This is a genomic window from Bacillus sp. YKCMOAS1, assembly GCF_030268125.1.
GTDB lineage: Bacteria > Bacillota > Bacilli > Bacillales > Bacillaceae > Bacillus > Bacillus safensis.
The window spans coordinates 57,672-115,342 of record NZ_BSEI01000002.1; the positions used below are offsets into that span (position 1 = coordinate 57,672).

Below are 57,671 nucleotides of genomic sequence, written 5' to 3' on the forward strand. Positions count from 1 at the left end.
GTTTTCTCCCTGTAAAGGGTATAAAACAAATGGATGCAGCCGATATGAAACCTCAATTGCGTAGGCAGCATCAACAACTGATTGACGTTCGGTCTCCTGTAGAATTTCAAACAAACCATATTAAAGGATTTCGCAACATCCCATTACATCAGCTAAAAGAACGAGCAAATCAGCTTGCGAAAGACAAAGAGGTCTATGTGATATGCCAAAGCGGGATGAGAAGTATGCAGGCAGCGAAAATATTGAAGAAGCAAGGATTTACACATATTACAAACATCAAGGGTGGTATGAATGCTTGGCATTAAGTACGTATAAAAATATACCCCCACCCCTATATAAAGGAGGACATCACGTGCAGCAACCAACTGTCATTTTAGATGCAAAAGGATTGGCATGTCCGATGCCGATTGTGAAAACAAAAAAACAAATGAATGAGCTATTACCTGGAGACGTGCTTGAGGTGCAAGCTACCGATAAAGGATCAGCAGCGGATCTAGCGGCATGGTCAAAGAGTGCCGGCCACGAATTTTTAGGAACAAAAGTAGAAGGACAGGTGCTTCATCATTTGATACGTAAGGGTGGAGTGCAAGAGAAAGAAGGGGAGTCAATGATTTCGGAAATGTCTTTGAATACGTTCCAACAGAAGGTAAAAGAAGATCAATCTTTGTTTATTTTAGATGTACGAGAACTGGATGAATACGAGGCGGGTCATATTCCAGGAGCTGTTCATATCCCGCTTGGAGAAGTCGAACACCGTGCAGAAGAATTGAGCCAGGATACGCTTATTTACCTCATCTGTCATTCAGGCAGAAGAAGTGAATTAGCCGCGCAAAAGTTAAAAGAAAAAGGATTTCAACAATTAGTGAATATAGTGCCAGGCATGAACAGCTGGACAGGAGAGATTGAAAAATAGGAGCTGAATAAAACGATGTCTGTAAAAGCAATGACAGCAGAACAGTTAACAAAAAAGATTATCAACAAAGAGCCCATCTTTTTGTTAGATGTACGAAACGAATCAGATGTACAGGACTGGAAGATTGAAGGAAAAGCCGTTGATTATATCAATGTGCCTTACTTTGAGCTTCTTGATGGCGTAGAGGATATGGTCGAGAAAGTACCAACAGACCGAGAAGTGCTCGTTGTGTGTGCCAAAGAGGGCTCCTCTATTATGGTGGTGGAGATGCTGTCAGAGGCGGGCAGAACGGTCAGTTATTTACAAGGTGGTATGAAGGCATGGAGTGAGCATGTCGAGCCAGTGAAGATTGGTGATTTAAGCGGCGGTGGAGAGCTGTATCAATTTGTACGAATGGGTAAGGGATGTCTGTCCTATATGATCATGTCAAGTGGAGAAGCCGCTGTTGTGGATGCTGCTCGAATGACGGAGGTCTATATCGATTTTGCGAAAAAGCATGATGTTTCGGTGGCGCATGTGCTGGATACTCACCTTCATGCGGATCATATTTCTGGTGGGAAAAAACTAGCTGATCAGAAAGGAGCTGCCTACTGGCTGCCGCCAAAAGATGCAGAAGAGGTAACCTTTGAGTACAAACATCTTGAAGAAGGACAGCGGATAACAATTGGGACGTCTTCCATTGACATTCACCCTCTTTATTCCCCGGGACATACGATCGGCTCAACATCTTTTATCGTAGACAATCAATTTCTTCTTTCGGGTGATATTCTGTTCGTTGATTCTATCGGAAGACCTGATCTTGCTGGACTGGCGGAGGACTGGGTAGGTGATTTGAGAGAAACACTTTATGACCGATATATGGCGCTTTCGAAAGAATTAATTGTTTTACCTGCGCATTTCATGGTCATGGAAGAAGTGAATGAAGACGGAAGCGTTTGGAAGGAACTTGGCGTTCTATTTGAAGAAAATCATGGACTGAACATTGAAGATGAAGATGTATTTAGACAAATGGTCACGAAGAATCTTCCTGCACAGCCAAACGCCTATCAAGACATTCGGTATACCAACATGGGGAAATTGACTCCAGACGATGAAGAGCAGCGGGAAATGGAAATTGGTCCAAACCGTTGTGCGATTCGGTAATGTTCAATAAAATAAGAAGAGAGGAATCATCAAATGACATCAGATGAAATTTTAGACGTAACAGGGCTTGCATGCCCAATGCCAATTATTCGAACGAAGAAAAAAATGAACGACTTGGCGGAAGGTCAAGTTTTAGAAATACATGCAACAGATAAAGGGGCTAAAGCTGACTTAGCTGCATGGGCGAAGTCAAGCGGACATGAATTGATCACGAAGACAGAAGAAGGTCACGTGCTGAAGTTCTGGATGAGAAAAGGGTCCTAAAGGATGTAGGGGTATCTGCTGAAGATCCCCTTTTCCTTTTGCAAAGGAGGAGACCAGCGTGGATTTTGCGTTTTTGATTACACTTTTTATCATCGGATGTATTGGTTCCTTCTTATCAGGAATGGTGGGGATCGGCGGATCTGTGATCAACTATCCCATGCTGCTTTATATCCCGCCTCTTCTCGGTGTGATGGCATTATCAGCACACGAGGTTTCAGGGATTGGCGCCATTCAAGTGCTTTTTTCGACGCTGGGTGGTGTACTGGCGTATCGGAAAAGCGGATATTTACATCGCTCGCTGATTTTATATATGGGAAGCAGTATATTGGCGGGCAGCTTATTAGGCAGTTATGTATCACATTTTATGCCAGAGAAAGGGATGAACCTCGTCTATGGATTACTTGCCATTGTGGCGGTTATTCTCATGCTGATTCCGAAAAAAGGACAGCGTGCAGACGCAGAGGGAGAAGTCACTTTTCATAAAGGACTGGCATCAGGTATTGCCTTTGTAATTGGCAGTGTTTCTGGGGTATTAGGCGCAGGCGGTGCATTTATTTTAGTGCCTGTCATGCTGTCTATTTTAAAAATTCCTGTACGGATGACGATTGCGTCGTCACTTGCGATTACGTTTCTTTCTGCGATAGGCGCATCGACTGGAAAGGTATTGACGGGTCAAGTCATGCTTCTTCCTGCGATTGTGTTGATGGCGGCAAGTTTGGCAGCCGCTCCGCTTGGTGCGAAGGTCGGTCAGAAAATCAATGCCGTCTATTTGCAATGGGCCCTTGCTGTGATGATTACGGCGACAGCGGTTAAAATTTGGCTTGATATTTTATAAAGAAAAGACCAACAAAGCAAACATGTTGGTCTTTTTTATTTTACGTCATCGTGCTCGATATATGTTTCTAGTGCGGGGTGGTACTCTTTTTGATAATGAAGGTTAGGACATGTTTTCACGACTTTGCCTTGCAGGGCATTGGACTTTGAGACTTCTAATGCTGTTCTACATTTAGGACAGCGTTCGGCAAAGAATGAGGGCCAGCGTTTCATATATCACCACTCCAATTAAAGTCTTAAAAACCGATTATATTAATATGAATTATAGGGGATCGTGGAGGTGAGGTCAATGGGTGTTTGGGTCTTTTTAACAAAAAAAGAAGCATCCTGAGATGCTTCTTTATTCTTAATAGGCTTTCGCCCAGAACACCATATCAGATGCAGGCTTTCCGCAGCAGACACATGTGTCGGAAATGGTTTCCTGTTCGAATGGGATACAGCGTGAGGTCGCACCTGTTCTTTCTTTTATGTCGTTTTCACAGGCTTCGTCACCGCACCACATGGCTTTAATCAATCTGTTTTCTTCCGCAAGAATTTGCTCGATGTCTTCGATCGTGTGGGCTTGTGATGTTTTTTCATGTAATCGTTCTTTTGCCTTTTCGTACATGGTCTGCTGGATGTCTTCAAGCGTTGCTGTGATGGTTTGTTCAAGTGCATCTAACGTGACAGCTTGCTTTTCACCAGTGTCTCGTCTTGCGAGCATCACCTGTCCTTTTTCGATGTCCTTTGGTCCTACTTCTACACGAAGCGGAATACCCTGCATTTCACATTCGTTGAATTTCCAGCCAGGCTGTTTATCGCTTGCATCGATGTCAGCACGTGCGATGCGGGCGAGGCGATCCTTCAATTCGTAGGCATGATCCAGCACACCTTCTTTATGAGAAGCGATTGGCACGATACGCACTTGGGTTGGCGCAATATTTGGTGGGAGGACAAGCCCTCTGTCGTCACCATGCACCATAATCATGGCGCCGATGATTCTTGTTGTGAAGCCCCATGAAGTCTGCTGGACATGCTCTAGTTTTCCTTCACGGTTTAAGAATTCGATGCCAAATGCTTTGGCAAATCCGTTCCCGAAGAAATGAGAAGTGGCAGTTTGGAGTGCTTTTCCATCATGCATCAAGCTTTCGACTGTATAGGTGAAGCGGGCGCCGGCGAATTTTTCCTTCTCTGTTTTTCTCCCTTTAATGACAGGAATGGCAAGGAGATTTTCGCAAAGAGAAGCGTAAGTGTGAAGCATTCTTTCTGTTTCTTCAATCGCTTCTTGCTCAGTCTCATGGCACGTGTGTCCTTCCTGCCATAGGAATTCAAGGGTTCTAAGGAAGGGACGTGTTGTCTTTTCCCAGCGGACGACATTGGCCCATTGGTTATATAGCTTTGGTAAATCGCGGTAGGAATGAATAATGTTTTTGTAATGCTCAGCGAACAGCACTTCAGAGGTTGGTCTGACGCAGAGCCTTTCTTGTAATTCGGATTCACCGCCATGTGTGACCCACGCCACTTCAGGAGCAAAGCCTTCGATGTGATCTTTTTCCTGCTGCAGCAGGCTCTCTGGGATAAAGAGCGGCATATAGACATTCTCATGACCCGTTTCTTTAATCTGGCGGTCAAGTTCGTCGCGAATATTCCCCCAAATTTTAAAGCCGTACGGCTGAATGATCATACTGCCTCTCACGCTTGAATAATCGACGAGCCTCGCCTTTGTCACAACATCTGTATACCATTGGGCAAAGTCGTCTTCCATGCTTGTAATTTTCTCAACAAATTGTTTCTTTGACATTGCAGGTTCCTCCTTTTTAAAAATCAAAAAAGCTGTACTTTAAGTTAGGGACCATTCCTGGTGGTACCACCCTAATTTAAAGCACAGCTTTACACTCAATCATGATAACGGTATGAACCGCTGTATGAAACAGAACTAAATCGGCAGGTTCACTTGAAGATGTCAGTAGGAACTTCTCAGCACCGTTCCCTCTCTGTTAAAGATCGATTCAAGTTACTATTCCAGATCTACGTTGATCCTTGTACGTTGATTTTTCATCAGTTTACCTGTTAATGAAGGAGAAAGCAAGTTGTTCTGATTGCCTTTTTGGCGCCTTTTGCTTAGGGATTGGAATGGCAGTATTTTTCTATTTTTACAGCTTGCGAGTTATGTAAGGCTATGCTAATATATTTGAAGAAAAAAATAGACTTGTATAACCTCAATAATATGGTTTGAGGGTTTCTACCAGGATCCGATAAATCCTGATTACAAAAGCGCGCTTTCCTTTTTTGTAATCAGGGTTTTTTTGTTTGTCTGCACCCTGTATCAAAAGTGAAAGCGATGATATAGAGAAGGGATGTTAGACATGAACTGGAGAGTATATTTATTAGCCGTTTCTACTTTTGCTGTTGGATTAGTTGAGCTTGTGGTCGGGGGCATTCTGCCAAGTCTTGCAGAGGATTTGAATGTGTCTCTGGCAACAGCGGGGCAGCTCATTACGGTATTTGCGATTGTGTATGCCATTTCAGCACCCGTGCTGCTGACTGCAACAGCCAAAATCGAACGAAAGCGTCTTTATTTAATCGCGTTATTGGTGTTTACATTAGGAAATGTGTTCACTTATTTTAGTTCGACCTTTGCCCTTGTGATGATCTCACGGGTATTGATCGCAATGAGCACAGCGCTTGTGGTGGTGTTATCTTTGACGATCACTGCCAAACTAGTGGAACCAGCGCATCGCGCGAAGGCTTTAGGGCTGATTTTTATAGGAATTAGTTCTTCACTTGTTCTCGGTGTACCGATCGGTATTTTTATTACTGAGAGCTTTGGCTGGAGAGTAATGTTTTTAGGAATCAGTATTCTTTCTGCCATATCGATGGTGCTGATCTATTTTCTATTGGAAAAAATGCCTGTTGAAAAAGTGACGCCTCTTAGAGAGCAAATTCGCTCTTTAGGGCATCCGAAAATTTTTAGTGCACACCTGATTAGTTTGTTTATGCTTGCAGGGCATTATATGCTTTATTCTTATTTCACGCCATTTCTGATGGAAGTTCTGCATATGACCCCGTTTTGGATTAGTATTTGTTATTTGATCTTCGGACTTGCGTCTATAGGCGGGAATGGGTTTGGCGGCTGGCTGAGTGACAGACTGGGTTCAGGGAAAGCCATTTTGCTTGTGACAATAGTGTTTGCGGTTGTCATGTTTACCATTCCTTATACAGCGGGTGTGTTCGCGCTCTTTATGGTGATGGTTGTCCTTTGGGGTGCGCTCAGCTGGGCATTGACGCCTGCTTTGCAGAGCTATTTGATTCAAACTGATCCGGTCACGTCGGATATTCAGCAGAGCTTGAATACATCGGCCTTGCAAATCGGCATTTCGATTGGATCAGCGGTTGGGGGAGTCATGTTTACGATGACCGGTTCATCTGTTGATCTGGCTAAATTCGGTGCCGTGTTTGTACTGATTGCCTTTAGCTGTGCGGTGATTTCGCTTAAGAGACCGCCGCTTTATATGGATCGTCAGCATCATGCTGAATAGCTGCCTAATGGTAGGCAGCTTCAGTGTGTAGACAAACCCTCGCATTCGGTGTCAGGTCTGCGCTCCGGTGCTCGTCCTTCCTAGGCTGCAAAGGTTTTCTATCACGCTGAAAAGAAGACAAAGGGCTAAAATCAAGATCATTTTAGCCCTTTGTCAACAATCTATGGCTGCCTAAAGATAGGCAGCTTTTTTATGTTCATTTCAAATTCAAAATACCATTCTATTCAAAAACGGCCATTTCGCTGATTGGTTGGAAGCCGGCACGTTGGTAAATATTTTTGCCATCCGCTGATGCTTGTAAGATGACACACTTTTGTTTATTCTCTGTCTGGGTTAGAAGGTAATGAAACATGTCACTGCCAAGTCCTTTTCCGCGGTGTTCTGCCCTTGTTATGACATCATAAATGCCGTAGCTGTCGTTTGTCTCGAATAATAAGCCTGTTGTGACCGGCTTATTGTGTTCATACCCCACGAACATGCGGGCTTTTGAGTGTAATGATTCAATCGAAAAACGCTGGAAATAAACTTCTAAGGCTGCGGCCTCAGTCGACCCTTTGAATAGTTCAATAAAGATATGTTTGTAATCAAAGAGTGTCTGCTCATCAAGTACTTCCTTGATTGTAAGTGATGAGGATGTGACTGGATCAATATCACCTGTATGCTTAAGCATCATGATGGTATTGCGTTCGATCTCTTGAAGCTGATATTCCTTCAATAAGTCAGCCCAATTAGTATGGAGTAAATGGTGATCGATCCATGTGCTGAAGATGAGTTTCTGTGACCGCATGTGTTCAATGGCTGCTTTCACTTTTTTCGGATCTTGGATTTGAGCTGATGTGGGTAAGAGCAAATTGAACGTGTCAGTCGATATATGAGTATTGGATAGAACGAAATCGTCAGTTGCGAGAAAGGTTCCGTTCACAGCAGAAGAAAACAGGTGTATCTTCTCTTCTAATTGGCGAATGGCCATTTGTTGTTCGGGTTTCATTTAGCTCACCTTTTCATTATGATAAATTGGATGACATCCCCATGATTATAGCATGTGACAGGATGAGGGGAATCTAGTAAAAAAGTACATATGCAATTTTCAGGTCTGTTGACCTATTATTTTACTCACGTCGACATTTCTTTTGACTCCTTTCTTAATTATTAGTACCATTTTATTAACCAGTTAAGAGTGGAGGTTCAGATGGAAACAAAAGAGCAGATTGTATTAAAAGCGATTCAAGATCTGATTATGCATAGGGAAAAGAGACGGAATGATCCAACAGATCCACTGATTACCACGACTGATACACTCAAACAAGAATGGACACTCACACAGCTTCACATTTTATCCATGATTCAAGCCAATCCAAACGAATCAAACAATACATTTCTATCTCAACAACTAAAACTATCAAAGCCAGCAATTACAAAGGCCGTGAAAAAATTAATTGAAAAAGGCATGGTGGACTATTGTCACCGGCAAGGGGATAAGAAATCTGTCTATTATTCTTTGACAGAGGAAGGGCAGCAATTGGCTGCACTGCATGATGAACTACATGATAAAGCAGTCATGTCCTATTTAGAATTTCTCCAACAGTTTCATGAGGATGAATTACAAATCATTGAGCGCTTTTTAAAGGCTTGGAAAGAAAAGATATAGATAAAAAACCGAAACCATCGCACAAAAGGAGATGAGGGTTTCGGTTTTTTTATGGTAAAATTAACATATATTGACGTTGTTCTTAGCCATGATGAAAGGGAGGGAGCCTCATTGAATAAAGAAATGATAGAAAATTATAAAAAATACGCATTCATCATGCCGTTCGTGGGATTGTTGTTTGTCAGCTTGCTATTATTTGTTTACTTTTTTGGCATCACAGGAGTTGAAGGATCAATTTGGGCTGCTGCTTTGTATTGTGCTCTGCCCTTTTTGGTGAATACGATATGTTTCTTGCCTGTATGTATTTATTTTAAAGTCAGCAAAAAAAGTGAGGAACATACATGATTGTCGTCAGTGCTTGTCTTGCTGGGTTGAAGGTTCGTTATAATGGCAGCCATCGATTAGATCAGCGTATTGAAGAGCTTGTTCAAGAGGGAAAGGCAGTCACAGTTTGCCCTGAGCTGCTTGGCGGTTTCTCCACGCCAAGACCTCCCGCGGAAATCATTGGAGGAGACGGACATGATGTATTACAGGGCCTCGCCTCCGTGATCGATGTGCATGGAACTGATGTCACGGAGATGTATGTAAAAGGTGCGACGGCCACGCTGGGACAGGCTCAGTCTCTGAAAGCGACAGCAGTTGTGTTAAAAGAGTACAGCCCTTCCTGCGGCAGCCGGATGATTTATCGCGGAGATTTTAACGGCAGGACAAAAGCTGGAGATGGTGTGACATCCGCCTTGCTGAAACAGCATGGGATTCGGGTATTCTCTGAGGAGGATGACTGGATCTCGCTGTTTTGATAGGTAGAAGGAGGAGTTAGGTTGAAAAAGTGGATAATTGGTTTAGTCGTCATTATTTTATTAGGAATTGGTCTTTATTTTATGATTAATGAAAAAACATACTCTTTTGATGATGTGGCCTCAATTGATCAAAACAAGGTGACTTCGATTCAAATTGAGCATGATAATGAGCGCGTTAAAGTGGAAAAGAAAGAGGATATTCAAAAGCTGCTGAAGGAATTTTCAGGTATGAAATTAAAGAAAGCGAATGAGGTTAAAAAAGCCTCAAAAGAGTCTTATTGGATTAGAGTGTATGAGAACGAAAAAGAAATTTATGGATTTGTCTTTTATGATCAAAGCTTTTTAGAGATATATGATTTTTCTAAAACAAAAGATCAAACCAGCGAATATCAAATCGTTGATGCCAATCAAGTCGATATAGGAAAATATATCAAATAAATCAGTCAGAATTTCATGCATGATCAATAGAAAATTCGGGTATAGTGCTTGGTAAGTAAAAAGGAAGCGGAGGTTTGTTTGATGAGTGGATTAACAGATACAGTCACATTAGCAAACGGAGTAAAAATGCCGAAGCTAGGCTTTGGTGTATGGCAGGTAAAAGATGGAGATGAGGCTGTAAATGCCGTCAAAGACGCTCTTGAAGCGGGCTATCGCAGCATTGATACAGCAGCAGCCTATCAAAATGAAGAAGGGGTAGGCAAAGCCATTCAGCAATCAGGCATCTCTCGCGATGATCTATTCATTACGACAAAGGTCTGGAATAATGATCAAGGCTATGAATCAACACTCGAAGCCTTTGAAACAAGTATGAACAAGCTGGGGCTAGATGTATTAGACCTTTATTTAATTCATTGGCCTGTTGAAGGCAAATATAAAGAAACATGGAAAGCGCTAGAAAAACTATATAAGGATGGACGCGTTCGAGCGATCGGAGTGTGTAATTTCCATCAGCATCATTTAGAGGATTTATTGGAAGAGGCTGAAGTTGTGCCAATGGTGAATCAAATCGAGCTGCATCCGAAGCTGACGCAGGAGCCTTTACGAGACTACTGCAAATCGAAAGGAATTCATGTAGAGGCGTGGTCACCATTAGGAAGCGGGAAGCTTCTAAACCATCCTGTTCTTCAGGATATCGCGAAAAAACATGATAAGTCAGTAGCGCAAGTGATTCTTCGCTGGGACTTGCAGCATGGCATTATCACCATTCCAAAATCTGTGACGAAGAGTCGAATCATCGAAAACACACAAGTCTTCGATTTCGAGCTGTCCGCACGTGAGATGGGTGTCATTGATCAGCTCAATGAAGATGAGCGCACAGGTCCAGATCCAGATAACTTTGATTTTTAATCGAAAGAAAAGCATAGGTGCGATGCCTGTGCTTTTTTATTTGCCTTCATGAGTAGATATTTTTTGAGGTTGAAAGGTCTCAATGATTTGAATGGCGTCGATAATCTTTTCTTTAGCATAGTCTCCAATCAAACAAAAGGTTTCATCTTTACGTGCAGCATGGTTTGCCACTGTAAGTGCCGCCTCGTCCAGCTGAGTTGTAATACCAAGATCGCGCATATTTTTAGGTAATCCAAGTGTTTGGTAGAGTTCAAGTAATTCTTCTACCTCGGACATTCGGTTTTCTGCGGCAAGCTGGACAAGGATGCCATAAGCCACTTTTTGTCCATGTAACACATGATGCGTTTCTTCAATAAATGTCAATCCATTATGAACGGCATGGGCTCCTGCCATTCTTCCATAACGTCCCCCGTAGCCTCCGACTGTTCCGGCTAACGTAATAATCGTATCTGTTACATCTGCAAATGCTTGTGAAAACTGACCTGTTTTTAAGCTGTTCACCGCTTCTTCACTATGAGAAAGAAGAATGTCTCGAACATATACCGCCTGCTTTAGTGCAGCATGCACCATGAGCGGCAAGGCGCCTTTTGTGTTACGAATAATCGCTTCCGCTTCATACCATTTTGCCAGCGTATCACCAATTCCGCTTTGAAGGTAGGAAAGAGGAGAGGAAAGCAAAAAAGTATGATCAATTACGGTGAGGTAGCTGGATCGTTTATGATAATCGACTCTCATGAAATTACCCTTTTCATCATAAATGACGCTGAGTGGTGTAGAGGCAGCACAAGTGCCGGGAATCGTTGGTACCATGATAACTTCGATTTGAAGAGCGTCTGCAACTGATTTGGCGGTATCTAAAATCGTTCCGCCTCCGATGCCAATAATCACATCCGACCCGTTAAGCTCTTCTGCGATCCGTGTGACCGCATTGGGTGAACTGTATCCTTTGTGCTGAATGACAGGCCACTCGGTCGGCAGCTTTGTGTATTGTGAAAAAGCTTGGTATGAATCATATCCTGTCACCACAGCAGGTGACTGAAAAGCAGATACAAGGGAATCTAGTTCATGATATATTCCCTTTTGAGAAATAAATTGGTTAGGACCGCTTCTGACAATATCTTCTGGCTGGATCATGGATCATCATTGCTCCTTTACTACATCATATTATTCATAAATCATCTCATTTTACAGAAAGTTCTGTCAAATAAATATGAGAAGAAAGACCCTTCCGTTTTATGGAATTAAGCCGCCGACATTGCCTTTAGGTATGTATTTCCTGTATGATAAAGAATGGTATGTTTTGATTAAATTTAAGAGGTGTTTATATAGATGGAAAAACAATATCGCGTTTTACTTTACTATCAATATGTCCCCATTGAGGATCCAGAGACGTTTACAGCAGAGCATTTAGCATTCTGTAAGGAGCTTGGTTTGTTAGGCCGTATCCTCGTGTCAGCAGAAGGCTTGAACGGAACGGTTTCTGGAACCATTGAGCAAACGGACAAGTACATGCAAGCGTTAAAAGAAGATCCGCGCTTTGCGTCTATGCCGATCAAAATTGACGAAGCAGATGGTCATGCATTTAAGAAAATGCACGTCCGCCATCGGAATGAACTAGTGAACCTTAGCCTTGAGGATGACGTGAATCCGTTAGAATTAACGGGGAAACATCTTAGCCCGGTCGAATTTTACGAGCAAATGCAATCACCTGATACTGTTGTGATTGATGCACGTAATGATTACGAGTTTGATGTGGGTCACTTCAGAGGGGCAGTCCGTCCTGATATTGAGACATTCCGTGAATTACCTGAGTGGATTCGTGATAATAAAGAGATTCTTGAAGGGAAAAAAATCCTGACTTATTGCACAGGCGGCGTACGCTGTGAGAAATTCTCCGGCTGGTTAAAGCGTGAAGGCTTTGAAGATGTCTCTCAGCTTGACGGTGGAATTGTCACTTACGGAAAAGACCCAGAAGTACAAGGAAAGCTATGGGACGGTCAATGCTATGTATTTGATAATCGCTTAACAGTACCAGTGAATCAAACAGAGCATGTGGTTGTCGGAAAAGATTTCTTCACTGGTGAGCCTTGCGAGCGTTATGTGAACTGTGCGAACCCTGCATGTAACCGCAAGATGATTGCCACTGAAGAGAGTGAGCATAAATATATGCGCAGCTGCAGTCATGAATGCCGCACAAGCGAACGGAACCTGTATGTGAAACAGCACAATTTATCTGAAGAGGAAGTTCAAGAGAGACTAGCTGTCATTGAAAAAGAACAAGCGATTTCACAAGGATAGAGGGAACCCCCTCTATCCTTTTTTTCTATACATGGCGGGGTTTAGAAGGGAGAGGAAGTCATTTCCTCTATCTTTTTTGTTTTGTTTTTTTCAAAATAAGGGTAAAGGTAGTTAATCAGTCTAATAGATTGAACAGTTGAAAAAGCGCTTTCTTTTGAAATAAGCATGTTCGACTATTTCAGAAAATGAAGAATTGAGAGATAATATAACAGGCGAAAAAATGAACAAGGATAAAGGTTCATTAGAAGAAATATTTGCCAGTAAAATGAAAAGTGAGCTGCTTTGAAAGAGAGATGCTTGCTTGACACATGCTCTGTATTTTAATCGAAAGGTGTTATGAACATGAATCATTTGCATCGTAGGATGGGAACTTTCGCTTTAATGATGGTAGGTCTTGGCTCAATTATTGGTTCAGGATGGCTCTTCGGTGCTTGGCGTGCGGCTCAAATCGCCGGCCCTGCTGCTATTTTATCCTGGCTGATTGGGATGGTTGTGATTTTATTTATCGCTTTGTCTTATAGTGAACTCGGATCGATGTTTCCAGAGGCAGGCGGAATGGTGAAATATACGCAATATTCACACGGATCTTTTATTGGGTTTATTGCAGCTTGGGCGAACTGGATCGCCATCGTTTCTGTCATTCCTGTTGAGGCGGTTGCTTCTGTCCAGTACATGAGCTCGTGGCCTTGGGAGTGGGCAAAGTGGACAACCCATTTGGTTACAAAAGGGGTGTTGACGACAGAAGGGCTTATGGTTGCCAGTGTGCTTCTTGTGATTTACTTTCTGCTGAATTATTGGACAGTTGGGTTATTTTCAAAAGCGAATACATTCATTACCGTGTTTAAAATTGTTATTCCAGGGTTAACAATTGGTGCGCTCTTATTCATAGGTTTTCATAGTGAGAATTTTACTTCTGGAACAAGTATTGCTCCTAACGGCTGGGCGAGTGTGTTGACGGCTGTTGCGACATCAGGGATTGTGTTTGCCTTCAATGGCTTCCAAAGCCCGATTAATATGGCCGGTGAGGCAAAAAATCCAGGTCGGTCGATTCCAATCGCCATTGTCGGATCGATTTTCATTGCAACTGTGATTTATGTCCTTTTACAAATCGCCTTTATCGGTGCTGTTGATCCATCTATGATTGTGAATGGATGGGGCCATTTGAATTTCAACTCGCCATTTGCGGACCTTGCCATTGCACTTGGGATTAACTGGCTTGTTCTGATTTTATATGCGGATGCATTTGTGTCACCTTCTGGTACAGGAATTACGTATACCGCAACGACGTCTCGTATGATTTATGGAATGGAAAAAAACAAATACATGCCAAGTGTGCTTGGCCGTCTGCACCCTATTTACGGCGTGCCTCGTCCAGCAATGTTTTTTAACTTAGCCGTATCGTTTATCTTTCTGTTTTTATTTAGAGGCTGGGGTGTGCTTGCTGAAATTATCTCTGTCGCAACGCTCATTTCTTATTTGACTGGACCAGTGACCGTCATGACGCTGAGAAAAACAGGGACAGATTTATATCGACCGCTTCGAGTAAAAGGACTCAGCATCATTGCTCCTCTCGGTTTTGTCTTTGCCTCATTGACGCTGTATTGGGCAAGATGGCCGTTAACAGGTCAAGTGCTGTTCATTATTCTCATTGGTCTCCCTATCTATTTTTACTATCAAGCAAAAGCGAAGTGGAAAGGCTTCGGCCGCAACTTTAAAGCGGGTGCTTGGATGGTTGTGTACCTGCTTGTGATGATGACGATTTCCTGCCTTGGCAGTGACAAATTCGGGGGCTATAACGTCATTCATTATGGCTGGGACATGGCACTGATTACAGTGGTTGCTCTGCTATTTTATATGTGGGCACTCAAAAGTGGATATGAAACAGAATTTTTAGAAGATGCGAAAAAAATTAATGATGAGCTGCGTGCTTCTCAGAAAGAAGCTGCGGCAACCAAAGAATAAAGAAACGGCTGCCTGAACATTGCGGGCAGCCGTTTTTATTTGGATGAATGATGCATCACATGCTGCCTCAGCCAAGTGGTGACGCCGCGCAAAACGGCAGCTGTGACAAGTGAAATGAGCACATATCTCCAAAGCTGACCTAAGCCTTGTCCACTCAGCCAGAACACGATGCCTAGAATGATGAGGGTGAACATAAGCAAGAATAAAAATGATGCAGACCAGAAAAAAGCCTTCATAGAAGGTCACCTCCTCAGGAGTATTGTATGCAGGCTGATGCACGATCAGACCAGCATTGAAGAGGTAGAATATTGATGAGAACTATTGCTAAAGTCAGATAAAAACACCAAGTGATTTGACAGTTGTGTTAAGATGAGAGCATATTTTGAGTAAAGTTGTTGGTCATAGACGGAGGTGTTTGGAAATGCAGATTCAAAAGGTTCTAAACAATAATGTCATTAGTGTCATAGATGAACAAGGGAAAGAAATCGTCGTCATGGGAAGAGGCATCGCTTTCAAGCGACGTCCCGGGGACCCGGTGGATGAAGCGTTAATTGATAAAGTCTTCCGCCTAGAGGATCATTCCGTTCACGAGCGGATGAAAATGCTGCTTCAAGAGGTTCCGTATGATGTGGTCAAGGTGACGGAGGAAATGATCCAATATGCACATACAAAGCTGAACCGAAGATTAAATGAAAGTCTGCATGTATCGCTGGCAGACCATATTCATTACGCCATCGAACGGTTGAAGAAAAATCATCTGATTGAGAATTCGCTTATTTGGGAGATTAAACGCTTATACAAAGATGAATTTCTTGTCGCAAAGGAATGTCTTGAGATGATTAAAGAGCGTCTTCATATTGAACTGCCTGAGGATGAAGCAGGTTTTATTGCCATGCATATCATTAACGCAGAGCTTAATGAGGATATGAATACGACGGTCAATATCACAAAGGAAGTCAATGCCATTCTCACCATTGTGAAATATCATCTCAACATGGAATTTGATGAAGACTCGCTCAACTTTTATCGTTTTCTCACGCATTTGCGCTTTTTCGTTCAGCGTTTGATTAATGAAACACTGCTTGTCAGCGAAGATCAGGATTTATATCAGCTGATTAAAGTGAAATATCCGAAAGCATACGATTGTGCAAAGAAAATCGCAGAATATGTCTATCAAACCTATCACCGAGATCTCACATCAGAGGAGATGCTGTATCTATCAATTCATTTGAATCGACTGATCAAACGAGAAAAATAATGATAGATTTTAAAAGAAAGCGTTGACATGAGAAAAGGTGAGTGGTACTATTTGCTCATAAACATAAAAGAATACGGTTTCACAATGATCGTCTTAGAGGATTGTGACTGTTCGGCAGGCAAAACCTAAACGTTCACTGAAAAAGCGCAACAGCAAGCTGCGACTATTTTTGGTGCCCGTTTAGGTTTTTATTTTGCCCAAAAACGTATTTTTTTCAAAAAAAGGGGGTTTTTGTATGAGTCATCGTCAATTAGCAGAAGACATTATCAAACACATTGGTACAGAGAAAAACGTTCATTCATTGGTGCATTGCGCCACAAGACTTCGATTCACTTTAAATGACAGATCAAAAGCAGATAAAGCGGCCATTGAAAAGTTAAATGGTGTCGTCACAGTCATGGAAAGCGGCGGCCAATTTCAAGTGGTCATTGGCAATACCGTACCAGAGGTTTATCGAGAAATTGGAGAGTTTACGAATCTATTAGAGGATTCCTCTGCTTCATCTGCAAAATCAGGTGAAGAGAGCACAAGCCTTTTTGGAAAATTCGTCGACATTGTATCAGGGATTTTCACACCACTTCTCGGTGTCATGGCGGGTGCAGGTATTTTAAAAGGTCTCTTAGGCATCTGTATCAACGCGAAATGGTTATCTCCTGAAGATACGTCGTATCAAATTTTATTTGCTGCATCTGACAGCTTGTTCTACTTCCTGCCATTATTGCTCGCATTCACTTCTGCCAGAAAGTTTAAAGCGAATCCGTTTGTCGCTGTGACGATTGCAGGTGCACTGATTTACCCAACCATTCAAGAATTGTCAAAAGGCGGCGGAGATGTGACCTTCTTCGGAATTCCAGTCGTCTTAATGTCTTATACATCGACGGTCATCCCAATCATTTTGGCAGTGTTTGTCATGGGATATATCGAACGTTTCTTTAACAAAGTCATTCATGAAAGTGTTAAAAACTTTATTACACCACTCATTTTACTTGTCACGGTTGTTCCGCTGACACTCATCGTATTCGGACCATTTGGTGTGTATGCAGGGAACGGCATCGCAGCTGTTTTACTAAAAGTATTCTCCTTTAGTCCTACACTTGCAGGTGCTTTAATTGCGATGGCTTGGCAGATTCTTGTCATCTTCGGTATCCATTGGGGACTTGTGCCAGTGATTTTAAATAATATCGCAGTCCATGGGAAAGATCATATCAAGCCGGCTACTGCGCCAGCTGTATTCTCACAAGCCGGTGCTTCAATTGGTGTTATGCTGAAAACAAAGAATAAAAAGCTGAAATCCTTGGCTGGATCAACAGCAGTTTCTGCCGTGTTTGGGATCACAGAGCCAGCTGTATACGGGGTCACGCTTCGTTTGAAAAAACCATTTATTGCAGCTGTTATCTCTGCCGGAGTCGGCGGTGCGATCATCGGTTATTCACAAAGTATTGCGATTGCGTCAGGTCTTCCAAGTTTACTGACACTTCCGATTTTCTACGGTCAAGGTTTTACAGGGTTCATCATCGGAATCTCGGTCTCGTTCGTCCTTTCTATCATCCTAACCTATTTAATTGGATTTAAAGATCCAGTAGATGAAGATGAAACGCCGGCAGCAGGTACTGTGCCAGTTATTGAAAACGAACATGGAGTCAAAGCCGCTCATGTGAAAAGTCCTTTAAAGGGAGAGGTCATCAAGCTTGAGGAAGTACAGGATAAAGCATTCTCATCTGGAGCACTAGGAAAGGGCGCAGCCATCATTCCATCAGAAGGCAAGCTGTTTGCACCAGTGTCAGGAGTCGTGACAACGGTGTTCCCAACTGGACATGCGTACGGTCTTACCTCTGAAAGCGGAGCAGAAGTACTCATTCACATTGGGCTGGATACCGTACAATTAGGCGGAAAGCATTTTACCCCGAAGGTTACTCAGGGGCAAACCGTAACAGAAGGTGAACTGCTTGCTGAGTTTGATATTGAAGCTATCCAAGCAGCCGGTTTGTTAGTCACAACACCAGTGATTATTACCAATTCCGGTGAGTTTAGCGATATTATTGAAACAGAGGAGAAGCAAATTGCTCCGGGACAGTCATTTTTACATCTAGTTTAATTATGAGGAGGAAGAAATTATGAGATATTCAACACTAGCACCATTTCCAAAGGACTTTTTCTGGGGCGGATCGACTTCCGCCTATCAAGTAGAAGGTGCGTGGAATGAGGATGGCAAAGGGCCTTCTGTCATTGACATGAGAGCCAGTTATCCTGAAGGTACAACGGATTTTAAAGTCGCAAGCGATCACTATCACCGCTATAAAGAGGACGTGAAGATGTTTGCAGAAATGGGTTTGAAGGCTTACCGCTTTTCCATTGCGTGGACACGGATCATTCCAGATGGAGATGGGGAGATCAATCAAAAGGGGATTGAATTTTATCATTCTCTCATCGATGAATTGCGCAGCTATGACATTGAGCCAATCGTGACAATGTATCATTTTGATCTGCCTCATGCGCTTCAAGTAAAGGGTGGATGGTCAAATCGTGCGACAGTGGATGCATTTGAACGCTATGCCGAGGTGCTATTCAAGGAGTATGGTCAGAAGGTGAAATATTGGCTGACCATTAATGAACAAAACATGATGATCTTACATGGATCAGCGCTCGGTACACTTGATCCAAATTTAGAAAATCCAAAAAAAGAACTGTATCAGCAGAATCACCATATGCTCGTTGCACAGGCAAAAGCGATGACGCTTTGTCATCAAATGCTGCCTGAAGCGAAAATTGGACCGGCGCCAAACATTGCGCTCATTTATCCGGCTTCTCCAAAGCCAGAAGATGTGCTTGCTGCGGCGAATTACAATGCGATCCGCAACTGGCTTTATCTTGATATGGCGGTCTTTGGCCGTTATAACAACCTTGCTTGGGCGTACATGAAAGAAAAAGACATTCTTCCTGTTATCGAAGAGGGAGATATGGATATTTTGAAAAGCGCAAAGCCAGACTTCATTGCCTTTAACTACTACACCTCACAAACGGTTGAAGCGAGTAAAGGAGATGGCAACGACGAATTTGCACGCGGTGGAGATCAGCATTTGAAATCAGGGGAAGATGGCGTCTACAAAGGCGGCAACAACCCGTTCTTAAGTAAAAATGCCTTTGGCTGGGAGATTGACCCTGTCGGCTTCCGTTCAACGATGCGCGAGATTTATGATCGCTATCAGCTGCCGCTTATTATCACGGAAAACGGATTGGGTGCTTTCGACAAGTTAGAAGAAGATGGTTCAATCCAAGATGATTATCGAATTGATTATTTAGAAAAACATATCGAACAAATCAAATGGGCGATCACAGATGGCGTCGAAGTATTCGGATACTGCCCGTGGTCAGCTATCGACTTAATCAGCACACACCAAGGGTGCTCCAAGCGCTACGGGTTCATCTACGTCAATCGCGACGAATTTGACCTAAAAGACCTCAAAAGAATTCGCAAAAAGAGCTCTTATTGGTATGAAACCTTGATACAGCAAAATGGAGACAACATCGGGAAATAACGATAAAAAAGCCAATCACCTTATGCGGGTGTTTGGCTTTTTTTTGTTCACTTTATTGGCAAGATCATATTGTTCGAGTTGTTCTCACATGATAGTCTGATGGTATATTGTAAAAATTGGTTAAATATCCATTATAAGAAAGGGGCTGTTTATATGATGACAATTCTTTATATGTTCTTCCTATTGTTTTTCATTTTTTATGGTTTGAATTATATAGGACAGAAATTAATTGCGAAGGAATATCCAATGAACCATGGAGTGATTGTGACTCTGTCAGCTGTGGAAGGTATTCTTGTTTTCGTCATTGTTGGTGTGAATGCGAAATTCCCATTTTTATTTACAGTATTTATGTCCGTTAACATCTAACTCTCTACTATCATTATACCCCGAATTTAATGAAATTTATAGACTGTTTTCCCCCCATATCTAGCCGTATACTGTTATACGCAAGTCAAAAACGATAAGGGGTGTGGCTGTATGAATGACAAGCAAAGTGTGTTAGATCCTGGGCCATTTTTTCATGGGACAAAAGCGGAATTGAAGATTGGGGATCTGCTTGAACCGCTGCATTTATCCAATTATCAGGATAAAAAATCGAACCATATTTATTTCACCGGAACACTAAACGCAGCCAAATGGGGTGCTGAATTAGCTAGGTCTAATGCAAAAGAAAGAATTTATATTGTAGAACCGTTAGGCGAGTTTGAAAATGATCCAAATGTGACGGACAAAAGATTTCCCGGCAACCCAACACGTTCTTATCGATCGAAATCTCCGTTGAAAATAGTCGCAGAATTAGGTTCATGGGAAAGACATTCCGATGAAGAAATCAATCATATGCTAAGCTCCTTAAAAAAATTAAGTGAAGAAGGAAAAAATATCATCTACGATTGATGTTACGTATATCTAAATAACACAAAAGCCGCCTCATGAACTGGGCGGCCTTTTATTTGATCTTATTGGAACAATGCATCCATCAGCTCATCAAATGTTTTGGCTTGCTTGAGGGCGCGAATGCGGTCTGGATTGTCTAGTAAATCGACGGCCTGTTCAAAGAATTGGTTCATGCAGGCAGCGTCATCCTTATGAATCGCTAATAAAAAGACAATTGATACTTGGTCTCCCTGCCAGTCAATCGGCTGTTTTAAGTGTGCGATGGCTACAGAGGAAGTCCCTTCATTTGTGATGAGCGGATGCGGCATTGCAATACCGCTGCCAAGATAGGTAGACGACATTTGCTCACGCTCAAGCACCGAGGGCCGAAATGAAGACGATACTAGCTGATGCGCCTCCAAACGGCTGCATAATATATCTAATACCTCATCCTTGCTGCTTAGGTCAGCATTCATTAAAGTCAATCGCTCTTGAAAAAACGCCATCAGCTCTTTTGAGGGTGCCCCGTGTCCATTTAATAAATGAATGACTTCATTCACACGCTGTATATCATGCTGTTCAAAAAAGGCACTGACCTGAATGACTGGTTTCCCCTTTGATGTGAGTGGAACGGTTGTGATGATGACGTCACACGGCAAAGAGGAGCTCATGAGATAATCCTGATAGGAATAGAGCTCAACGATGTCAAGCTCGTGCTGAAAGGCTGACTTCAATTTAATTTCAAGGAGCCTTGCCGTCCCTAGTCCAGACCCGCACACGATAATGGCTTTCTTTTTTTGCGAGATGTCGAGCTGACTTCTTTCAAACGAAGCAGCGATATGCAAGGCAACATATGCGGCCTCGTCTTCATTTGGTGTACGCACCAGCTGTAAGGCATTGAGTCCGCTGACAGCCAAATCAAACGGGTAAGGATAGGACGCTTTGATCTCATGTAAAAGCGGATTTTGTAAGGATACGCCATATTGGATTCGATTTAATAGCGGCTTCATATGAAGCATTAAGTCTTGCTGCAGAATGCTGTCATCAGCAAAACGATGGCCGCTTGTTTTTTCAATGTGCTGTAGAAAGACTGTAACCGCCTGTTGGACTTCCACTGTCGTTTGATGCTGGGCGGCTTCTTTCCACGTTTGATTTGCCAATAGATGCATGACTAAGTAATCTGTTTCATCCTCTGATAAGGTCACATAAAAAGTGTCACTCACCTGCTGTATGATTTTTTGTGCAATTCTCATTAAAACTGGTGATCTTTGTGTGCGGACAGTACTAGCGGATACCCGCTGGTTTTTTCGTGTTTGCTGAATCGCAATGGCTAAGTGAATGACTAAATTTTTTAAGGCAATGTCTTTAATGAGCAATGACTCTTGATGCAGGTTCGTCAACACAATAGATCGAATGGTTTCAAGAGAAATATCAGGAAAATGGAGCTGCTCCCGCTCGGTGATATGAGAGAGAGCAGGCTCTTCTTCAAGAAGTAAGTCTGCATAGCACGTTCTTTTTTGCAGCTCGTCTCCTTCAATCTTTAAGCCAAATCCAGGCTTTGATACAAGGGTCATGCCGTAACGGGCTAACATCTCTCGTCCTTTTTTCAAATCACTGCTGACCGTCATGCGGCTGATAAACAGTTCTTCAGCCAGCTGGTCAATTTTTAAGTAATCTGATTGAAGCAGCAGCTTTCTCATCATAAATCGTACACGCTCTTCTGGCATGACGGGGACAAGAGAGCGGGCAGGAAGTTTTTGTTGATGAAGCCAAAGTAAGAAAGCGTCTTGGTCACTCGTTAAAAGAGTATATCCCTTTCCGCGAATCGTTTTAATTATGGCTCCAGCTTCCTTTAAATACTCATTTGCTTCCTTGATTAAATTGCGGATAGAGCGGTCAGATAAGCGAAAAGAGGCAGTGAGCTCCTCCAGCTTCACGAACCCCTTCGTTTCAAATAGCCGCTGAATCAGCTGATAGGTTCGAGGATCTGCCGTCATCATCATTGCGCGGCTCCTTGCGCCTGTAAGGCATCCGTTCCAAGAGCGATGGCGCCCATTAAACCAGATAATCCATCAAAGGATGGTTTTGTGATAATTTCATGTAAAGGCTTTGGCAGCTGCAAATAGCCGCGAAGCCGCTTGTCTGTTTCATCAAGAATAAGTGGCAGCATAGCTGGCTGTTTCATCACGCCTCCACCTAAAATGATGCGTTCTGGTGAAAGGGTGAGCAGCAGGTTAGCAGTCATCTGCCCGAGATAGTAAGCATGAAGTGACCAGGCAGGATGATCCTCTGGCAGCATGGGTGCCAGTGTATGATAGCGCCCTTCTATGGCAGGTCCAGATGCCAGTCCCTCTAAACAATCATGATGTATAGGGCAGCAGCCTCCGTATGTGTCATGAGGATGCCGCTGAACAGTGATATGACCCATTTCTGGATGCAGCAATCCGTGAATAAGGCGATGTTCAATATAGGCCCCGCCGCCTATTCCAGTCCCAACAGTAATATAGACCAAGGAGGCAGGTTTTTCTGCTTCAGTTGAAAAACGGGCTTCTCCGAGTGCTGCACAGTTTACATCGGTATCAAGCTTCATCGGGATCCCGAGGGCTTGTTTTAAGGTAGAGAGGAAAGGGAATTGGCGCCAGGCCGTTTTTGGTGTGTCTAAAATCGTCCCATAGCTTGGGCTTTGCTCTTTCACATCGACAGGACCGAATGCCCCAATTCCAATTGCATCAACACGATTCTTTGTAAAGTAATCGATCACTTGCCGGCATGTTTCATCTGGATTCCCCGTCGCAAAGGAAGTCATGTGTTCAATCGTTCCGTCTGTTGTTCCGTAGCCGCAGACAAATTTCGTTCCGCCTGCTTCAATGCCTCCAATTCGCATGATCAATGCCCTCCATTAAAGAGGGGCGGAATCCAATGGATCCCGCCCCTACATGTTCATTTTTTCTTTACAATGTAGGTTTGTACCTGACAAGGTGTAAGCGGTTCAATGTGTAATGATCCATGTTGTGCTTTGAGTATCTGTCCTTCAGGTGTTTCTCCTAAATTCGCTGTTTCTCCGTGTTGTAGAGATGAACTATTGATTGAAGCGGCTGTTTGACGCGTTAAATATGGATTGAAGAGACGAATGACAATGCCTGTTCCATGCTCTTCTTTTTTCAGAGCGCTTAGAATGGCTCCATCTGTCTCGATGTCAAGCAGGCTATAAGTAGATTGTAAGTCTTCTTTTTCATCTCGGAAAGAGAAAATTAAACGACCGTTTAAAAAATCTGCGCGCTCGTAGCATTGAACAGAGGTGGTATACCGTTTGGCAAGCTGCGCTAAGTGTCCCTCGCTGACTGCATCCTTGCTATAGTGCATTCCAAATGAGAATGACAGTGCACCTTGCAGCTGAGCGTCAGGTGTCTCCACAATTTTTTCCCCAGATGCGCGTCCTGGACGATAAAGGAGATTTTCTTTCCCCATTTTTCCGAAACAGCGGAAGAGCGTATACGCAATCGTTGTGTAACCTTCTCCTGTGATTTGGTATTCTCTCACGCAGTCGGTCAACAGAGCGGCACCATATGCTTGATCACGAAGTGCAACAAAGGATTGCATCGGTTCAATGGTGATCGGTTTTTCTTCCCAATGTTCATTATTCCACCATTCAAGCTCTTGCGTGAGCTCTGTTGGACGTTCGATTGTACCAAACTGTTGATCGCTTAGTGATACGTTTGATGCGATGCCTGTATCAAAAAGAACACGAAGGCGATGATCTAATGCATGGTTATCGACATCTACATGAAAACGGATGATAGCATCGTCTTTGTTTAATGACACCTTCGCTGTGATCGGAAGTGATGTCGCAGCCGATTGCTTAGAGCGCGCCTCTAGGTCATAAGGGACAGTGAGCTGAAGCTTGATGGTCAGCTCGTCTTGCAGACCGCTTTTAGACACTGAGATGTCCGCTGATGAAAGATCTTTTGATGACACATACAGATCCTCACGCGGTGGTGAATAGTTGTAAGAATCCCCATCGTCTCCGTTGTCTTCAAAGATCATTTGCTCAGAGAAGGTCTTGCCTGTTTGTTTGTCTGTGATGTCCAGTGATCCGTTGTCATTTGCCGCAATGCGGTAATACGTATTTTCGATCACGCGTCCTTCAGTTTCTTCCCATAGAGATTCGCTTGATTCATCGAAGACCATGCTGACTTGTGTATAGCCTACTGACGGTAAGTCGATGGCTTCAATCAGCAGCACGGCTTTCCATACTTGCTTTGGCATGTACACTTCTTTACTTGGGTTAAGAGAAATTTGCTGTGCCAGCACATAATCTGTGACATCGATTTTGCTTTTCACTGTGTACTGAAGCGTTCGTCCATTTACATCCTTTAGTATAAATGGACGTTCTGTGATAAACGTTTCGACTTCAATGACTTCAGAGCGCGTTGAAGGCAGTGTATTGAATAAAGTGAACGTGATTTCCTGCTCTGTTTGCAGTCGAATAGCGATGAGACGCATGTGTAAGTCTACAAGATTCTCGGCGATTTCCTTTGCCTGTTTGTAGCGGAAGAAGACATCTTGGTTTGTCGTGTCACTATTACAGCCGCCAATGCTGTCATGCGCTGCATTTTCAAACATGAGGTACCAAATATCACGAACCGTGTCATGAGGATAGTCATGTCCGAGTGAATAGCTGATCGTTAAGATTGGCTCCATCACATTGACGAGATAGTTTTCAATTTGATTGTTTAAGATTTTTAAATCAGCTCGTGTTGAAAAGATCGATTTGTGAATCCGCATATGCTTCGCGTGAATAAGCTCTCCTTGTAACGTCTCAAAAGATGTTCGCTCTTTTTTCACGGCTGCAATATAATCTTCTAAACTACTGATTTCATAGTGATTCTCGTCAAGTTCATTGGCTTTTTCTAATAGGTCAGGCAGGTTTTTGCGAATTGGTGCTTGGTCAAAACCGTTCGGGAAATAGACATTCTTTGTGGTTGCCTTTGCTTGCAGCGCACCAATTTTTTCAGATAAAAAGGCTTGTAAGTCCTCATCCTTCTCAGGAATATTTCCACCGTAGTAGTAGCCAAATGGCAGGTTCACAGCAAAGACTTCACTGCCGTCAGCGCCGCGCCAATTGAATTCAGTATGATTCGTCATATGGTCAGAAACGCCACGCCAAAATGCTGTATCGACAATGCCGAAGCCGCGATAAATTTGAGGCATTTGTGCGGATTGACCGAAGGAATCAGGGACATAGCCGACTTTCATCACGTGGCCGAACTGCTGACAGCGTTCAATCCCATATTGCAGGTTCCGCACAATCGATTCACCTGAAATGACGAGCTGGTCGGTTTGGGTATACCATGGGCCGATGATGAGACGTTTCGCTGTGACGAGCTTCTTGATTCGATTCTCATCCTCTGGACGCCATTTCAAATAATCATCTAATAAGGAAGCCTGGGCATCGAGCATGAAGTAATGGAACCTTTCATCTGTTTCAAGGGTATCTAAAATGTCCATTACGCTTTTCATTAAGTAGATACGGGAGCGGGAGGTGGTGAAATACCATTCCCGGTCCCAGTGAGTATGTGGAATCACATGTACATTGACAGTCATTGATCAACGACACCTTTCTTCGTTCAAATTATCCTTCTAGCACAAGGTCAAAATCATCTTCTTCTTTCTGCTTCTGATCATGTTCCGGCGTTTTTGGCTCTTTTTTCTCAGAGAAATTCACAAGCAGGTTGGCGCCAATACCGATGACGAGTGCGCCAGTAAGGGCTCCGATTAAATAAGCCCACCAGTTTCCGACTGAGAAGAAGCCGTATAGCCCGCCAATTGGCGGCATGATGTCATGAACTCCTAATAATGCAGCGACCCCGCTTCCAACAGCACATGCGACAACATTGAGCGGAATCAATTTCAAAGGATTGACGAGGGTAAAAGGGATCGCCCCTTCCGTAATACCGATAATGCCCATAACAAGTCCGCCTCGTCCGGCTTCTCTAAAGGTTGGAGAGAAGTTGCGTTTTCGAATCAATGTCGCAAGCCCGTATCCAAGCGGTGGAATGACAATCGCAATATTGACAAGAATGGCAGGGAGGTAGACGCCTGATAGGAAGAGCGCGTTACCAGCCATCCACGCTGATTTATTCACCGGTCCGCCAAGATCGAAGCCAATCATCGCACCTAAAATGAGAGCGAGCGCGAGTGTGCTTGTTCCATCAGCGACCATGCCTTTAATCCATTCAATTAATGCCGTGTTCAAAGCGCCTAATGGTCCGCCTAGAAGAACTGACATAAGAAGTCCGGTTAAGCCAACGGTAATAAGCGGCAGGATGAGCAGAGGGACGAGCCCAGCTGCAGAGCCTTGAATTTGAATTTTTCTTTTCACAAAAAGAGCAACATATCCTGCGAAGAAGCCTGCAATGACGGCACCTATAAATCCGGCATTTGTTGAGCTGGCAAGGGCACCGCCGATAAAACCAGCCGCAAGACCTGATTTATCTGCAATGGAATAGGCAATAAATCCAGCGAGCAGGACGTTCATTAAGCCAATGCCTGTCCAGCCAACCTGCTCCATTAAATAGGCACCGTGCAGTATGCCGCCAGCATCCTTATAGGTGTTTAAATCTGAAACACCAAACCCTAACCCGACCAATTTTGCTAAACCAACGATAAGTGAAGCACCGATGATTACCGGAAGAATATAAGAAATACCGGTCATGAGATGGCCTTCAATGACTTTTAATTTTGCTTTCATTTTCTTTGCTCCTTTCTATATGGCATTGCTCATGTTTATTGAGATTCAGATTTTTTCTTTTCTACAAGTGCTACGGCTTTGGTGATAATTTGTTCAGCATTTTTTAAGGCACGTCCGATTTCGACACGTACAGTGGGAATGCCTGAGAAGCGTTCTGCATCGTTGATATGCTGATTTGAGGCAATGATGCAGAGGTCTGCCTGCTGTGCTTCCTCTGCTGTAATGCCGTTCACCTGTCCCATAATTCCTTGCTGTTCGATTTTGATCTCGTGTCCGAGTTGTTTACCCGCATTTTCTAACGCTTTGGCTGCCATTGGAGTATGAGCTAACCCTGCTGGACATGAAGTGACACCGACAATTTTCATTGTGTAATCCCCTCTTTCAATTGTTGTTCAATGACTTCGTAATAGTAATCAGCTGTTTGACCTGGTTGAATCTTTTCGATAAAAGCAGGTTCCATTAGGCTTGTCGCAATACCTGACAGTAATTTCAGATGTGTGACATTTGCTTCTTCTAGTGGAACAAGCAGTGTAAATAAATAGCTTGTGGGCAAATCATCGAAGCTTCCCCATTCAATGGGTTGTTCAAGTTCTAAAAAAAGAAGTGAAGCCGTTTTTACAGCGGAGCTTTTTGTATGTGGAATGGCGAAGCCTTGTTGAAGTCCTGTTGAGACTTCGTCTTCCCGTTTCAATAAATCCGTTAATAGCCCTGCTTGATTGTTTGTAATCTGAAGGTCTTCAGCTTTCTCGGAAATGTATTGTAAAATCTCATTCTTTGATCGTCCGTTTACTTGTGTGAAAACATGATCTTTTTGGAACAAGCTGATCCCTTCTCTCTTGTTTGTTAAGCGCTTACAAGTTGATTGTAATGTACTTTTCAGCATGGTTAAATAGCATCATTTTCCGTTTGAAATGGCAAAAAGTTTATGAAGCTATCCGTCTTGCTGACTGAATATCTCAAATCCTAGCTTAAAACGAGTTTAATTATATAAAAAACAGATTCTACTAAATGTATTTCTGTGATATTCTTCCAAGGTATCATAAAAGATAAGGGGGTCTTTTCATGTTCAAAAAGCAGGTCAAATCCTGTGTGGTCGTACTCATGGCCATCATTCTATGTACGGCAGCATTACCTGGATACGAGGCATCAGCTGCCAGTCATGGAACAAGTGTCAATGAAGCCATTGGGTTAAAAAATGGTGAAGTCATCTCAGGTACATTACAGAATGAAAAGGAAGAGTCATGGTATCAAATCACGCCATCTGCACAAGAGGTGGCAAAACATACACACATGCAAATTTCTGTGAAAAGTAAACAAGTGCTGTCCGTATCGGTCTATCCAAGTAAGGACAGAGCGATGAAGGATGACACCTATTCAAGGTATCGCGTGGACACAGCAAGCGGAGAAACAGAGATCAACTTCCCGCACGCATGGTCAGGTCCCTATTATGTCAAAGTGCTCTATTTAGGGTCAGAGGAAGACAGCCGTGATGAGGAAGAGGATGCGGCATATACAATCGGGTATAAAGGAGCTAACCTTCCGCCTTCTGAACCCGTTTTCCCTGAAGAAGATGAGCCTGAAATCATCATTATTGAGAAAAAGTACGGGCGTGAAATTCTTCAATCGATTCGTACAATCGAAGATAAACGATTTAATGAAACAGCAGAAGGTCGGAAGCTTTCGCGTCTGCTCCAAAAAACAAAACCGTTTCTCAAATCGAAGCTCATCAAACATCATAAAGAGCAGCAAAAGGTATACAATCATCTGCTCACATTAAAAACACTGCTAAGTGACGTAGAGAAAAATGGTGCATTTAGCGGTCATATCGTAACAGAAAAAGAACAGCAGGCGATCCGCTCCCTTTTTGATATGCTCAAAGAAGCAAGTCCGGCTTATTTAAAAAAGGAATTAGAAGCTGTCAGTCAAAAAATTGGCATTGATCAGCTTGAAGGAAAATCAGCTGGTTATGTATTAGAGAAACAAAAGCTTGTAAAAGAAGAGAAGGTTAAAACGAATAAGATCATTTTTAAATTAAAGGATGGCCAAACACTTCAATCTGCGAAAAAGAAGATGAAAAGCTACGGTATCCAAGAAAACCGTGTGACATCACAGTCAGTCAGTCCTTTATTCAAAGGCATGTATGTCTATGATGTACCAGCAGGGCAAGAATCAGCTGGAAAGACACTAAAAGCAGGCAAAGCGGCGATCAAGAGCACGGCAAGAAAGCTTTCCAGCATGCCGAATGTTGAATTTGCAGAGCCTGTTCAAACCTATCGTGCGCTAAGCAACGACGCGCAGTATGATTATCAGTGGCCGCTGAAAAACAGTGCGCAAAACAGTGGGAAAAAAGGCGCTGACGTCAAATTTGAACAAATGAATACACTGATTGGCACAAGCAAAATGAAGCAAACATTAATTGCTGTGGTGGATACAGGTGTAGACAGCCGTTTGACAGATTTAAGCGGGACTGTTCGTACAGACTTAGGTGCGAATCTCATTGGAAGAAACAAAGATGCCATTGATGACAATGGACACGGTACGCATGTGGCAGGCATCATTGCCGCAAAATCCGATAACCATTACTCAATGGCAGGTCTCAACCAACATACGGGCATCATTCCAGTGAAGGTGCTGGATGCTTATGGATTTGGAGATACAGAACATATTGCACTTGGCATCAAGCATGCAGTGGACAAAGGCGCAAAGGTGATCAACATGAGCCTTGGCGGCTACTACAGCAGAGTGATTGAATATGCAATGAATTATGCTGCACAAAGAAATGTACTAGTCGTCGTGGCAAGTGGGAATGATGGCGTACCAGAAATGGGCTACCCTGCGACGTCAAAATACGCAATGGCGGTTGGCGCAAGCAACCGTATGGATATTGCCGCTGAGTTCTCAAGTTATGGCAAAGGACTGAGCATGTCAGCACCAGGTTCTGATATTCCGAGCTTAATGCCTGATGGGAACGTCTCATACCTTAGCGGGACATCAATGGCGACACCATATGTGGCAGCAGCAGCAGGATTACTGCTTTCTAAAAATCCATCCTTGAAGCCAAATCAAGTGAGAAATCTTTTGCAAAATACAGCAGATGACATCTCATTTAAATCTATTGATGGAAAAGACGACGTTTTCTATGATGAAAACGAGGAACCAATTGTTGATCCGAAAATTCCAGGTGTCGATTGGATGACAGGACACGGCAGACTGAATGCATTTGCTGCATTAAGTGCTGTCGAATTGAATGCATCTGTGAGCAAAGTGGAGGATCAGCATCAAAAGGTGACAGGTAAAGCAAAAGCTGGCGCTGCTATTTCTGTGTATAGAGGAAAAACCCTGCTTGGAAAAGGCACAGCAGGCAAAAAAGGAACCTTTAGTGTGAAGATTAAACATCAGAACAAAAACAAGGTACTTCACATTAAAATTTCAAAAGGAAAGGCCGCAACGACGCTCAAAACCGTCGTGAAAAAAGGCAAAGCACCAGCTAAGCCGAAAGTGAGCAAAGTAACAGTCAAAAGTAAAGCGGTCAAAGGGACTGCGGGTGCAGGCTTGACCATTAAAGTGAAAAACAAATCAAAGAAAGTCATCAAAACAGTCAAAACCAATAGCAAGGGCGCATTTACTGCCCAAATAAAACCACAAAAAGCTAAAACGGTTTTGTATGTGACCGCTTCAGATGTGAGAAAAAGAGAAAGCAAAGCAGTAAAAGTGGTTGTGAAAAAATAAAAGAAGAACTTCCCTTTCTAAAAAAAGGAGAGTTCTTTTGTTTTATACTGGAAAAATACCAATTCCTGTCGATAGTAATATAGTAGGAAATAAAAGGAGGATTTATCGATGAAAAAAATCATGTTTGCTTTCGTTCTATCATTGCTTCTCGTATTCCCAACCTTTGCACATGCTGAAGAAACGGGAGCAGCACCAGCATCTGTACAAGTAACAAGTGTTACAGCCGCAGACGGTGGAATGGTCAATTACGGCTCTGGCAGTAAATATCGAGTGGGTTCGTATTATCCAGCTACGTTTAAAGGAACATTAAAGGATACAAGCGGAAACCTCATGCCTAATCAGCCGATCCAGCTTTATTTTGAAGCAGCGATCAAATCATATGCTCAAACAGCGACAGGAACAACAGACGAGTACGGACAATTCTCATTGACCATTCAAGTTCCTGCAGGTGCAGGCTACCGTTCATATAATAATGCAGGCTGGTCTACACATTATTACGATATCGTTCCAGTTACTTTTACTTCAAACAATATCAAGCTTTCTTCAAATGTCACAAGTGTGTACCATTTGGCATATACATCACGTTACTAATCTCATAAAAAAAGAATGTCAACAATCTGAAACTTCCCTTTCTAAAAAAAGGGAAGTTTTCTGTTTTTTTACTGGAAAAATACCAATTTATGCCGATGGTAATATTGTAGGAAAAAAAAGGAGGATTTATCGATGAAAAAAATGTTGTTTGCTTTCGTTTTATCATTGCTTCTCGTATTCCCAACCTTTGCACATGCAGAGGAAACAGGAGCAGCACCAGCATCTGTACAAGTAACAAGTGTCACAGCAAAAAATGGTGGAATGGCCGATTACGGTTATGGCAGTAAATATCGAGTGGGTCCGCGTTATCCAGCTACGTTTAAAGGAACGTTGAAGGATAAAAATGGTAAATTGATGGCTAATCAGCCAATCCAGCTTTATTTTGAAGCAGAGATCAAGTCATTGGCTCAAACAGCGACAGGCACAACAGACGAGAATGGACAATTTTCACTAACGATTCAAGTTCCTTCAGCTGCAGGCTACGATTATTTTGATAATGGCAGGTTTAAACATTATTTTGATGTCGTTCTAATCAAGTTCACTTCAAACGACATCAAGCTATCTTCAAATGTCTCAAGTGTGTACCATTTGGCATATTCAATCAATTCTTAACTAATCTGCTGGATGAGACGACTTAGCGAAAACCCTGTCGTTTTCATAGAAAAAAGGATGTCATCAAGTGACATCCTTTTCTTTTTGTTAGCAAACCTGCTGGGCGGTAACCGAAAGAGTCGATAAACAAACACTCATTAGCCGTTATTCCCAGATTCGATCGAGCGTTTACCTTTTAATCTTGAGCTTTGATGGATAAGAACCTTCACACTTGAACTTTGATCCTTGAACGTTCAGCTTTGAGCTTTTATCAAGGATCATCCTAAGATGATCATCAGATGAGGAGGGAATGACCTTTCCCTCGGAGGTGTTTAGTTCTATCGATTTTCGGCTCACTAACAAAATCAATTAATCGATCTGTATTTTCGTTAGTGTATTGCTTTCAGACAAGGAAAAATCAACTTCCATTTGGAAATCTTCAATTTCTTTCGAAAGCTGTTCAATTTTTACTCGAAGGCGAAGCGGATCGATGATCACTGCCTCATTTTCAGCTAGAAAAGACTTCACGATCTCTTGGTTGGCAGCCGCTTGTGTCTTTCCATCTTTCCCAAACAAGGTTTCTAAATGCTGATCAAGTCTCTTTTTCACATCTTCATTGGTTTGTTCTGCTTTGTCGACCAGCTCTTTGTACACTTGTTTCATTTTCCGTAAATAACGAATATCGTAGTCTATCGACGTCTTACGTTCAATCGCCTCTGCCACCGTCATACGGACACCTGCCACATCAATCATTGTGGTTGCATTTGATACAACGATGGCTGATTTGATGGCATTCCGGCGTTTGATTAAAGCTTGAATCGATTGATCATCAGCCTTCGCCTTTTTTTCAATTTCTTCTTGCTTCTGAAATCCGTGCTGTATATGTTTCCCGATCATCAATCCACCAAGTACGGCGTCATCAACGGTTCGGTTGATTCTTTTATCTAACATTTTCAGTTCACTTAATGCTCTTGTAATGGTCATTTCCATATTCACGACAACTCCCTTGGTTCATCCTGAAAATCATAGATTCCTATCATATACCAAAGTGTGCTTCTTTTACTAGTGATATCCTTTTCTGTAAGCAGCTTTATATAGAAAAAACCTGATGTTTATACACCAGGTTTTTCTCGTTTTTTCTGAATCCAAGCTGTCATGTAATACGCAGCATAGCAGAGCGCAATGAAAGGAATGCCGCAGATGAGGGCAATCCGCTGATTTGGATCAAAGGCAATGCCGATGACAGATGCTAGACATAGGAGGAAGGCAGCAATCGGAACCACTGGATAGAGCGGAGTTCGAAATGATAAATCTTGAAGCTGTCCGCCTTCCTGTAAAAATCTTTTCCGAAACATCAACTGTGAGGCAGCAATTCCCATCCATACGACCACAACAGCCAGTCCAGAGATTGACACAAGAACAAGGTATACCGTTTCTGGAGCGATCACACTCGATAGCAATGAAAGAATACCACCGATCATACTTAAAATGAGTGCATTCAAAGGAATTCCTTTTGATGTCAGTTTCGCCAGTTTTTTAGGAAGTGTCCGTTCTTCAGAAAGCGACCAAAGCATACGAGATGACGCGTATAATCCTGAGTTTGCGGCAGATAAGATGGCGGTCAGGATGACAAAATTCATGAAATCTGCAGCATAAGGAATCCCGATACGATCAAATACCACGACAAATGGGCTTTTGATCACCCCGGCTTCTTCTACTGGAATCAAGCCAGCCAAAACAACGATCGTTCCAACGAAAAACAGGACGAGACGCAGGACAGTTGTGCGAATGGCTCTTGGGATGGTCTCGTCAGGATTGACGCTTTCACCCGCAGCAATCCCAATCAACTCCGTCCCTGAAAAAGCAAAATTGACAGCAAGCATCGTCATTAAAATGGGTAAAAAGCCGTTTGGGAAAAGTCCGCCTTCGCCAGTGAAATTAGAAAAGAATGGAGCGGCCTCACCGCCCTTTAATGGAATCAAACCAAACATTGCAGCTCCGCCAAGAATAATAAAGAGAATAATAGCCATCACTTTAATACTGGAAAACCAAAACTCTGATTCTGCAAAAAATTTGACTGTAAATGCATTCAGTAAAAAGATGAGAAGAGCAAAAACACCACTCCACATCCAAACCGAAGTGTCTGGAAACCAGCGCTGCATTAATAATCCTGCCGCTGTAAATTCCGAACCGAGTGCTACTGTCCATGTCAGCCAGTATAGCCAAGCGACCGTATAGCCTGTACCAGGTCCAATGTATTTTGTTGCGTACGTATGAAATGCCCCTGTGACCGGCATAGCAACAGACAGCTCACCTAAACAAAGCATCACGAGGTAGACAATTAATGCCCCCACAAGATAGGCAAGAATGGTTCCCGCAGGTCCGGCCTGATTGATGGTATACCCAGAGCTTAAAAAGAGCCCTGTTCCAATGACGCCGCCTAGAGAAAGCATGAACAGGTGCCGGCTCGTCATTTTTCGTTGATATTGTTGTGACTGATCTTTTGCTTGTTCCATGTCTTCCCGCCCTTTTGCTTAGAAGTATGTGTGATGATTCATGATGTGGTTCGTTTTAAGATGTCATTGATATCTTCTGGAGTCGTGCGGCAGCAGCCGCCGATGATATGCGCGCCGTCTTTGTACCATTGATACGCACATTCGCCAAAAGTAAGATGTGGCGTATCACCGCTCCAAACCTTTTCTTCAGGATCATATACTTCACCTGAGTTTGGATACACCACAATCGGTTTGCTTGTTCCTTTTTTCATTTCTTGAATGAGAGAAGTGATAAATTGCGGCGGCGTACAGTTCACGCCGACAGCAGCGATTTGTTCATAAGGTTCAAGTGCCTGTACACATTCCCGTATGGAGTCACCTTCACTAATGTGCAGGCCATCCTTTGCGCTGAATGTGATCCAAGCAGATACCCCGCTGAATTCATCCCGCAGCAGCTTTGCGATGGCTGTTGCTTCAATCAAACAAGGAATTGTTTCACATGCAAGAATATCTGCCCCCGCTTTTACTAATGCCTGAATTCTTGGTCTGTGAAAATCAATGAGAGCCTGCTCAGAGAGTCCGTAATTTCCCTTATATTCTGAACCATCAGACAAATAAGCGCCGAATGGCCCCACAGATCCAGCGACAAATGGTTTTGTCCGCCCTTCACGACGCGCTTCATCCTGCCAAAAAAGATCGCGTGCCTCTTTCGCTAAAGTGACAGAGCGTTTCATGAGTTCAAGCGCTTCTTCTTTTGTATAGCCTTTTTCAGCAAAGCCTTCAATCGTTGTTTGGTAGCTGGCGGTTGTGGCACAGTCAGCACCTGCTTGGAAGTAGTCCAAGTGTACTTGCTGAATCAATTGTGGTTGTTCAATAAGTATTTTGGCTGACCATAAACTGTCATTTAAGTTACAGCCCTTTCGTTCAAGCTCTGTTGCCAATGCACCGTCTAAAATCAAAGGTGCGTGAGCCTGTAAACGGCTTTGAATAGGATTCATCGGAATCAAACAGCCTCCTTTTTAGATCGGAAATAATGGATATGATATGAGGCAGTAGTTTAAATGACTAAAGCGTTTTTGTCAAGGAGAGGAAAAAGCATATTAGGGCGCGAAAACCCTGAAAACATGCGGGTTTTGATGCATAAAAATGCAGTCAAAATAATAGAAAACCAAGTCATTGACAGCCTCTAAAAAGAGATATATATTATGGAAAGATTGATTTCAGAAAGCTTCATCAAAAGGCGCCGTCTTTTGATTTTTATGTTGTCCAACGACTGTCTTCTTTCGTGCAGAAAGAGGGTTTTTTATATGCTTAAAAAAGGAGGAAAGAAGAATTGAAAAAATGTGTAAAAGATATAGCGATGATTTTAGTTGGTTCTTTTTTATTTGCCGCAGCAGTGAACATGTTTGTCATTCCGCTTGAATTTGGTGAAGGCGGCGTAACGGGGCTGTCCATTATTTTTTATTATTTGTTTGAGATTGCACCGTGGCTGACGAACCTCGTGTTGAATGCGATCTTATTACTTGTGGGATATAAATACTTGGACAAGAAGACCACGATTTATACGGTGGTTGCCGTCGCAAGTAACTCTCTATTTTTACACTTGACCACAACATGGGTCGTGAATGTTCATGAATTGATCATTGGAGCGATTTTTGCAGGAATTATCATCGGTATTGGGATTGGTCTAGTGCTAAGAGCAGGCGGAACAACGGCGGGCTCTGCCATTCTCGGAAGAATTGCCAACAAGTATTTAGACTGGAACGTGAGCTATGCCATCTTGTTCTTTGATCTGATCGTTGTATTTGCTTCTTACTTTATTATTGGTGCGGAAAAATTAATGTTCACCATTGTGATGCTGTACGTGGCGACAAAGGTGATGGACTTCGTGATAGAAGGACTTAACACGAAAAAGGCAGTGACGATTATTTCTTCATGCAAAGATGATATTGCGGAAGAAATTAATCACACCCTGGATCGAGGCGTAACGATTTTAAACGGACGCGGTCATTATTCAAAGGAATCGAAGGAAATTCTTTACGCAGTCATTCAAAAGCAAGAGCTCATGCGCCTCAAGAAAATTATCAAGAAAATTGATCGAGACGCATTCGTGGTTGTCCATGACGTGCGCGATGTGTTCGGAGAAGGATTTGTAAATATATAAAAATGAAAAGACCCGAAAAAGGGTCTTTCAGCGTGTAGACAAACCCTCGCATTCTTTGTCAGTCCTGCGCGCTGGTGCTCACGAATGGTTACATTCGCTCCGCGCCAGTGCTCGTCCTTCCTAGACTGCAAAGGTTTTCTATCACGCTGAAAAGAAGACAAAGAGCTAAAAGACCCGAAAAAGGGTCTTTTTTTAATTCTCTATACCTCTTGTCACACAATACTATGTAATGTATAGTATAAAGAGTTAGGAGTTGTAAACATGAATGCACAATTAAAAAAAGGATTACTGGAATTTTGTGTACTGGCGGTATTAAAGAAAGGCGATTCCTATGGTTATCAAATCATTAAAGATATGTCCCGTTGTATTGAGATATCAGAATCGACATTGTATCCGATTTTAAAGCGTTTAGAGCAAAACAATTATGTGGAGACATATTCCCAGGAACATAACAGTCGATTAAGAAAATACTACCGCATGACAGAAAGCGGGCGGGAGCATATGGCGCAGTTTTTAGAGGAATGGGATCAGGTGATGGCGATTTACGACTTTATTTCTGGAGGACAGGGCAATGAATAAAAAAGAATTTTTAAGCAGCCTAAAGAAGCATCTGCATCTTCTAGGCGACAAAGATAGTGATCGGTTTATCGAATACTACGATGAAATGATTGAGGATTATCAGGAAGATGGCTACAGTGAACAGGAAGCGGTTCAACAAGTCGGGCAGCCTGCTATGATCGCTGAAGGGATTATGAAGGAACAAGGAATAAAAACCGTTCAGGTGCCGACGTTTGGAGAAAAAGCCACAAGACTCTCCATTCTCATTTTAGGTTTTCCGTTATGGGGCAGTATTCTAGCAACAGTCTTTCTGCTGATTCTTTCTGTGTATATGGTGATTTGGTGTATTCCACTCGTGACAGGTACAGTGACGCTGGTTGGTCTGCTCGGAGGTTTTTGGAGCATCATTGGTTCTCCATTTATCTTTCAGGACGGTTTGCATGTGGTGGTGACGCAGATTGGCGTTGGTATTCTTCTATTAGGTGTCGGATTATTAAGCGGCATAGCCACGGCGTATTTGACAAAGCTATTTGTGCAAATGACTATTCAAACAACTAAGGCATTCATAGGGATGTTTAAAAAGAAGGTCGTGAGAGTATGAACGTGAACGATTTAAAAAAGCAAGTCATCAAATGGGGGATCATCTTCACCGTTGCCGGAGGAATTGTCATGGCAATTGGTTTTGGCATATCAGGCTTTGATCTAGATGCATATCACAACAATGACCAGAGCAACGTGTTCCGCACCATCAATTGGAGCAAGCCATAATAAATGAAAAACCCGCTTATGCGGGTCTTTTTTTCGCTCGGGCCACAAAGAAGAAATAACAGCAAAGTGCGCCTAGATCACAAAGCATAATGATCAGCCCCATTGGAAAGGCCGTTTGGCTTCCGGCTAGTCCGACAAGAGGTGTCATGCAAGCGCCTAGCAGCATTTGCGCCACACCGATCAGTGCAGCTGCACTTCCTGCATGTGCCCCGTGATGCTGCATTGCAAGAGACGGTGCAGAGGTGCCGACAATTCCAACGCTTGATACCACAAAAAAAAGCGGAATGAGAATACCGTACAATCCTGCATCAATCGAGATCATGAAAAATAAAGTGACTCCCCCTACCGCAGCTGTCAGCAATCCAATGCGAAGGACTTTCTCTTCACCGATTTTCGCAGCGACTCGGGCAAATACTTGTCCAGCTGTGATGATCCCAAGACTATTCACCGCAAAGGCCGCACTAAAGCCTTGTGGAGAAAGGTTAAAAATATCCTGGAGCACAAACGGTGAACCGGAAATATAAGCAAACATCGCTGCGAATACAAGACCTTGTGAGAGGGCATATCCAACAAAGAGACGATCACTGGCTAAAATTTTCATCGCGCCTGCAATCTGTTGAAAGCCCCCGGTCTGTCTACGATCCGCAGGTAAGCTTTCTTGCAGTGAAAAGATGGATCTCAGCAGCATCAAAGCCCCGAGAATTCCGAGTAGGACAAATACACCCTGCCATGTCGTGAAGCGTAAAATCTGTCCGCCTGCAATAGGTGCTGCTGCCGGAGCCACCCCGTTGACTAACATCAGCAGTGCAAAGAATTTCGTCATTTCTGATCCTTCATAATGATCTCGCACGATAGCTCGTGCAATGACAATGCCTGCTGAACCAGCAAGTCCTTGAATCAATCTAAGAAGAATGAACATCCAAATCGATGTGACCACTGTACAAAGAAGTGATGCCGCTATAAAGATGATCAAGCCGATCATCAGCGGTTTTCTTCTGCCGATCGTATCGCTGATCGGGCCTGCAATCAGCTGGCCAAGCGCCAGTCCAATGAGACAAGCCATGAGACTTAATTGGGACAACGCCGTACTTGCCTCAAAATCACGAGCAATATGAGGCAATGCAGGTAAATACATATCCATTGCCAGCGGAGCAAGGGCTGTTAAAGATCCGAGCAATGCGGCAAGGAGAAATCGATTTTTTTTCGATTCTTGGGGATAAGATAAAGAACTCATATGATGACAACACTCCTCGTATACTTCCTCAACACAGCATAATGAATCAAGCGTTCCTTTTCAATGAAAAATTTTCAAAGATGTTTCCGTGCAAAATGATTGATCTTTCGAATGAGACTCTTTACATTGAATGAGTAGAGAAAAGAGTAAGGCTATCACATGCAGTGATTGCATGATACGTATATCCACTAATAGAGAGCAGGAGGTGCTGACATGAAGCAGCAAGAGCTAATCATTCGTCAAGCAGTCAAAGAAGATCATGAGGCCATCAGGAACGTGCTGATCAAATCCTATGCACAGTATGCGCCTCAATTTACAGAGGAAGGCTGGCAAGATTATTCTGCCGCGCTTGCAGCAGCTGTAGATAATCCGAACATGGAGCTGATGCTGGTGGCGGAGCTTGACGGCAAGGTTGTGGGGACGCTTCAAATGTTCCGATCATCAGAGCAAGCATATGACAATCCAGAAATGGGCATTACATCAGCCATCGTCCGGTTTTTAGGAGTAGATCCCGATGTGAGGGGAAAAGGGATTGCAGAGTCCTTGCTGCGTAAAAGTATTGAACTAACGCAATCATGGGGCGAAAATGTCCTGTATCTGCATACATCTGATAAAATGCAGGCCGCTATTCGCCTATATGAAAGAATGGGCTTTGAGCGTGCGCTTGATAAAGATTTTGTGAGCTCGAGTGGTACGCATGTCAAGAGCTATCAATATGTGATCAAGAAAGAACAGCCGGCAGGTTCATAATATAACGTGCAGCAAAAGGAAGAGCTTACGTCAATGGGCAGCTCTTCCTTTTTTCAATTTACGCCCACAGTGCCAGCGCCCAATATGATACCCCCCACGAGATGAAACCGAACATGACAAAGAATTTTAACATGCGCTCATAAGGAGACAGCTTTCGTTCTCTCTTCGTTTTCACTAGCTGCCAATAAAGGGCAAAGCTGCAAATCATGAGGATGATTTGTCCAAGCTGTGTAAAGTTTTCAAGAATCGTGATTCCGTTCATTTCTTTTCACCTCATCATTCATCTTCCAGAAGTAAAAGCGCAATCCTTTATTTCTTCAAAAAAAATCGGTGTATACTAGAAAGAAACGAGTGTTAGAGGGAGTTGTGACATATTGTTTTCGCTGCATGCGGATCGTTGGGATGAAGTCATCGAGAGAAAAATCAAATACGATCAAAAAGTTGTGGAACATACCTGTCAGCTGTTAGACGCACAGAAGCAGCAGGCTGTGCTGTTTCACAAGATTGAAGACCCGTTTACGATGAGGGCAGGTGATGGTGCTCTGACCATTCCTAAAGGAAGCTATACGACTGCCTATTATTGGAAGGATCGTCCTTACAACATATATTTCTGGAGAGATGATCAAGGAAAGGAACTAGGGTCTTATCTTAATATGGTGGGAGATACTCAGTTCAACGGCCAGCTGGTCATGTTTGAAGATCTCATTATTGACCTTCTCGTTCTTCCGAATGGTGATGTCTTTGTGCTGGATGAAGATGAATTGCCGGAGAGTTTAGCGGATTTTGAACACGGTTCGGTGCATCGGGCATTAAAGGGCGTGATGGCTTCGTTAGAAAGCATTCTCGATCAAGTGAGGGCAGATGCCGAAGGAAAATATCATCACAGTTTGTTTGAGCCGATGTTGAAATAGAAAAAACGATTCCTCGCTGAAAGGAATCGTTTTTTTTTTGTTAAACCTTAATACGGTTTAATCGTTTTTGTAAATTGGTTTTTGTTTTGGAGGCTTTTAGCTGTTTGACAGCGCTTTGGGCCGCTGCTTTTGTTTTCTTTGTTCGTTTCGCTTCCGCTTTTTTGACCTTTTGTTTAGCGTCTGTCACTTTCTTTTGATAAGCGACTTGTTTTTTGACTTTGTCGAGCCGGTTTTGCAGGCTTGTTTTTTCTTTGCCTTTGTTTAGTTTTTTGATGGCCGTTTGAGCACTTTTAATAGCGCCCTGTGTTTTGTTTTTTTCGGCTGTTTTGACTTTTGCACGTGCCGAGCGGATATCAATGGCTGCTTGGACTTTCTTCACCCGTTCTGTGAGTGCTGTTTTTTGTTTGCTTGCAGTGAGCCGGCCAATTCTTGTTTTGGCTTGATTGACATCTTCCTGCTTTTTAGATGTTTCGGCTTTTTTAACAGCACTGGCCGCAGCCTTTAAAAAGGAGGATTGCGGCACATATTGCACGCGGCCATAGCCGAATTGTGGATCCTTCCCTTTTGCACCAAGATCCACTGTATAGCTGCGCAATAAAGTGCGAAGCTGTGCATTTGTTTTCTTCGGATGAAGCTGCTTTAACAGTGCCAGCATTCCTGTGACATGCGGTGCAGCTTGTGATGTACCCGTTGCATACCAATATTCATTTTTTAAATAAGTGCTGATGACGTTCTGGCCAGGGGCAGAAAATTCAATCCCTTTCCCTGTATTCGAGATAGACGCAAGTTTGTCTTTGTCAGTCGTTGCAGAAACGGCAATGACGCTATTGTAAGCGGCAGGGTAGCTAATATGATTCTTTTTCCCATCATTTCCGCTTGCAGCGACCACAAGCAGTCCTTTTTTATAGGCTTCATCCACTGCTGAACGCAAGATGGGGATATTGTCTTCAAAGCCTAAACTTAAATTAATAATGTCCATCTTGTTGGTAATCGCCCAATCGATGCCTCGAAGCAGACTATATAGATCGCCTTCTCCCTTTTTATCTAACACTTTCACAGCATACAACTTCACACCAGAAGCGACGCCGACTGTTCCATAATCGTTATTAAGCGCACCAATCGTGCCGGCTACATGTGTGCCATGTCCTTCATCATCTTTATAAGAGGATGTGTAGTTCACGAATGATTTACCGCCGGCTACCTTTAAATCCTCGTGTGAGAAAATGCCAGTATCTAAAACGGCTACTTTTACATTTTTACCAGTGACGCCTTCTTTTATTGCTTGCTTTATATTTAGTTTTTGCAGGTTGTAAGATTTTTGTACCAATGCATCCTGATTAGTAGCAGCGGCTGTTTTCTTCACAGTAGAAGCCGCGAGTTTAACCTTTACGTTTTTTGAGACGTAAGCGATGTTTGGGTCTTTTTTTAGTGAGGTGACCGCTTGTTCATCTGCTGTTACAGCGACAGCGGGAAGATGTATGTATTGTGCGTTCACTTTCTCACTTTCATCAATAGCTGTTTGTTTTCCTTTTTGGTTTTTATAGACGATGATAACATCAGTTTCCTTTGATGGTGCAGCTGCTGCCTGTGAATGGAAGGGCAGAGCAGTTGTCAACGCAAGAAAAAAAGCGATGATGACGATTATTTTCCTTTTCAAGACGTGACTCCTCTCATCCGATGATCTCGGTCTTTTTTTCTCTATTATATCGGAGAAAGCAGGGGGATGGGATAGTAGAATTGTCGTCTTGTTGAGAAAGTTATTTTTACTAGTAACCTGAAATTGAAATTCATAGAATTCTAGTAGACAATAGAGACATCAAGATAAGAGAAAGAAGGACATGCTGATGAACGTAAAAGAGTATATGACGTATGATGCGACTGGCTTAGCAGCACTTGTGCGGAATAAGCAGGTAACGGCCGAGGAGCTTATGCAGACTGCATTTGATAGATTGAATGAGGTCAATCCAGAACTAAACGCTGTGATACAGACGAGACAGGCTCAAGTTTTAAAAGATATCAAGGAGTTACATGAGTATCAGCCATTTGCAGGCGTTCCGTTTGTGCTAAAAAATATATCGCAAGGGATTAAAAACGAACCGCTGACAGCAGGCGCTTTGCTGTTAAAGGATGTAAAAGCCAACTCGGATTCGCACTTTGTTGATCGATTGAAGCAGGCTGGTTTTCTCATGATTGGACATACAAATACACCGGAATTCGGTTTAAGAAATGTGACGGAACCTGCGTTACATGGGCCAACGAGAAATCCTTGGAATACGGACTATTCTCCAGGCGGCTCAAGCGGCGGGACAGCAGCAGCTGTTGCAAGCGGCATTGTACCTGCTGGCGGAGCAAGTGATGGCGGTGGTTCCATTCGGATTCCAGCCTCCTTTACCGGTTTGTTCGGTCTTAAGCCCACGCGGGGAAGAACGCCGGTAGGCCCAGGCGCAGGAAGGCAGTGGCAAGGGGCTTCCATCGACTTTACACTCACAAAAACCGTGCGGGACAGTGCAGCCCTTCTTGATCTTCTTCAAGTCATTCAGCCCGAAGCTGCTTTCCAAACGCCGTTATACGATGGCAGCTACCAAGAGGATCTGGCGAAACGTACATCTTCTATGCGAATTGCCTACAGTGTAGAATCTCCAGTTGGCACGAAGGTCAGTGAGGAAGCGAAGCAGGCGGTTCAGCAAACAATGAAATGGCTGAGTGAGCAAGGTCATCAAGTAGAAGAAGCCAAGCCGGAAATTGATGGGGTTCATCTCATGCAGCAATATTACGTGATGAACAGTGGAGAAATGTCTGCGTTATTCACTTCCTTGGCTCGTTCGTTAGGGCGTCCAGTAAAGCCGGAGGAAACGGACATCGTGGCATGGGTGCTGGCGGAGGCTGGCAAGAATGTGACCGCAGCTGCTTATACAGAAAGTCTTGATGCGTGGGATCGGGCTGCTGCACAAATGGCGTCATTTCATCAAACCTACGATCTCTATGTGACACCAGCTACTGCCTATTCGGCTCCAAAGGTTGGTGAGCTTATGCATTCAGATCAGGAAACAGACGCACTTTTACGTGTGTCATCTCTTTCAATGCAAGCACAGCAGGATCTTATTTATGATATGTTCCTCAAGAGCTTGACCTACACCCCATTTACACAGCTTGCCAACTTAACAGGTCAGCCATCAATGAGTGTACCTGTTCATCTCACTAGCGCGGGCATGCCTTTAGGGGTACAGGTGACAGCGCCTAAAGGGAAAGAGGACTGGCTGCTTAGGCTTGCAGCAGAAATGGAGACATCCTCGATTTGGAAAGGAATTAGTCAATTAAATCGATAACGCATGATAAGCGACTTTGGTCTATGGAGGGAAAAGAGTGTCACACGTGAGTACGAAGGATAAAATCATTCAAACGGCAGCACTTCTTTTACGTAAACAGGGATACCATGCGACAGGATTGAATCAAATTATCAGAGAGAGCGGCACACCTAAAGGCTCTCTTTATTATTACTTTCCAAATGGAAAAGAAGAGCTGGCCATTGCATCTGTTGAATACATTAGTCAAAAGGTCATCAATCAAATTGAAGAAGGCTTTGCTTATTCGGATGATCCGTATATTGCCATCGATCGTTTTATGACAAACATCATTCGAGGATTTATGGAGAAAGAAAGTGAAAGAGGGATTCCAATTGTCTTGCTGGCGGCAGAGTCAAAGCCGGAAAACACGCAGCTCCATGCTGCATGCAAACAAGAAATGATCCGCTGGCAGGAGCTTGTAAAAGAAAAGCTAATGAACAGCGGGTATGAAGAAAACAAAGCGGATGAGCTGGCTTCTCTCCTTCACTCAATGGTAATCGGTGGTCTATCGATGACCACTGCACTCAAACAAACGACCCCTTTAGAACACGTAAAAAGTTACCTTAGACACTTATTTATGCGAGAAGAGTAAAATCTCTCGCATATTGTCTATCTATTATATCAATTGGTCTATATAATATAGATAGTCAATTCGTCATGAGGAGTGATGGGATGTCGGAGCAACCGCAATCGATCAAGCAATCCGAAGGTACCTCTTTTTATACCATGTCTGGTTCAGGAAAACTGTATGGGCTGGAGAATCAGCTTGTTCAAATGCTGGCAGAAGCAGATCAAACGAATCAGCTGTTTGAGCTTGCCTTAATCACAGGTGGGAAAGGAGCTTATTTCCCGCTGCACTGTCATGAGCACTTATTTGAAACCATTTTTGTGCTGGAAGGAAAGCTTGAAGTGATGCTGGACGGTAAAAAATACATGGTAACTGCCTTTGATTATATTCATATCCCGCCCAAAACGATTCATGGCTACAGAATGCATAGTCATAAAACAAGATTTATTTCATATACGCTGGGCGGAAAAATGAAAGATGTCTATCAGCAAATTGGGAAGAGGCTTTTTCAGAATGAAAGTTCTATGATGAATCATGCTTTCGATGCAGCCAGTTTTCAGCAGGCTGAAAAAGAAAGCGATATCATCCTGATGCATGGAATCAGAGAACTGTCCAATACAACGAGGCCCTCCGTTTTATTTCATAGTCAGCTCCCTCACGAAATAAAGTCCTATGTATTAGAGGCTGGTGAAGGGAAGCAATACATCATTGATGGTCAGATTCATGAGCTGATTGCAACAGTAGAAACAACAGGGGGCGGATTCAGTCATTTTGTGGTTGAAGGAGCGAAGGAGAAATATTTCCCGCCGCATTATCATCAAGTTCATACTGAAGCGCTCTATTGTGTTGAAGGAAAAATGAACATTCATTTGAATGGAGAAGATATTTGCTTGATGCCGGGTGACTTTGCCTATATCCCGCCTGATACGATTCACTCTTATGAATTTATGTCTCATTCAAATAAAATATTGGTTTTGCTGCTACCAGGAGAAATAGAGCAGGTGTATGAGCAGTTTGAAGAATCTCCAAGACAAAGTATATGTCCCTATTTTATTCAAGAAGGGAATTTCATGTTCAATCGGGAGACTTCAACTCAATATGATTTGTTTTTTGTCGAAAAGGAATAAGTGTGTAACGCGTTACACAACATCATGAGTCTGTCGAAACAATCGACAGGCTTTTTTGTTTTTTGCTTCCACATAAATTTCTCATATGATGAATGAACCATTCATTCAAGGTGAAGCTATGTAAAGATGACTTGAGCTAAAGGAGGAAATGCATGTGAGAGCTGTTACTTATCAAGGGAAAAATAGCATTGCAGTAAAAAAAGTAGATGCACCGTCGATTCAAGATCGAGAAGATGTGATTATACGGATTACATCGACATCAATTTGTGGATCAGATTTACATTTGTATCAGGGGAATTTCCCGCTTCCAATCGGCTATGTGATTGGGCATGAACCAATGGGGATAGTGGAGGAAGTTGGCCCGGATGTCACAGCCGTAAAAAAGGGAGACCGTGTCGTCATTCCATTTACAGTTGCATGTGGTAAATGCCAATATTGCGATCATCACTTAGAAAGCCAATGCGACAACTCAAACCAGCACTACGACTCGGGTGGGCTTTTTGGCTATAGTGAGAAATATGGGAATTATCCCGGAGGACAGGCAGAGTATTTACGCGTACCTTTTGGAAATTACACCCCGTTTAAGATTCCAGAGGATTGTGAGCTGGAGGATGAACAATTGCTGTTCTTATCAGACGTCCTACCAACCGCCTATTGGAGCGTAGAGCACGCAGGTGTGAAAAAAGGCGATACGGTCATCGTGCTAGGCTGCGGACCTGTTGGGTTAATGGCACAGCAATTTGCTTGGCAAAAAGGAGCAGAACGTGTGATAGCCGTCGATTACATCGATTACCGCCTGCGGCATGCAAAACGGATGAGCGGCGTGGAGGTTTTTGACTTTACAGAAGATCCCGACATGGGAGAAACGCTAAAAGAGCTCACCAAGGGCGGGGCCGATGTTGTGATTGATTGTGTGGGAATGGACGGGAAGAAGTCGCCGCTTGAAAAAATTGAGCAAAAGCTCAAGCTGCAAGGCGGAACGATCGGACCCATTCAAATTGCCACAAAAGCCGTTCGCAAATGCGGAACAGTGCAGATGACGGGCGTGTACGGCGGCCTGTACAATATGTTCCCATTAGGTGCTTTTTTCGCAAGAAACGTCACCTTGAAAATGGGCCAAGCCCCTGCTCGAGGATACATGTCAAAGCTCTATCAAAAAGTGACAAGCGGTGAAATCGATCCTAGAGCCATTATCACACACAAATTGCCATTAGATGAAGCTGCTCATGCGTACCACATCTTCAATGATAAACAGGATGATTGTATAAAGGTCGTCTTAAAGCCATAAAAAGAAGGCTTAGGAGTATTCCTAAGCCTCAGCGTGTAGACAAACCCTCGCATTCGGTGTCAGGTCTGCGTGCCGGTGCTCACGAATGTTTAATTCGCTCCGCTCCAGTACTCGTCCTTCCTAGGGCTGCAAAGGTTTTCTATGACGCTGAAAAGAAGACAAAGGGCTTTTAGCCCTTTGTCAAAAATCTAAAGGCTTAGGAGTATTCCTAAGCCTTTAATGTGTGCTCGTCCATCATTTTTTCGATTAATTCAAAAAATGTTTTTTTATCTTCCTCTGAAAGGTGGTTGAACAATTGATTCACAAGCAGCTGGCGATTGTCGATCATTTGTTTAGCAATTTGTTCACCCAATTCAGAGAGTTCAATCCACACAGTCCGGCGGTCATTATTATTTCGAGAGCGGATAATCAGCCCTTCGTCTTCTAAGTGATTGAGAGCGGTTGTTGTTGCAGAGGGAGATAATGAAACTTCCTGAAGAATATTTTTCACAGTACATGATTGATGGCGGTAGATGATACGTAAAATAAATCCTTTAACATTCGTGACGTTTTTCGGAATATTTTCTTCATCTAATTGTTTCGTCGCCTTTAAATACTTTGTCAGTGCATGGTCTAACAAACTTGCCTCTAGCTCGAAATGTTGCATTCTCCATACCTCTTTTCCTATTGCATTCGCATTTTCCGATCAATTACTAGGTCTATCTTATCATAATAATCATCATGATTTAAACCAAAATGGAAGACGGCTATAAAATTACCTATATTATCAATTAATAAAAAGAACAATTCCAAAATGAAATGATTTTACTTTCAGCTGTTTTTATTTTAGAATGTGAATGAGATAAAATCTGCCAACCCAATTCACTGGAAATTGGCTATTGGAAATCAAACGTTTGGAGATGAAGATATTGAATACTTTACAGGCATTACTAAACGACAGAATGGAACGCTCTTCACAAATTGAGGCGGTAACTGGCGGAGGTGTGTCTTATACATTTGAAGAATATGCAAAACGCATCGACCAGCTCGCTCATTACTTACATCAAAAAGGAATTCGAAAAGGTGACCGCGTTTGCTTTATTTGTCAAAACCATCATCACTTTTCAACGATTATGCTGGCAGCCATTAAAGCAGGTGCAGTAGCAGTTCCGCTTAGCTGGCAGCTTACTTCTTTTGAGCTGGAAGGGATTTTGAAAAAAGCAGAGCCAAAGGCTTTATTCTTTGACCGGGAATTCCGTGACATTATTGCTGCGGTGGATGTGTCTTTAGACAACTGTCTCATGGTAGAATCTGGTGTAAATGCGAAAACAACGCAGCTGTTTGAAGACATATTGGCTTCAAATGATGGCAGTGATCTTGCAGAAGAGGTATCAGAAGAGGATCTAGCGATGATCTTATTTACCTCTGGGACAACGGGTAATCCAAAAGGCTGTATGGTCGGACATGGACGAATCTATCAATTTTTAACAAGACGTGGGAATCGAGGATTTGACTTGAAAGGAAAGCGGTACTTAGCGAGTCACCCTCTGTATCATATGAGTTCAATTAATCACCTGATCGCCGCTGCGATTGAAGGATATACGCTTGTCTTCTTACATGATGCAACACCGAAGCGCATTTTAGAAACAATTGAAAAAGAAAGAATTACGTTCATGATGGCTTTCCCTTCAGCTTATACGTACATGCTGGAAGAAATGAAGCGCGGTTCGTATGATCTTTCATCCTTTGAAATTGCGATTTCTGGCGGTACGAAGGTGCCGGTCCGTTTGATTAAGGACTACAAAGAAGCAGGCATTCAGATGATGCATGGCTACGGAAGCACGGAAGCATGGGTTGTCAGTGCGTGGCATCCTGCGATGGGCGAGGATAAAATGGGCTCTGCTGGTAAAGTGGATCCAGATGTAGAAGTGAAAATCGTTCATCCTGAGACAGAGGAAACACTGCCAGCTGGAGAAATTGGCGAAGTCGTCATGAGAAGCCCATTTTATTTCTTAGGCTATTATCATCAGCCTGACGCTACTGCGAAGGTACTCAAAGATGGCTGGTTCCATATGGGGGATGCAGGCTATCTAGACGAAGACGGTTTTCTATTTATCACAGGCAGATACAAAGATGTGATTTTATACGGCGGAGATAATATCTACCCTGATCAAGTAGAAGAAGTCATTGAAAAAATTCCGGGTGTGATTGAATCAGCTGTCATCGGGGTGCCGGACGAATTATATGGTGAAGTGCCAAGTGCATATATCGTAAAAGACGAATCCGCCGATTTCTGCGAAGAAGATGTGGTGAACTATTGTCAGGAACGTTTGGCAGATTACAAAGTGCCATCCATTCATTTCATCAGTGAACTGCCAAAAAACAAGCTTGGTAAAATCATGAAGAAAGATTTACGTGAATTGGTTGTGAATGCTTAGTACCTATTCTGCTATAATGAAATTTGAATGATTTTTTGTTTTTCTAACGTTTTGGAGGGAAAGGGTTTGCGACATATTCTTCGTAAGAAACACATTCACGATTTGTTGGAACAGAGCAGACAGCAAAAGGTAAAGAAAACGCTGGGCGGGCTTGATCTCACGCTTCTTGGTATAGGGGCAGTGATTGGCACAGGAGTTATGGTATTAACTGGAATTACAGCAGCTAAGGATGCAGGACCGGCTGTCATTTTCTCCTTTGCGATTGCAGCCATTGTGTGCAGTTTGGCAGCACTTTGCTATGCAGAAATGGCGTCAGCGCTTCCTGTATTCGGCAGTGCATACATTTATTCATATACAACCATGGGCGAGCTTGTAGGCCATTTGATGGGCTGGACCTTATTATCTGTTTATATGCTGACTGCTTCAGCTGTCGCCAGCGGCTGGTCGAGTTATTTCAACAGCCTGCTTGAGGGATTTGGAATTTCGATTCCGCATCAATTCTTAGCGGGACCAGAGCAAGGCGGATATATGAATCTGCCGGCGATAATCATTGCTTTACTGATTGCGTGGATCTTATCTAGGGGAACGAAGGAAAGTAAAAAATTTAATAATATCATGGTGTTTGTGAAACTCGGTATTATTGTTCTTTTCATTGTAGTAGGCGGCTTTTATGTACAGCCAGCCAATTGGCAGCCATTTATGCCGTTTGGCGCAGAAGGCGTCATTGCCGGTGCTGCTGCTGTATTTTTTGCCTTTTTAGGATTTGATGCGATTTCTGCTTCAGCAGAAGAGGTGAAAAATCCGCAGCGGAACCTGCCAATTGGGATCATAGGTTCATTACTTATTTGTACGGTCATTTACATTGTCGTTTGTTTGGTCATGACAGGTATGGTGCATTATACAAAGCTGAATGTTACAGAAGCTATGTCCTATGTCCTGCAAAGTGTACATCAAAATAGCGTGGCTGGTATTATTTCTGTTGGTGCGGTCATTGGATTGATGGCTGTGATTTTCGCCAATAATTATGCGGCAACTCGAATTGCCTTTGCAATGGGCCGAGACGGACTTTTGCCTAAAGTGTTTTCAAAAACAAACAAAAGCGATACGCCTGTTGCTAGCATATGGATGATTGGCGGAATGACAGCTGTTATTTCAGGCTTTATTGATTTGAAGGATCTGTCCAACTTAGCGAATATCGGTGCGTTATTAACGTTTGCCATGGTCAGTTTATCTGTGCTTATTTTGAGAAAGACACATCAGCAGCTTGAGAGGGGTTTCAGGGTTCCTTTTGTGCCGGTTTTGCCGATTATATCAATGGGCTGCTGCTTGTTCCTTATGCTCAACTTACCAGGCCGGACATGGCTTTACTTTGGGATTTGGCTGTTAATCGGTGTCGTCATGTACGCAGCGTATTCAAACAAACACAGTGAATTAGCGAAATCTTCATGAGAAATAGGTGCAAATCCGTTGACGATTTGTGCCTTTTTTCATACGATTTGGGATAAGCTATAAAAGAGATAATGGACGGAACAAGAGGAGGATGAGGGATATGATTAGTGTTAGTCCTTATATTGTTGTAGATGATGTGAAAGAATCTCTTCAATATTATCAAGGGATTTTTGGTGGGGATATTCAGATATTAAATGAACATCAAGACCGTGTCCTGCATGCTGAATTGCATCTTGGGGAATCACTGCTTCATTTTTCAGATACGTTTGGACGCACGCCAAAGCCAGAGAATCTCAGATTGATCATGCAGTTTGACAATGAAGAAGAACTAAAGGCTGTCTATGAAGCACTGGAAGCTGATGGAGATGTACTGGTTGAATTACAGGATACCTTCTTTGGCGCACTTCACGGACAAGTACAGGACCGGAAAAATGGGTTGATCTGGGTTCTGAATTATATGAAATAGACTAAGACCTTCACCATTGTGAAGGTTTTTTTGTGAGTGTTTTTATTTTCTGAAAAATGGAAAATATGCTATGTTGGAAGAATAAAAGGACAAGGAGAAGGGTGGCAAAGGAATGGAACAAATTGAGTTTCAATCAATCCAAACAAATGGTGTAACACTTCATACAGCAATGGCTGGACCTGAAAATGGCCCGCTGCTTGTGCTGCTCCACGGGTTTCCTGAGTTTTGGTACGGCTGGAAAAATCAAATCATCCCCTTGGCTGAGGCGGGCTATCGTGTTGTCGTTCCTGATCAAAGAGGCTACCATCTAAGTGACAAGCCAGAAGGAGTCGAATCCTACGTATTAGATCAACTGAGAGATGATATTGTGGGTTTGATCAAGACGCTGAGCCCGAACCAAAAGGCGATTGTTGGCGGACATGACTGGGGCGGGGCTGTTGCTTGGCATTTGGCTTCGACCCGTTCTCAATATGTCGAGAAATTAATCATTGTGAATATGCCGCATCCGCGGGTGATGATGAGGGTTCTTCCTTTTTATCCGCCGCAGTGGAAGAAAAGCTCTTATATCGCTTTTTTTCAGCTCCCAAATGTTCCAGAGGCAGCACTTCAAGAAAATCACTTTCAAAAGCTGGATGAAGCCATTGGGCTAACGGCAAGACCACATTTGTTTACTAAGGAAGATGTCTCAAGCTACAAGCTCGCTTGGACACAGCCAGGCGCCTTGACCTCAATGCTGAATTGGTACCGAGCCATTAAAAAAGGCGGCTTTGAAAAGCCAATTTCCAAACGAATTCTCGTTCCTGTTCGCATGATCTGGGGGATGGAGGACAAATTTTTAAGCAGAAAGCTGGCGAAGGAAACGATTAAGATCTGTCCAAATGGCCAGCTGATCTTTGTCGATGATGCCTCTCATTGGATCAATCATGAAAAACCAGACGTCGTCAACAAACTTATACTTGAATTTTGACATAAAGAAAAAAGCTCTGATCAGTTGACCAGAGCTTTTTTGATTTATCCGATTTGATTCTTTTTCAATGCAGCAGGTTCGTCGTCCCAGCATTCAATTTTCTCATTGTTTGGAACGGCATTTTTATAGAAAACAGGATCTTTGCCTTCTTTTTTCTGTCTCGTGTAATCCTTCAGTGCTGCGAAGGCGACCTTAGACAGCATGGTAATGGCGATGAGGTTGACGATGACCATGAGTCCCATAAAGAGATCGGCTAGACCCCAAACGAGAGGAACAGTGGCAACCGCACCGAACAGAACCATTCCAATAACGGCAATTCGATAGATGTTAAGCCAAATTTTGTTCGCTCCAAGAAATTCAATGTTCGTTTCCCCATAGTAATAGTTACCGATCAATGTACTAAACGCGAATAGGAAAATCATGATGGCAAGGAAGCCAGAGGCCCATGGTCCAATGTGCTGACTGAGAGAAGCCTGTGTTAATTCAATTCCTTGCAGATTTGTTGTTTTATACGCATCAGAAAACAGGACAAGGAAGGCTGTGCTTGTACAAATAATTAACGTATCTGTTAACACGCCGAATGCTTGAATTAATCCTTGTTTAACAGGGTGGCTCGTTACAGCCGTTGCTGCTGCGTTAGGTGCACTACCCATACCAGCTTCATTTGAGAAGAGACCGCGTTTAATCCCTTGTAATAAAGCACCGCCCAGCGTACCGCCAGCGAACTGTTCAAACCCGAAGGCGTGTTTCACAATCGTGCTGATGACACCAGGAAGTTCCGTGATATTTGTGACAATGACAAAGAACGCAATACCGATGTAGGCAACTGCAAGCACAACCACAATGTATTCAGAAGCTTTTGCAATCGCCTGGATGCCTTTGAAAATGATCGCTGCAAAAATGACTGCCATCACAATACCGACTGTTAAACGGTCTAAACCAAAGGAATTTTTAAAAGCGACAGTGATCGTATTGGATTGAACCGCGTTAAAGACGATTCCAAAAGAAATCGTAATCAGGATCGCAAATAAAATCCCCATCCAGCGCTTGTTTAACCCTTTTTCCATGTAATAAGCGGGTCCACCGCGGAAGCCTGTTTTGTCTTTTACTTTATATACTTGAGCTAGTGTACTTTCAACGAAACTTGAAGCGGATCCGATAATGGCTACGATCCACATCCAAAAGATGGCACCAGGGCCACCAATGGCAATAGCGATAGCAATCCCTGTGATATTCCCTGTCCCTACGCGTGCTGCCATACTGATGGCGAATGCTTGGAACGGTGATATTCCCTCTTTTTCTTTTCTTCCTTCTTTCAGGACACGCAGCATTTCTTTAATCATTCTCACTTGCAGGAAGCGTGTTCTATATGTGAAGTACACCCCAACACCAAGTAACAGAGCAATCACAATATAAGTCCAAATAAAATCATTTGTATGTGTTAAATAAGATAGCAAAGCTTTTTCGTTCATAACATCACCTCTTCGAATTCATCACTGTTCTTTTTAAAAAATACTGAGATCCCACTCTTTAGCGAGCTTTTTCAGCATCATGACACCGGTAATACTATTTCCACAATCGTCAATGGCAGGACCGTAAATGCCAATGCCACAGCCTGTCTGAAACGGGAACTCTCTTCTTGCGCTTGGCGGAACGCAAGCCATAATTCCTCCAGACACACCACTTTTGGCTGGAACGCCTACGAAAGCTGCAAAATTCCCAGACGCATTATACATGCCGCATGTCAGCATCAATGCCTTTGTTAGTCTGGCGATATCTTTTGGGATGACTTGGACTTGTTTAAAGGGATGGTAACCATCACTTGATATAATCAGTCCAATCAAGGCGATGTCCTCTGTTGTGACCTCGATGGAACATTGCTTTAAATACACTTCTAACGTGTCCTCGACATCCGATTCTAAATAATTGGTTTCTTTTAAATAATAAGCAAGTGCCCGATTTCGATGTGCAGTTGCCCATTCTGATTGATAAACTTCTTCATTAACAGAAGGACGCTTACCTATTAAGTTTTCGATTAAATCGAAAATATATGCTAGCTTTTCTGTAGAAGTCTTTCCGGGAAGGATGGAGGATACGGTAATAGCTCCAGCATTAATCATTGGATTAAAGGGCTTCCCTGGTTTATGCATCTCAAGACGGTAGATGGAATTAAATGCATCACCAGTTGGCTCTACATCTACCCGATCCAAGACGTAAGGTACGCCTCTTCCTAAACAGGCAGCTATAAAGCTGATGACTTTTGAGATACTTTGCAGGGTAAAGGGAACGTCCCAATCACCATATCGTACAGATGATCCATCTGGGCCTATCACGCTGATACCAAGTTGAGAGGAATTCACTTTTCCGAGTGCTGGAATGTAGCCAGCATTCTGCCCGTTCTTGTAATACGGACGTATTTCTTCTGCCCATTGATCAACAGAAGACTGGCATGCGTGTTGTGTATTATTAGAAATTGCTGTTTTCATACGATTCCTCCAATCAAAAATCAAAAAGTACCCTATTGAATTGGCGGATGACAAAAAATGCGATCAAATAGGCACGAAAACATGTTACACATCTTCAAAGAACTTGTCATGCGCTGCTTGCACCACTCCTTTACACCTAAATATATGTACAAATGAAGGCATTGTCGGCGGAAAAACAAAAAGGGTTTTTAGCGAAAATTCAGAAAACGCTTACATCTAGTTTCACTAAAATTGTTCATTCAATTTATCTTGGAAACTACACAATCTGACGTAAATCTACAGAAAAACTTACAAATAAAAATCTGTCTGTCGACTATTGTCTAAACAATTCCTATTATTGTCGTCAATGATCAAAACACTGAATAGCTGAAAGGTCACCTTGCTGCCCCGGAGAATAGTCATAAAAAAGGATTTTGGAGATAAAAAGAGCGGTGAAAATTATTTTTTTGCACATTGTGGAGAAAAGAGTCTCCTTGTATACTGTGGCTATGCAAACAGGGGAAGGGATGTCAGTCATTTGAGTTTAAATCAGCTTGTCAAAAAGGACGCATTCATTTTAATTTTTATGATGGTCATTGTGCCGCTTGCAGGAGAGCTGAAGTTTTATCCTGTGAATGAGACGTTTCGCATCAGCTTTGGTGCGCCTGCGTTTTTCTTTTGTTTATTACTTTTAAGAACATCTAGACCGCTATTGCCGGGATTTTTAACAGGCGCAGCCATTGTGCTTTTTCGAGTTGGTTTAGATCTGATTCAGCAGAATGCTGATTTGATGACATCATTGTATCAGCAATTCCCAAGTTTCTTTTTCTATTTTACTTATGCTTTCTTGTTTTTTGCCGTCCGTACGGGACGCTTTAAACAGCGCTCAATTTTCATTGGAATCATCGGACTAATGATCGAATTAGTTGCTGATTTTGTCGAGCTGTTTGTACAATTTTTAGTGTTTGATACAACAATGACTTTATCAAAGCTGAGCGATATGTTCCTCATTGCGTTTGCTCACAGCTTTGTTGTGATCAGTTTTTTTAATATGATGAAGCTGTATGAGGCACAATCAAGAGAGAAGCAGATCATGAAACAAAATGAGCATATGATGATGGTCATTTCAAATTTATATGAAGAAACGGTGCACTTAAAGAAAACATTAAAACATACAGAGCATATTACGCAGGAATCATACCGGCTTTATCGTCTGCTGCATGAACACGAAGCAGGGAAAAAAGTGAGTCAGGAGCTGTTAAAGCTCGCAGGAGAAATTCATGAAGTGAAAAAGGACAATCAGCGCATTTATGCTGGGCTTTCAAAGCTGATTTCGAAGGAAAATATGCAAGATTACATGAAGGCGGAAGAGCTCATTCAAATTGTGATCCGTATTCAAGAGAAGTATGCTCTATCTCTTGGGAAAAACATCTCCTTTACCTCTGATATAAGGGGCATTCATCTGCATGATTATCATGTGTTTATTTTCTTATCGCTGATTAATAATTTAATGGCCAATGCAGTGGAAGCTATAAAGGATACCGGCATGATCTCACTCGAATTGAAAGGAAGTCATGATAAAATAGAGATTCGGATTGAAGATGATGGACCGGGGATTCCTAAAAAAATGAGAGAGATTGTGTTTGATCCAGGCTATACTTCTAAATTTGATGCATTTGGGACACCGTCTACTGGGATAGGTTTATCCTATGTGAGAGAGCTGGTTCAAGAGCTAGGCGGTCATATTCAAATCGAAGCAAAAGAAATAAAAGGTACAGCTTTTCTGCTTGTCCTTCCTATACAAAATTTAATACAGAGAGGGTGAGTGTATGCGATTCTTCATTGCAGATGATGATCGTGCAATACGCTCGATTTTAGGTCAAATCATAGAGGATGAGGATTTGGGAGAGGTCGTAGATGAAGCGGGTGACGGAGTTGGATTAGAGGCACATTCACTGAACCTCAAGAAAGTAGACATCCTTTTGATTGATCTTTTAATGCCTGCTAGAGATGGCATTCAAACCATCCGCCATATTCACCCTGAATTCAAAGGCAAGGTCATTATGATTTCCCAAGTAGAGGCGAAAGAGATGATGGCAGAAGCCTATGAACTGGGGATTGAATATTATATCCATAAGCCTGTCAATCGCATTGAAATCGTCAGTGTGATTCGAAAAGTCATGGAGCGTATCAAACTGGAAAAATCGATTTACGATATACAAGCCTCCCTTCGCCACGTACTGCCATTAGAGCCTGTGTTTTCTCAAGGTGCCGGCGCTGGAGCGAAGAGAAGAACGATGAAAGAGGCAGGGGAATTCCTCTTATCTGAGCTCGGAATTGTCGGTGAGAACGGCTCTAAGGATCTACTGGAGATACTTCTCTATTTACATGAAACTCAGTCAGCCAATTCTCATGAGGTCAATTTCCCGCCGCTAAAGCAGCTGTTTATCAAAACCGCAGAAAGAAAGCTGGATCATGGTGCAACCGATGTAGAGGTGATGCGGGAAGTGAAAGCGGCGGAGCAGCGGATTAGACGCGCTATTCATCATTCCTTGAATCATTTTGCCTCACTAGGATTAACAGATTTCTCAAATCCTAAGTTCGAGCACTACGCGTCGAAGTTTTTCGATTTTACCGATGTCAG

At 42.9% G+C, this 57,671-nt stretch carries 57 protein-coding genes, 1 riboswitch and 1 other annotated feature (2 of these 59 cut by a window edge); of the genes, 37 read left to right on the forward strand and 20 right to left on the reverse strand.

Annotated elements, in window-relative coordinates; translation table 11 throughout:
* The 5 genes in view from QSJ46_RS05360 to QSJ46_RS05380 are tightly spaced (at most 58 nt apart) and all read left to right on the forward strand, a layout consistent with a single transcriptional unit that may run on beyond the window.
* Positions 1–305, forward strand: the 3' portion of a protein-coding gene (locus QSJ46_RS05360; protein ID WP_285604411.1) for a rhodanese-like domain-containing protein. It extends 49 nt beyond the left edge of the window; 305 of the gene's 354 nt are visible here — the last part of the coding sequence; the start codon falls outside the window, past its left edge; its stop codon occupies positions 303–305.
* Positions 306–352: 47 nt separating this feature from the next.
* Positions 353–913 carry a sulfurtransferase TusA family protein gene (locus QSJ46_RS05365; RefSeq protein ID WP_058837228.1) on the forward strand — a complete coding sequence of 187 codons (561 nt, stop codon included), beginning with the start codon at positions 353–355 and terminating at the stop codon, positions 911–913.
* 15 nt (positions 914–928) lie between these two features.
* Positions 929–2,056 (forward strand): MBL fold metallo-hydrolase, encoded by a 1,128-nt coding sequence (locus QSJ46_RS05370; RefSeq protein WP_285604412.1) that lies wholly within the window; start codon positions 929–931, stop codon positions 2,054–2,056.
* A gap of 33 nt (positions 2,057–2,089) precedes the next feature.
* On the forward strand, positions 2,090–2,320 hold the full coding sequence (locus QSJ46_RS05375) for a sulfurtransferase TusA family protein (protein WP_212040292.1): 231 nt from the start codon (positions 2,090–2,092) through the stop codon (positions 2,318–2,320).
* Between the two features lie 58 nt (positions 2,321–2,378).
* Positions 2,379–3,155 carry a sulfite exporter TauE/SafE family protein gene (locus QSJ46_RS05380; protein WP_059374510.1) on the forward strand — a complete coding sequence of 259 codons (777 nt, stop codon included), beginning with the start codon at positions 2,379–2,381 and terminating at the stop codon, positions 3,153–3,155.
* Positions 3,156–3,190: 35 nt separating this feature from the next.
* Here the strand turns inward: QSJ46_RS05380 and QSJ46_RS05385 are convergent, their stop codons facing one another.
* Both QSJ46_RS05385 and proS read right to left on the reverse strand, forming a co-directional pair.
* On the reverse strand, positions 3,191–3,367 hold the full coding sequence (locus tag QSJ46_RS05385) for a hypothetical protein (RefSeq protein WP_164512187.1): 177 nt from the start codon (positions 3,365–3,367) through the stop codon (positions 3,191–3,193).
* Positions 3,368–3,500: 133 nt separating this feature from the next.
* Positions 3,501–4,934 (reverse strand): proline--tRNA ligase, encoded by a 1,434-nt coding sequence (proS, locus tag QSJ46_RS05390; protein WP_285604413.1) that lies wholly within the window; start codon positions 4,932–4,934, stop codon positions 3,501–3,503.
* A gap of 43 nt (positions 4,935–4,977) precedes the next feature.
* Positions 4,978–5,173: a binding site (T-box leader), on the reverse strand.
* Positions 5,174–5,322: 149 nt separating this feature from the next.
* Positions 5,323–5,422: riboswitch (purine riboswitch) on the forward strand.
* Between the two features lie 77 nt (positions 5,423–5,499).
* On the opposite strand from proS, the gene QSJ46_RS05395 reads away from it, so the two are divergent.
* Positions 5,500–6,672 carry an MFS transporter gene (locus QSJ46_RS05395; protein ID WP_285604414.1) on the forward strand — a complete coding sequence of 391 codons (1,173 nt, stop codon included), beginning with the start codon at positions 5,500–5,502 and terminating at the stop codon, positions 6,670–6,672.
* Between the two features lie 220 nt (positions 6,673–6,892).
* On the opposite strand, the gene QSJ46_RS05400 is transcribed toward QSJ46_RS05395, so the two are convergent.
* Positions 6,893–7,660 (reverse strand): GNAT family N-acetyltransferase, encoded by a 768-nt coding sequence (locus QSJ46_RS05400; protein ID WP_285604415.1) that lies wholly within the window; start codon positions 7,658–7,660, stop codon positions 6,893–6,895.
* 201 nt (positions 7,661–7,861) lie between these two features.
* Between QSJ46_RS05400 and QSJ46_RS05405 the strand changes: the two genes are divergently transcribed.
* The 5 genes from QSJ46_RS05405 to QSJ46_RS05425 all read left to right on the forward strand — a co-directional run bounded on the left by QSJ46_RS05405 (position 7,862) and on the right by QSJ46_RS05425 (position 10,467).
* Entirely contained in the window at positions 7,862–8,320 is a 459-nt protein-coding gene (locus QSJ46_RS05405) for a MarR family transcriptional regulator (RefSeq protein WP_285604416.1), read from the forward strand.
* A gap of 111 nt (positions 8,321–8,431) precedes the next feature.
* Entirely contained in the window at positions 8,432–8,665 is a 234-nt protein-coding gene (locus tag QSJ46_RS05410; protein WP_285604417.1) for a hypothetical protein, read from the forward strand.
* Positions 8,662–9,120: a 2-thiouracil desulfurase family protein gene (locus QSJ46_RS05415; RefSeq protein WP_107163917.1), complete on the forward strand. Its 459-nt coding sequence runs from the start codon at positions 8,662–8,664 to the stop codon at positions 9,118–9,120. The genes QSJ46_RS05410 and QSJ46_RS05415 overlap by 4 nt, the downstream gene beginning before the upstream one ends.
* Positions 9,121–9,141: 21 nt before the next feature.
* The gene (locus tag QSJ46_RS05420; protein WP_107163918.1) at positions 9,142–9,558 is read left to right on the forward strand and encodes a DUF5301 domain-containing protein; all 417 of its coding nucleotides are present in this window, start codon (positions 9,142–9,144) and stop codon (positions 9,556–9,558) included.
* A gap of 81 nt (positions 9,559–9,639) precedes the next feature.
* Positions 9,640–10,467 carry an aldo/keto reductase gene (locus tag QSJ46_RS05425; RefSeq protein WP_034283114.1) on the forward strand — a complete coding sequence of 276 codons (828 nt, stop codon included), beginning with the start codon at positions 9,640–9,642 and terminating at the stop codon, positions 10,465–10,467.
* 36 nt (positions 10,468–10,503) lie between these two features.
* Here the strand turns inward: QSJ46_RS05425 and QSJ46_RS05430 are convergent, their stop codons facing one another.
* On the reverse strand, positions 10,504–11,601 hold the full coding sequence (locus tag QSJ46_RS05430; RefSeq protein ID WP_212040287.1) for an iron-containing alcohol dehydrogenase family protein: 1,098 nt from the start codon (positions 11,599–11,601) through the stop codon (positions 10,504–10,506).
* 195 nt (positions 11,602–11,796) lie between these two features.
* Here QSJ46_RS05430 and trhO point away from each other — a divergent pair, with 195 nt between their 5' ends.
* Both trhO and QSJ46_RS05440 read left to right on the forward strand, forming a co-directional pair.
* On the forward strand, positions 11,797–12,765 hold the full coding sequence (gene trhO / locus QSJ46_RS05435; RefSeq protein ID WP_039176148.1) for an oxygen-dependent tRNA uridine(34) hydroxylase TrhO: 969 nt from the start codon (positions 11,797–11,799) through the stop codon (positions 12,763–12,765).
* A gap of 342 nt (positions 12,766–13,107) precedes the next feature.
* Positions 13,108–14,727, forward strand: a complete 1,620-nt coding sequence (locus tag QSJ46_RS05440; RefSeq protein WP_285604418.1) for a glutamate/serine transporter AimA — start codon at positions 13,108–13,110, stop codon at positions 14,725–14,727.
* Between the two features lie 35 nt (positions 14,728–14,762).
* Here the strand turns inward: QSJ46_RS05440 and QSJ46_RS05445 are convergent, their stop codons facing one another.
* The gene (locus QSJ46_RS05445) at positions 14,763–14,963 is read right to left on the reverse strand and encodes a hypothetical protein (protein ID WP_047204103.1); all 201 of its coding nucleotides are present in this window, start codon (positions 14,961–14,963) and stop codon (positions 14,763–14,765) included.
* Between the two features lie 185 nt (positions 14,964–15,148).
* On the opposite strand from QSJ46_RS05445, the gene licT reads away from it, so the two are divergent.
* The 5 genes from licT to arr all read left to right on the forward strand — a co-directional run bounded on the left by licT (position 15,149) and on the right by arr (position 20,415).
* On the forward strand, positions 15,149–15,985 hold the full coding sequence (gene licT, locus QSJ46_RS05450; RefSeq protein WP_039176153.1) for a BglG family transcription antiterminator LicT: 837 nt from the start codon (positions 15,149–15,151) through the stop codon (positions 15,983–15,985).
* 235 nt (positions 15,986–16,220) lie between these two features.
* On the forward strand, positions 16,221–18,080 hold the full coding sequence (locus QSJ46_RS05455) for a beta-glucoside-specific PTS transporter subunit IIABC (RefSeq protein WP_047204102.1): 1,860 nt from the start codon (positions 16,221–16,223) through the stop codon (positions 18,078–18,080).
* A 19-nt stretch (positions 18,081–18,099) separates the two neighbouring features.
* Positions 18,100–19,521 (forward strand): glycoside hydrolase family 1 protein, encoded by a 1,422-nt coding sequence (locus QSJ46_RS05460; RefSeq protein WP_107163920.1) that lies wholly within the window; start codon positions 18,100–18,102, stop codon positions 19,519–19,521.
* A 153-nt stretch (positions 19,522–19,674) separates the two neighbouring features.
* Positions 19,675–19,887, forward strand: coding sequence for a hypothetical protein (locus QSJ46_RS05465; protein WP_075612296.1), 213 nt, complete (start codon positions 19,675–19,677; stop codon positions 19,885–19,887).
* 111 nt (positions 19,888–19,998) lie between these two features.
* Positions 19,999–20,415: an NAD(+)--rifampin ADP-ribosyltransferase gene (arr, locus tag QSJ46_RS05470; protein ID WP_285604419.1), complete on the forward strand. Its 417-nt coding sequence runs from the start codon at positions 19,999–20,001 to the stop codon at positions 20,413–20,415.
* A gap of 62 nt (positions 20,416–20,477) precedes the next feature.
* Here the strand turns inward: arr and QSJ46_RS05475 are convergent, their stop codons facing one another.
* The 6 genes from QSJ46_RS05475 to QSJ46_RS05500 are packed head-to-tail and all read right to left on the reverse strand — an operon-like array spanning position 20,478 to position 28,028.
* A complete protein-coding gene (locus QSJ46_RS05475) occupies positions 20,478–22,397 on the reverse strand; it encodes a BglG family transcription antiterminator (protein ID WP_285604420.1) in 1,920 nt (639 codons plus the stop codon).
* On the reverse strand, positions 22,394–23,278 hold the full coding sequence (locus QSJ46_RS05480; protein ID WP_075612298.1) for an ROK family protein: 885 nt from the start codon (positions 23,276–23,278) through the stop codon (positions 22,394–22,396). The genes QSJ46_RS05475 and QSJ46_RS05480 overlap by 4 nt, the downstream gene beginning before the upstream one ends.
* Before the next feature lie 56 nt (positions 23,279–23,334).
* A complete protein-coding gene (gene mngB, locus QSJ46_RS05485; RefSeq protein ID WP_285604421.1) occupies positions 23,335–25,998 on the reverse strand; it encodes a mannosylglycerate hydrolase in 2,664 nt (887 codons plus the stop codon).
* A 28-nt stretch (positions 25,999–26,026) separates the two neighbouring features.
* The gene (locus QSJ46_RS05490; RefSeq protein ID WP_024424401.1) at positions 26,027–27,145 is read right to left on the reverse strand and encodes a PTS fructose transporter subunit IIC; all 1,119 of its coding nucleotides are present in this window, start codon (positions 27,143–27,145) and stop codon (positions 26,027–26,029) included.
* Positions 27,146–27,180: 35 nt separating this feature from the next.
* Positions 27,181–27,510, reverse strand: coding sequence for a PTS fructose transporter subunit IIB (locus QSJ46_RS05495; protein ID WP_024424400.1), 330 nt, complete (start codon positions 27,508–27,510; stop codon positions 27,181–27,183).
* Positions 27,507–28,028 (reverse strand): PTS sugar transporter subunit IIA, encoded by a 522-nt coding sequence (locus tag QSJ46_RS05500; RefSeq protein ID WP_224930105.1) that lies wholly within the window; start codon positions 28,026–28,028, stop codon positions 27,507–27,509. Before QSJ46_RS05500 ends, QSJ46_RS05495 begins: the two co-directional genes overlap by 4 nt.
* A gap of 179 nt (positions 28,029–28,207) precedes the next feature.
* On the opposite strand from QSJ46_RS05500, the gene QSJ46_RS05505 reads away from it, so the two are divergent.
* From QSJ46_RS05505 to QSJ46_RS05515, 3 genes are all read left to right on the forward strand, one after another.
* A complete protein-coding gene (locus tag QSJ46_RS05505) occupies positions 28,208–30,874 on the forward strand; it encodes a S8 family peptidase (RefSeq protein ID WP_212040283.1) in 2,667 nt (888 codons plus the stop codon).
* 108 nt (positions 30,875–30,982) lie between these two features.
* Positions 30,983–31,465, forward strand: coding sequence for a DUF2059 domain-containing protein (locus QSJ46_RS05510; protein ID WP_107163925.1), 483 nt, complete (start codon positions 30,983–30,985; stop codon positions 31,463–31,465).
* A 132-nt stretch (positions 31,466–31,597) separates the two neighbouring features.
* Positions 31,598–32,077 (forward strand): Ig-like domain-containing protein, encoded by a 480-nt coding sequence (locus QSJ46_RS05515; protein ID WP_107163926.1) that lies wholly within the window; start codon positions 31,598–31,600, stop codon positions 32,075–32,077.
* Positions 32,078–32,425: 348 nt separating this feature from the next.
* On the opposite strand, the gene QSJ46_RS05520 is transcribed toward QSJ46_RS05515, so the two are convergent.
* The 3 genes from QSJ46_RS05520 to mmuM all read right to left on the reverse strand — a co-directional run bounded on the left by QSJ46_RS05520 (position 32,426) and on the right by mmuM (position 35,549).
* Positions 32,426–33,046 carry a hypothetical protein gene (locus QSJ46_RS05520; protein ID WP_107163927.1) on the reverse strand — a complete coding sequence of 207 codons (621 nt, stop codon included), beginning with the start codon at positions 33,044–33,046 and terminating at the stop codon, positions 32,426–32,428.
* Between the two features lie 122 nt (positions 33,047–33,168).
* Complete coding sequence (gene mmuP / locus QSJ46_RS05525) at positions 33,169–34,572, reverse strand: S-methylmethionine permease (RefSeq protein WP_039176176.1); 1,404 nt, start codon at positions 34,570–34,572, stop codon at positions 33,169–33,171.
* A gap of 38 nt (positions 34,573–34,610) precedes the next feature.
* Entirely contained in the window at positions 34,611–35,549 is a 939-nt protein-coding gene (mmuM, locus tag QSJ46_RS05530) for a homocysteine S-methyltransferase (protein ID WP_107163980.1), read from the reverse strand.
* Positions 35,550–35,884: 335 nt separating this feature from the next.
* Between mmuM and QSJ46_RS05535 the strand changes: the two genes are divergently transcribed.
* The 4 genes from QSJ46_RS05535 to QSJ46_RS05550 all read left to right on the forward strand — a co-directional run bounded on the left by QSJ46_RS05535 (position 35,885) and on the right by QSJ46_RS05550 (position 38,041).
* Positions 35,885–36,715, forward strand: a complete 831-nt coding sequence (locus tag QSJ46_RS05535; protein ID WP_024424393.1) for a YitT family protein — start codon at positions 35,885–35,887, stop codon at positions 36,713–36,715.
* A 261-nt stretch (positions 36,716–36,976) separates the two neighbouring features.
* Positions 36,977–37,294, forward strand: coding sequence for a PadR family transcriptional regulator (locus tag QSJ46_RS05540; RefSeq protein WP_039176181.1), 318 nt, complete (start codon positions 36,977–36,979; stop codon positions 37,292–37,294).
* Positions 37,287–37,874 (forward strand): DUF1700 domain-containing protein, encoded by a 588-nt coding sequence (locus tag QSJ46_RS05545; protein WP_047203429.1) that lies wholly within the window; start codon positions 37,287–37,289, stop codon positions 37,872–37,874. Before QSJ46_RS05540 ends, QSJ46_RS05545 begins: the two co-directional genes overlap by 8 nt.
* Entirely contained in the window at positions 37,871–38,041 is a 171-nt protein-coding gene (locus QSJ46_RS05550) for a hypothetical protein (protein ID WP_165585035.1), read from the forward strand. The genes QSJ46_RS05545 and QSJ46_RS05550 overlap by 4 nt, the downstream gene beginning before the upstream one ends.
* 16 nt (positions 38,042–38,057) lie before the next feature.
* Here the strand turns inward: QSJ46_RS05550 and QSJ46_RS05555 are convergent, their stop codons facing one another.
* Positions 38,058–39,275, reverse strand: coding sequence for a multidrug effflux MFS transporter (locus tag QSJ46_RS05555; protein WP_047203430.1), 1,218 nt, complete (start codon positions 39,273–39,275; stop codon positions 38,058–38,060).
* Positions 39,276–39,488: 213 nt separating this feature from the next.
* Here QSJ46_RS05555 and QSJ46_RS05560 point away from each other — a divergent pair, with 213 nt between their 5' ends.
* On the forward strand, positions 39,489–40,025 hold the full coding sequence (locus tag QSJ46_RS05560; protein ID WP_041088867.1) for a GNAT family N-acetyltransferase: 537 nt from the start codon (positions 39,489–39,491) through the stop codon (positions 40,023–40,025).
* Between the two features lie 58 nt (positions 40,026–40,083).
* Here the strand turns inward: QSJ46_RS05560 and QSJ46_RS05565 are convergent, their stop codons facing one another.
* Positions 40,084–40,287: a hypothetical protein gene (locus QSJ46_RS05565; protein ID WP_285604422.1), complete on the reverse strand. Its 204-nt coding sequence runs from the start codon at positions 40,285–40,287 to the stop codon at positions 40,084–40,086.
* Between the two features lie 112 nt (positions 40,288–40,399).
* On the opposite strand from QSJ46_RS05565, the gene QSJ46_RS05570 reads away from it, so the two are divergent.
* A complete protein-coding gene (locus QSJ46_RS05570; RefSeq protein WP_058837252.1) occupies positions 40,400–40,936 on the forward strand; it encodes a ribonuclease FAU-1 family protein in 537 nt (178 codons plus the stop codon).
* 40 nt (positions 40,937–40,976) lie between these two features.
* On the opposite strand, the gene QSJ46_RS05575 is transcribed toward QSJ46_RS05570, so the two are convergent.
* Entirely contained in the window at positions 40,977–42,593 is a 1,617-nt protein-coding gene (locus tag QSJ46_RS05575; protein ID WP_107163929.1) for a S8 family peptidase, read from the reverse strand.
* Positions 42,594–42,780: 187 nt separating this feature from the next.
* Here QSJ46_RS05575 and QSJ46_RS05580 point away from each other — a divergent pair, with 187 nt between their 5' ends.
* The 4 genes from QSJ46_RS05580 to QSJ46_RS05595 all read left to right on the forward strand — a co-directional run bounded on the left by QSJ46_RS05580 (position 42,781) and on the right by QSJ46_RS05595 (position 47,263).
* On the forward strand, positions 42,781–44,262 hold the full coding sequence (locus tag QSJ46_RS05580; RefSeq protein WP_285604423.1) for an amidase: 1,482 nt from the start codon (positions 42,781–42,783) through the stop codon (positions 44,260–44,262).
* 37 nt (positions 44,263–44,299) lie between these two features.
* On the forward strand, positions 44,300–44,872 hold the full coding sequence (locus tag QSJ46_RS05585; RefSeq protein ID WP_224930128.1) for a TetR/AcrR family transcriptional regulator: 573 nt from the start codon (positions 44,300–44,302) through the stop codon (positions 44,870–44,872).
* Between the two features lie 80 nt (positions 44,873–44,952).
* Complete coding sequence (locus tag QSJ46_RS05590; RefSeq protein ID WP_285604424.1) at positions 44,953–45,975, forward strand: quercetin 2,3-dioxygenase; 1,023 nt, start codon at positions 44,953–44,955, stop codon at positions 45,973–45,975.
* A gap of 154 nt (positions 45,976–46,129) precedes the next feature.
* Positions 46,130–47,263, forward strand: a complete 1,134-nt coding sequence (locus QSJ46_RS05595; protein WP_285604425.1) for a zinc-dependent alcohol dehydrogenase — start codon at positions 46,130–46,132, stop codon at positions 47,261–47,263.
* 208 nt (positions 47,264–47,471) lie between these two features.
* On the opposite strand, the gene QSJ46_RS05600 is transcribed toward QSJ46_RS05595, so the two are convergent.
* A complete protein-coding gene (locus QSJ46_RS05600) occupies positions 47,472–47,909 on the reverse strand; it encodes a MarR family winged helix-turn-helix transcriptional regulator (RefSeq protein ID WP_039176203.1) in 438 nt (145 codons plus the stop codon).
* A gap of 262 nt (positions 47,910–48,171) precedes the next feature.
* Here QSJ46_RS05600 and QSJ46_RS05605 point away from each other — a divergent pair, with 262 nt between their 5' ends.
* The 4 genes from QSJ46_RS05605 (at position 48,172) to QSJ46_RS05620 (ending at position 52,562) form a co-directional block, all read left to right on the forward strand.
* Positions 48,172–49,680, forward strand: coding sequence for a class I adenylate-forming enzyme family protein (locus tag QSJ46_RS05605; RefSeq protein ID WP_047203436.1), 1,509 nt, complete (start codon positions 48,172–48,174; stop codon positions 49,678–49,680).
* A 66-nt stretch (positions 49,681–49,746) separates the two neighbouring features.
* Positions 49,747–51,129 (forward strand): amino acid permease, encoded by a 1,383-nt coding sequence (locus QSJ46_RS05610; RefSeq protein WP_047203437.1) that lies wholly within the window; start codon positions 49,747–49,749, stop codon positions 51,127–51,129.
* 100 nt (positions 51,130–51,229) lie between these two features.
* Entirely contained in the window at positions 51,230–51,595 is a 366-nt protein-coding gene (locus tag QSJ46_RS05615) for a VOC family protein (RefSeq protein WP_039176211.1), read from the forward strand.
* A gap of 112 nt (positions 51,596–51,707) precedes the next feature.
* Positions 51,708–52,562, forward strand: a complete 855-nt coding sequence (locus tag QSJ46_RS05620) for an alpha/beta fold hydrolase (protein WP_285604426.1) — start codon at positions 51,708–51,710, stop codon at positions 52,560–52,562.
* Positions 52,563–52,606: 44 nt separating this feature from the next.
* Here the strand turns inward: QSJ46_RS05620 and QSJ46_RS05625 are convergent, their stop codons facing one another.
* Positions 52,607–54,034, reverse strand: coding sequence for an alanine/glycine:cation symporter family protein (locus tag QSJ46_RS05625; protein WP_024427211.1), 1,428 nt, complete (start codon positions 54,032–54,034; stop codon positions 52,607–52,609).
* 33 nt (positions 54,035–54,067) lie between these two features.
* Positions 54,068–55,048: a glutaminase gene (locus tag QSJ46_RS05630; RefSeq protein ID WP_008342152.1), complete on the reverse strand. Its 981-nt coding sequence runs from the start codon at positions 55,046–55,048 to the stop codon at positions 54,068–54,070.
* Positions 55,049–55,565: 517 nt separating this feature from the next.
* Here QSJ46_RS05630 and QSJ46_RS05635 point away from each other — a divergent pair.
* Together QSJ46_RS05635 and QSJ46_RS05640 are read left to right on the forward strand one after the other, a co-directional pair.
* Positions 55,566–56,852 (forward strand): ATP-binding protein, encoded by a 1,287-nt coding sequence (locus QSJ46_RS05635; protein WP_269773291.1) that lies wholly within the window; start codon positions 55,566–55,568, stop codon positions 56,850–56,852.
* A 4-nt stretch (positions 56,853–56,856) separates the two neighbouring features.
* Positions 56,857–57,671: the 5' portion of a response regulator gene (locus tag QSJ46_RS05640; protein ID WP_039176221.1), read on the forward strand. 124 nt of this gene lie beyond the right edge of the window; only the first 815 of its 939 coding nucleotides appear in the window; the start codon lies at positions 56,857–56,859; its stop codon lies beyond the right edge, outside the window.

Coding starts and splice junctions, on each gene's coding strand:
- QSJ46_RS05370 (WP_285604412.1), top strand. CDS start 929: ATGTCTGTAAAAGCAATGACAGCAGAACAGTTAACAAAAAAGATTATC.
- QSJ46_RS05615 (WP_039176211.1), top strand. CDS start 51,230: ATGATTAGTGTTAGTCCTTATATTGTTGTAGATGATGTGAAAGAATCT.
- mngB (WP_285604421.1), bottom strand. CDS start 25,998: ATGACTGTCAATGTACATGTGATTCCACATACTCACTGGGACCGGGAA.
- QSJ46_RS05545 (WP_047203429.1), top strand. CDS start 37,287: ATGAATAAAAAAGAATTTTTAAGCAGCCTAAAGAAGCATCTGCATCTT.
- QSJ46_RS05480 (WP_075612298.1), bottom strand. CDS start 23,278: ATGCGAATTGGAGGCATTGAAGCAGGCGGAACGAAATTTGTCTGCGGC.
- QSJ46_RS05445 (WP_047204103.1), bottom strand. CDS start 14,963: ATGAAGGCTTTTTTCTGGTCTGCATCATTTTTATTCTTGCTTATGTTC.
- QSJ46_RS05455 (WP_047204102.1), top strand. CDS start 16,221: ATGAGTCATCGTCAATTAGCAGAAGACATTATCAAACACATTGGTACA.
- QSJ46_RS05495 (WP_024424400.1), bottom strand. CDS start 27,510: ATGAAAATTGTCGGTGTCACTTCATGTCCAGCAGGGTTAGCTCATACT.
- QSJ46_RS05475 (WP_285604420.1), bottom strand. CDS start 22,397: ATGATGATGACGGCAGATCCTCGAACCTATCAGCTGATTCAGCGGCTA.
- mmuP (WP_039176176.1), bottom strand. CDS start 34,572: ATGGAACAAGCAAAAGATCAGTCACAACAATATCAACGAAAAATGACG.
- QSJ46_RS05400 (WP_285604415.1), bottom strand. CDS start 7,660: ATGAAACCCGAACAACAAATGGCCATTCGCCAATTAGAAGAGAAGATA.
- QSJ46_RS05440 (WP_285604418.1), top strand. CDS start 13,108: ATGAATCATTTGCATCGTAGGATGGGAACTTTCGCTTTAATGATGGTA.
- QSJ46_RS05520 (WP_107163927.1), bottom strand. CDS start 33,046: ATGGAAATGACCATTACAAGAGCATTAAGTGAACTGAAAATGTTAGAT.
- proS (WP_285604413.1), bottom strand. CDS start 4,934: ATGTCAAAGAAACAATTTGTTGAGAAAATTACAAGCATGGAAGACGAC.
- QSJ46_RS05565 (WP_285604422.1), bottom strand. CDS start 40,287: ATGAACGGAATCACGATTCTTGAAAACTTTACACAGCTTGGACAAATC.
- QSJ46_RS05620 (WP_285604426.1), top strand. CDS start 51,708: ATGGAACAAATTGAGTTTCAATCAATCCAAACAAATGGTGTAACACTT.
- QSJ46_RS05540 (WP_039176181.1), top strand. CDS start 36,977: ATGAATGCACAATTAAAAAAAGGATTACTGGAATTTTGTGTACTGGCG.
- QSJ46_RS05465 (WP_075612296.1), top strand. CDS start 19,675: ATGATGACAATTCTTTATATGTTCTTCCTATTGTTTTTCATTTTTTAT.
- QSJ46_RS05550 (WP_165585035.1), top strand. CDS start 37,871: ATGAACGTGAACGATTTAAAAAAGCAAGTCATCAAATGGGGGATCATC.
- arr (WP_285604419.1), top strand. CDS start 19,999: ATGAATGACAAGCAAAGTGTGTTAGATCCTGGGCCATTTTTTCATGGG.
- QSJ46_RS05555 (WP_047203430.1), bottom strand. CDS start 39,275: ATGAGTTCTTTATCTTATCCCCAAGAATCGAAAAAAAATCGATTTCTC.
- QSJ46_RS05430 (WP_212040287.1), bottom strand. CDS start 11,601: ATGATCCAGCCAGAAGATATTGTCAGAAGCGGTCCTAACCAATTTATT.
- licT (WP_039176153.1), top strand. CDS start 15,149: ATGCAGATTCAAAAGGTTCTAAACAATAATGTCATTAGTGTCATAGAT.
- QSJ46_RS05375 (WP_212040292.1), top strand. CDS start 2,090: ATGACATCAGATGAAATTTTAGACGTAACAGGGCTTGCATGCCCAATG.
- QSJ46_RS05385 (WP_164512187.1), bottom strand. CDS start 3,367: ATGAAACGCTGGCCCTCATTCTTTGCCGAACGCTGTCCTAAATGTAGA.
- mmuM (WP_107163980.1), bottom strand. CDS start 35,549: ATGAATCCTATTCAAAGCCGTTTACAGGCTCACGCACCTTTGATTTTA.
- QSJ46_RS05425 (WP_034283114.1), top strand. CDS start 9,640: ATGAGTGGATTAACAGATACAGTCACATTAGCAAACGGAGTAAAAATG.
- QSJ46_RS05625 (WP_024427211.1), bottom strand. CDS start 54,034: ATGAACGAAAAAGCTTTGCTATCTTATTTAACACATACAAATGATTTT.
- QSJ46_RS05510 (WP_107163925.1), top strand. CDS start 30,983: ATGAAAAAAATCATGTTTGCTTTCGTTCTATCATTGCTTCTCGTATTC.
- QSJ46_RS05415 (WP_107163917.1), top strand. CDS start 8,662: ATGATTGTCGTCAGTGCTTGTCTTGCTGGGTTGAAGGTTCGTTATAAT.
- QSJ46_RS05395 (WP_285604414.1), top strand. CDS start 5,500: ATGAACTGGAGAGTATATTTATTAGCCGTTTCTACTTTTGCTGTTGGA.
- QSJ46_RS05505 (WP_212040283.1), top strand. CDS start 28,208: ATGTTCAAAAAGCAGGTCAAATCCTGTGTGGTCGTACTCATGGCCATC.
- QSJ46_RS05590 (WP_285604424.1), top strand. CDS start 44,953: ATGTCGGAGCAACCGCAATCGATCAAGCAATCCGAAGGTACCTCTTTT.
- QSJ46_RS05500 (WP_224930105.1), bottom strand. CDS start 28,028: ATGCTGAAAAGTACATTACAATCAACTTGTAAGCGCTTAACAAACAAG.
- QSJ46_RS05460 (WP_107163920.1), top strand. CDS start 18,100: ATGAGATATTCAACACTAGCACCATTTCCAAAGGACTTTTTCTGGGGC.
- QSJ46_RS05515 (WP_107163926.1), top strand. CDS start 31,598: ATGAAAAAAATGTTGTTTGCTTTCGTTTTATCATTGCTTCTCGTATTC.
- QSJ46_RS05580 (WP_285604423.1), top strand. CDS start 42,781: ATGAACGTAAAAGAGTATATGACGTATGATGCGACTGGCTTAGCAGCA.
- QSJ46_RS05600 (WP_039176203.1), bottom strand. CDS start 47,909: ATGCAACATTTCGAGCTAGAGGCAAGTTTGTTAGACCATGCACTGACA.
- QSJ46_RS05560 (WP_041088867.1), top strand. CDS start 39,489: ATGAAGCAGCAAGAGCTAATCATTCGTCAAGCAGTCAAAGAAGATCAT.
- trhO (WP_039176148.1), top strand. CDS start 11,797: ATGGAAAAACAATATCGCGTTTTACTTTACTATCAATATGTCCCCATT.
- QSJ46_RS05630 (WP_008342152.1), bottom strand. CDS start 55,048: ATGAAAACAGCAATTTCTAATAATACACAACACGCATGCCAGTCTTCT.
- QSJ46_RS05405 (WP_285604416.1), top strand. CDS start 7,862: ATGGAAACAAAAGAGCAGATTGTATTAAAAGCGATTCAAGATCTGATT.
- QSJ46_RS05490 (WP_024424401.1), bottom strand. CDS start 27,145: ATGAAAGCAAAATTAAAAGTCATTGAAGGCCATCTCATGACCGGTATT.